General features: G+C 66.4%; 54 protein-coding genes and 2 tRNA genes (1 of these 56 only partly in view). 28 read left to right on the forward strand and 28 right to left on the reverse strand.

Annotated features, from left to right (window positions below):
* Positions 1-194 precede the first annotated feature (194 nt).
* From HPA01S_RS14795 to HPA01S_RS23150, 6 genes are all read left to right on the forward strand, one after another.
* Positions 195-395 (forward strand): hypothetical protein, encoded by a 201-nt coding sequence (locus tag HPA01S_RS14795; protein WP_066271485.1) that lies wholly within the window; start codon positions 195-197, stop codon positions 393-395.
* Positions 396-517: 122 nt separating this feature from the next.
* Positions 518-826: a DUF485 domain-containing protein gene (locus HPA01S_RS14800; protein ID WP_066271487.1), complete on the forward strand. Its 309-nt coding sequence runs from the start codon at positions 518-520 to the stop codon at positions 824-826.
* A complete protein-coding gene (locus HPA01S_RS14805; RefSeq protein ID WP_066271489.1) occupies positions 823-2,550 on the forward strand; it encodes a cation acetate symporter in 1,728 nt (575 codons plus the stop codon). The genes HPA01S_RS14800 and HPA01S_RS14805 overlap by 4 nt, the downstream gene beginning before the upstream one ends.
* Positions 2,551-2,702: 152 nt before the next feature.
* On the forward strand, positions 2,703-2,918 hold the full coding sequence (locus HPA01S_RS14810) for a hypothetical protein (protein ID WP_066271492.1): 216 nt from the start codon (positions 2,703-2,705) through the stop codon (positions 2,916-2,918).
* Complete coding sequence (locus HPA01S_RS23730; protein WP_281193144.1) at positions 2,918-3,043, forward strand: hypothetical protein; 126 nt, start codon at positions 2,918-2,920, stop codon at positions 3,041-3,043. The genes HPA01S_RS14810 and HPA01S_RS23730 overlap by 1 nt, the downstream gene beginning before the upstream one ends.
* A gap of 155 nt (positions 3,044-3,198) precedes the next feature.
* Positions 3,199-3,342, forward strand: coding sequence for a hypothetical protein (locus tag HPA01S_RS23150; protein ID WP_157085039.1), 144 nt, complete (start codon positions 3,199-3,201; stop codon positions 3,340-3,342).
* A 99-nt stretch (positions 3,343-3,441) separates the two neighbouring features.
* On the opposite strand, the gene ahpF is transcribed toward HPA01S_RS23150, so the two are convergent.
* Positions 3,442-5,031 carry an alkyl hydroperoxide reductase subunit F gene (gene ahpF / locus HPA01S_RS14815; protein ID WP_066271494.1) on the reverse strand — a complete coding sequence of 530 codons (1,590 nt, stop codon included), beginning with the start codon at positions 5,029-5,031 and terminating at the stop codon, positions 3,442-3,444.
* A 152-nt stretch (positions 5,032-5,183) separates the two neighbouring features.
* Positions 5,184-5,747 carry an alkyl hydroperoxide reductase subunit C gene (gene ahpC / locus HPA01S_RS14820; RefSeq protein WP_066271496.1) on the reverse strand — a complete coding sequence of 188 codons (564 nt, stop codon included), beginning with the start codon at positions 5,745-5,747 and terminating at the stop codon, positions 5,184-5,186.
* 433 nt (positions 5,748-6,180) lie between these two features.
* Between ahpC and HPA01S_RS14825 the strand changes: the two genes are divergently transcribed.
* From HPA01S_RS14825 to HPA01S_RS14835, 3 genes are all read left to right on the forward strand, one after another.
* Positions 6,181-8,598, forward strand: coding sequence for a TonB-dependent receptor domain-containing protein (locus HPA01S_RS14825; protein ID WP_084360704.1), 2,418 nt, complete (start codon positions 6,181-6,183; stop codon positions 8,596-8,598).
* 247 nt (positions 8,599-8,845) lie between these two features.
* Positions 8,846-11,071, forward strand: a complete 2,226-nt coding sequence (locus HPA01S_RS14830; RefSeq protein WP_066271499.1) for a catecholate siderophore receptor Fiu — start codon at positions 8,846-8,848, stop codon at positions 11,069-11,071.
* A 92-nt stretch (positions 11,072-11,163) separates the two neighbouring features.
* Positions 11,164-11,844, forward strand: a complete 681-nt coding sequence (locus tag HPA01S_RS14835; RefSeq protein WP_066271501.1) for a Fe2+-dependent dioxygenase — start codon at positions 11,164-11,166, stop codon at positions 11,842-11,844.
* Positions 11,845-11,874: 30 nt separating this feature from the next.
* On the opposite strand, the gene HPA01S_RS14840 is transcribed toward HPA01S_RS14835, so the two are convergent.
* Genes HPA01S_RS14840 through HPA01S_RS14850 form a run of 3 tightly spaced genes read right to left on the reverse strand, consistent with a single transcriptional unit; the run spans position 11,875 to position 17,236 of the window.
* Entirely contained in the window at positions 11,875-13,284 is a 1,410-nt protein-coding gene (locus tag HPA01S_RS14840) for an efflux transporter outer membrane subunit (protein ID WP_066271502.1), read from the reverse strand.
* An 8-nt stretch (positions 13,285-13,292) separates the two neighbouring features.
* Entirely contained in the window at positions 13,293-15,302 is a 2,010-nt protein-coding gene (locus tag HPA01S_RS14845) for a MacB family efflux pump subunit (RefSeq protein WP_066271504.1), read from the reverse strand.
* Complete coding sequence (locus tag HPA01S_RS14850; protein ID WP_066271508.1) at positions 15,299-17,236, reverse strand: efflux RND transporter periplasmic adaptor subunit; 1,938 nt, start codon at positions 17,234-17,236, stop codon at positions 15,299-15,301. The genes HPA01S_RS14845 and HPA01S_RS14850 overlap by 4 nt, the downstream gene beginning before the upstream one ends.
* Before the next feature lie 149 nt (positions 17,237-17,385).
* On the opposite strand from HPA01S_RS14850, the gene HPA01S_RS14855 reads away from it, so the two are divergent.
* The 7 genes from HPA01S_RS14855 (at position 17,386) to hemP (ending at position 23,269) form a co-directional block, all read left to right on the forward strand.
* Positions 17,386-18,930: an ATP-binding protein gene (locus tag HPA01S_RS14855; RefSeq protein ID WP_066271509.1), complete on the forward strand. Its 1,545-nt coding sequence runs from the start codon at positions 17,386-17,388 to the stop codon at positions 18,928-18,930.
* The gene (locus HPA01S_RS14860; protein ID WP_066271510.1) at positions 18,923-19,621 is read left to right on the forward strand and encodes a response regulator; all 699 of its coding nucleotides are present in this window, start codon (positions 18,923-18,925) and stop codon (positions 19,619-19,621) included. The genes HPA01S_RS14855 and HPA01S_RS14860 overlap by 8 nt, the downstream gene beginning before the upstream one ends.
* A gap of 92 nt (positions 19,622-19,713) precedes the next feature.
* Complete coding sequence (locus HPA01S_RS14865) at positions 19,714-20,868, forward strand: alpha-hydroxy acid oxidase (RefSeq protein ID WP_066271511.1); 1,155 nt, start codon at positions 19,714-19,716, stop codon at positions 20,866-20,868.
* Positions 20,869-21,158: 290 nt separating this feature from the next.
* Positions 21,159-21,851 carry an energy transducer TonB gene (locus HPA01S_RS14870; RefSeq protein ID WP_066271515.1) on the forward strand — a complete coding sequence of 231 codons (693 nt, stop codon included), beginning with the start codon at positions 21,159-21,161 and terminating at the stop codon, positions 21,849-21,851.
* Between the two features lie 27 nt (positions 21,852-21,878).
* On the forward strand, positions 21,879-22,637 hold the full coding sequence (locus HPA01S_RS14875; RefSeq protein ID WP_066271517.1) for a MotA/TolQ/ExbB proton channel family protein: 759 nt from the start codon (positions 21,879-21,881) through the stop codon (positions 22,635-22,637).
* 12 nt (positions 22,638-22,649) lie between these two features.
* Positions 22,650-23,063 carry an ExbD/TolR family protein gene (locus HPA01S_RS14880; RefSeq protein ID WP_066271519.1) on the forward strand — a complete coding sequence of 138 codons (414 nt, stop codon included), beginning with the start codon at positions 22,650-22,652 and terminating at the stop codon, positions 23,061-23,063.
* Positions 23,060-23,269, forward strand: coding sequence for a hemin uptake protein HemP (hemP, locus tag HPA01S_RS14885; protein ID WP_066271520.1), 210 nt, complete (start codon positions 23,060-23,062; stop codon positions 23,267-23,269). Before HPA01S_RS14880 ends, hemP begins: the two co-directional genes overlap by 4 nt.
* A 145-nt stretch (positions 23,270-23,414) precedes the next feature.
* Here the strand turns inward: hemP and HPA01S_RS14890 are convergent, their stop codons facing one another.
* A complete protein-coding gene (locus HPA01S_RS14890; RefSeq protein WP_066271522.1) occupies positions 23,415-23,822 on the reverse strand; it encodes a GlcG/HbpS family heme-binding protein in 408 nt (135 codons plus the stop codon).
* A gap of 248 nt (positions 23,823-24,070) precedes the next feature.
* Between HPA01S_RS14890 and HPA01S_RS14895 the strand changes: the two genes are divergently transcribed.
* Complete coding sequence (locus HPA01S_RS14895; RefSeq protein WP_066271580.1) at positions 24,071-24,766, forward strand: Bax inhibitor-1/YccA family protein; 696 nt, start codon at positions 24,071-24,073, stop codon at positions 24,764-24,766.
* Between the two features lie 150 nt (positions 24,767-24,916).
* Positions 24,917-25,243 (forward strand): hypothetical protein, encoded by a 327-nt coding sequence (locus HPA01S_RS14900; protein WP_066271523.1) that lies wholly within the window; start codon positions 24,917-24,919, stop codon positions 25,241-25,243.
* Between the two features lie 7 nt (positions 25,244-25,250).
* Here HPA01S_RS14900 and rlmD read toward each other — a convergent pair whose 3' ends face one another.
* The 5 genes from rlmD to surE all read right to left on the reverse strand — a co-directional run bounded on the left by rlmD (position 25,251) and on the right by surE (position 30,329).
* On the reverse strand, positions 25,251-26,762 hold the full coding sequence (rlmD, locus tag HPA01S_RS14905; protein ID WP_370670995.1) for a 23S rRNA (uracil(1939)-C(5))-methyltransferase RlmD: 1,512 nt from the start codon (positions 26,760-26,762) through the stop codon (positions 25,251-25,253).
* A gap of 65 nt (positions 26,763-26,827) precedes the next feature.
* Entirely contained in the window at positions 26,828-27,613 is a 786-nt protein-coding gene (locus HPA01S_RS14910; protein WP_066271525.1) for a 3'-5' exonuclease, read from the reverse strand.
* A gap of 19 nt (positions 27,614-27,632) precedes the next feature.
* Positions 27,633-28,535 (reverse strand): peptidoglycan DD-metalloendopeptidase family protein, encoded by a 903-nt coding sequence (locus tag HPA01S_RS14915; RefSeq protein ID WP_084360706.1) that lies wholly within the window; start codon positions 28,533-28,535, stop codon positions 27,633-27,635.
* Positions 28,536-28,626: 91 nt separating this feature from the next.
* The gene (locus HPA01S_RS14920) at positions 28,627-29,523 is read right to left on the reverse strand and encodes a protein-L-isoaspartate(D-aspartate) O-methyltransferase (RefSeq protein ID WP_084360707.1); all 897 of its coding nucleotides are present in this window, start codon (positions 29,521-29,523) and stop codon (positions 28,627-28,629) included.
* The gene (gene surE, locus HPA01S_RS14925; RefSeq protein WP_066271527.1) at positions 29,520-30,329 is read right to left on the reverse strand and encodes a 5'/3'-nucleotidase SurE; all 810 of its coding nucleotides are present in this window, start codon (positions 30,327-30,329) and stop codon (positions 29,520-29,522) included. The genes HPA01S_RS14920 and surE overlap by 4 nt, the downstream gene beginning before the upstream one ends.
* Positions 30,330-30,456: 127 nt before the next feature.
* Between surE and HPA01S_RS14930 the strand changes: the two genes are divergently transcribed.
* A complete protein-coding gene (locus HPA01S_RS14930; RefSeq protein WP_066271528.1) occupies positions 30,457-31,443 on the forward strand; it encodes an NADPH:quinone oxidoreductase family protein in 987 nt (328 codons plus the stop codon).
* 6 nt (positions 31,444-31,449) lie between these two features.
* Here HPA01S_RS14930 and HPA01S_RS14935 read toward each other — a convergent pair whose 3' ends face one another.
* Genes HPA01S_RS14935 through HPA01S_RS14950 form a run of 4 tightly spaced genes read right to left on the reverse strand, consistent with a single transcriptional unit; the run spans position 31,450 to position 35,071 of the window.
* Positions 31,450-32,070, reverse strand: coding sequence for a PqiC family protein (locus HPA01S_RS14935; protein ID WP_066271531.1), 621 nt, complete (start codon positions 32,068-32,070; stop codon positions 31,450-31,452).
* A complete protein-coding gene (locus HPA01S_RS14940) occupies positions 32,067-33,098 on the reverse strand; it encodes an MlaD family protein (RefSeq protein WP_066271533.1) in 1,032 nt (343 codons plus the stop codon). The genes HPA01S_RS14935 and HPA01S_RS14940 overlap by 4 nt, the downstream gene beginning before the upstream one ends.
* Entirely contained in the window at positions 33,095-33,922 is an 828-nt protein-coding gene (locus tag HPA01S_RS14945; RefSeq protein ID WP_084360708.1) for an ABC transporter ATP-binding protein, read from the reverse strand. The genes HPA01S_RS14940 and HPA01S_RS14945 overlap by 4 nt, the downstream gene beginning before the upstream one ends.
* Positions 33,923-33,925: 3 nt before the next feature.
* On the reverse strand, positions 33,926-35,071 hold the full coding sequence (locus HPA01S_RS14950) for an MlaE family ABC transporter permease (RefSeq protein WP_245638667.1): 1,146 nt from the start codon (positions 35,069-35,071) through the stop codon (positions 33,926-33,928).
* A gap of 232 nt (positions 35,072-35,303) precedes the next feature.
* On the opposite strand from HPA01S_RS14950, the gene HPA01S_RS14955 reads away from it, so the two are divergent.
* The 4 genes from HPA01S_RS14955 to HPA01S_RS14970 all read left to right on the forward strand — a co-directional run bounded on the left by HPA01S_RS14955 (position 35,304) and on the right by HPA01S_RS14970 (position 39,840).
* Positions 35,304-37,403, forward strand: a complete 2,100-nt coding sequence (locus tag HPA01S_RS14955; RefSeq protein ID WP_066271535.1) for an AsmA family protein — start codon at positions 35,304-35,306, stop codon at positions 37,401-37,403.
* 48 nt (positions 37,404-37,451) lie between these two features.
* The gene (locus HPA01S_RS14960) at positions 37,452-38,216 is read left to right on the forward strand and encodes a tyrosine-protein phosphatase (RefSeq protein ID WP_066271537.1); all 765 of its coding nucleotides are present in this window, start codon (positions 37,452-37,454) and stop codon (positions 38,214-38,216) included.
* Positions 38,217-38,296: 80 nt separating this feature from the next.
* Complete coding sequence (locus HPA01S_RS14965; RefSeq protein WP_066271539.1) at positions 38,297-39,139, forward strand: ParB N-terminal domain-containing protein; 843 nt, start codon at positions 38,297-38,299, stop codon at positions 39,137-39,139.
* Between the two features lie 98 nt (positions 39,140-39,237).
* The gene (locus HPA01S_RS14970; protein WP_066271540.1) at positions 39,238-39,840 is read left to right on the forward strand and encodes a nitroreductase family protein; all 603 of its coding nucleotides are present in this window, start codon (positions 39,238-39,240) and stop codon (positions 39,838-39,840) included.
* Between the two features lie 73 nt (positions 39,841-39,913).
* Here the strand turns inward: HPA01S_RS14970 and HPA01S_RS14975 are convergent, their stop codons facing one another.
* From HPA01S_RS14975 to HPA01S_RS14985, 4 genes are all read right to left on the reverse strand, one after another.
* The gene (locus HPA01S_RS14975; protein WP_157085040.1) at positions 39,914-41,752 is read right to left on the reverse strand and encodes a sensor histidine kinase; all 1,839 of its coding nucleotides are present in this window, start codon (positions 41,750-41,752) and stop codon (positions 39,914-39,916) included.
* 33 nt (positions 41,753-41,785) lie between these two features.
* Positions 41,786-42,460 carry a response regulator gene (locus HPA01S_RS14980; RefSeq protein ID WP_066271543.1) on the reverse strand — a complete coding sequence of 225 codons (675 nt, stop codon included), beginning with the start codon at positions 42,458-42,460 and terminating at the stop codon, positions 41,786-41,788.
* A 94-nt stretch (positions 42,461-42,554) separates the two neighbouring features.
* A complete protein-coding gene (locus HPA01S_RS23155) occupies positions 42,555-42,917 on the reverse strand; it encodes a hypothetical protein (RefSeq protein ID WP_169801537.1) in 363 nt (120 codons plus the stop codon).
* Positions 42,880-43,086: a hypothetical protein gene (locus HPA01S_RS14985; protein ID WP_157085042.1), complete on the reverse strand. Its 207-nt coding sequence runs from the start codon at positions 43,084-43,086 to the stop codon at positions 42,880-42,882. The genes HPA01S_RS23155 and HPA01S_RS14985 overlap by 38 nt, the downstream gene beginning before the upstream one ends.
* An 85-nt stretch (positions 43,087-43,171) precedes the next feature.
* On the opposite strand from HPA01S_RS14985, the gene HPA01S_RS14990 reads away from it, so the two are divergent.
* Positions 43,172-43,663 carry a hypothetical protein gene (locus HPA01S_RS14990; RefSeq protein WP_066271545.1) on the forward strand — a complete coding sequence of 164 codons (492 nt, stop codon included), beginning with the start codon at positions 43,172-43,174 and terminating at the stop codon, positions 43,661-43,663.
* Positions 43,664-44,121: 458 nt separating this feature from the next.
* Positions 44,122-44,319, forward strand: a complete 198-nt coding sequence (locus HPA01S_RS22760) for a site-specific integrase (protein ID WP_370670994.1) — start codon at positions 44,122-44,124, stop codon at positions 44,317-44,319.
* Between the two features lie 17 nt (positions 44,320-44,336).
* Here HPA01S_RS22760 and HPA01S_RS14995 read toward each other — a convergent pair.
* The 6 genes from HPA01S_RS14995 to HPA01S_RS15020 all read right to left on the reverse strand — a co-directional run bounded on the left by HPA01S_RS14995 (position 44,337) and on the right by HPA01S_RS15020 (position 49,103).
* Positions 44,337-44,412 (reverse strand) — tRNA-His (locus HPA01S_RS14995).
* 34 nt (positions 44,413-44,446) lie between these two features.
* A complete protein-coding gene (locus tag HPA01S_RS15000) occupies positions 44,447-46,366 on the reverse strand; it encodes a SurA N-terminal domain-containing protein (RefSeq protein ID WP_066271547.1) in 1,920 nt (639 codons plus the stop codon).
* A gap of 86 nt (positions 46,367-46,452) precedes the next feature.
* A tRNA-Val gene (locus HPA01S_RS15005) sits at positions 46,453-46,528 on the reverse strand.
* 23 nt (positions 46,529-46,551) lie between these two features.
* Entirely contained in the window at positions 46,552-46,824 is a 273-nt protein-coding gene (locus HPA01S_RS15010) for an HU family DNA-binding protein (RefSeq protein ID WP_066158910.1), read from the reverse strand.
* A 288-nt stretch (positions 46,825-47,112) separates the two neighbouring features.
* Complete coding sequence (locus tag HPA01S_RS15015; RefSeq protein WP_066271548.1) at positions 47,113-48,207, reverse strand: tartrate dehydrogenase; 1,095 nt, start codon at positions 48,205-48,207, stop codon at positions 47,113-47,115.
* Entirely contained in the window at positions 48,204-49,103 is a 900-nt protein-coding gene (locus HPA01S_RS15020; protein ID WP_066271586.1) for an alpha/beta fold hydrolase, read from the reverse strand. Before HPA01S_RS15020 ends, HPA01S_RS15015 begins: the two co-directional genes overlap by 4 nt.
* Before the next feature lie 65 nt (positions 49,104-49,168).
* Between HPA01S_RS15020 and HPA01S_RS15025 the strand changes: the two genes are divergently transcribed.
* Positions 49,169-50,149, forward strand: coding sequence for a LysR family transcriptional regulator (locus HPA01S_RS15025; protein ID WP_066271549.1), 981 nt, complete (start codon positions 49,169-49,171; stop codon positions 50,147-50,149).
* Here the strand turns inward: HPA01S_RS15025 and HPA01S_RS15030 are convergent.
* Genes HPA01S_RS15030 through uvrC form a run of 3 tightly spaced genes read right to left on the reverse strand, consistent with a single transcriptional unit; the run spans position 50,097 to position 53,733 of the window.
* Positions 50,097-50,999, reverse strand: coding sequence for a DMT family transporter (locus HPA01S_RS15030; protein ID WP_066271551.1), 903 nt, complete (start codon positions 50,997-50,999; stop codon positions 50,097-50,099). The genes HPA01S_RS15025 and HPA01S_RS15030 overlap by 53 nt on opposite strands.
* 17 nt (positions 51,000-51,016) lie before the next feature.
* Positions 51,017-51,586, reverse strand: coding sequence for a CDP-diacylglycerol--glycerol-3-phosphate 3-phosphatidyltransferase (gene pgsA, locus HPA01S_RS15035; RefSeq protein ID WP_066271552.1), 570 nt, complete (start codon positions 51,584-51,586; stop codon positions 51,017-51,019).
* A 50-nt stretch (positions 51,587-51,636) separates the two neighbouring features.
* Positions 51,637-53,733 (reverse strand): excinuclease ABC subunit UvrC, encoded by a 2,097-nt coding sequence (gene uvrC / locus HPA01S_RS15040; RefSeq protein WP_066271554.1) that lies wholly within the window; start codon positions 53,731-53,733, stop codon positions 51,637-51,639.
* A 58-nt stretch (positions 53,734-53,791) separates the two neighbouring features.
* Here uvrC and earP point away from each other — a divergent pair, with 58 nt between their 5' ends.
* Positions 53,792-54,901 carry an elongation factor P maturation arginine rhamnosyltransferase EarP gene (earP, locus tag HPA01S_RS15045; RefSeq protein WP_066271556.1) on the forward strand — a complete coding sequence of 370 codons (1,110 nt, stop codon included), beginning with the start codon at positions 53,792-53,794 and terminating at the stop codon, positions 54,899-54,901.
* Between the two features lie 153 nt (positions 54,902-55,054).
* A protein-coding gene (gene efp / locus HPA01S_RS15050) for an elongation factor P (RefSeq protein WP_066271559.1) crosses the window boundary here: on the forward strand, positions 55,055-55,422 show its 5' portion. Its footprint extends 187 nt past the window's final position; the window shows 368 of its 555 coding nt (coding positions 1-368); it begins with the start codon at positions 55,055-55,057; the stop codon falls past the right edge of the window.

Raw genomic sequence — 55,422 nt, forward strand, 5'->3', positions numbered from 1 at the left:
GGCGGAGCCGGACCCTGGATGCCTCTGGTCAAGGGTGTGCGTTTCGTTGTGGCGCGCGCTCCGGCGCGGTGAAAAATCGCGGATGAGGGGCGTCAGAAAGACGTCAGCAAGGGCTTGAAGAATTGCCCCGCGGGCATTCGCGCGCTTCTGCCAACCCCTGCCCTTGCGGCAGCCTCTCTACAAAACACCGAGACATGATCAAGATCTTTATCGCCTTCGCCATCTTCGCCGCCATTGCCATATTCGCTCTCATGAAAGGTGGTGACATCGACATGGGGGGCGAGAAGCACGGCATGGATCACGTCGAACACCCGGCCCCGACGGCACCCGCTGCAACGCCGGCCGCACCGGAAGCACCGGCTACGCCCGCCGCACCAGCTGAAGCCGCAAAGTAACAACGGCCTTCTTTGACCGGCGCACGGACAGTGCCGGTCAGTTCCGCGTCAGCCCCGGGTCAGTGCTCCGTAAGAGCAGGCGCCTAACCTTCATGTCACCCGAATCAACCCGAGAGACATGCATGGACGACAACCTGGTTCAACGGATCGCAAGCAACCCCGCGTACCAACAACTCAAAGCCAAACGGTCGCGTTTCGGCTGGTGGCTCACCCTGGCGATGATGGTCGTGTACTACGGCTTCATCCTGCTGGTGGCCTTCAACAAGCCGTTTCTTTCCCAGCGCCTGGGCGACGGTGTGATGACCGTCGGCATCCCGCTGGGCTTTGGCGTAATCCTGTTCACCATCATCGTCACGGCGGTGTATGTGCGGCGCGCCAACACCGAGTTCGATGAGCTGTCGGCGGCCGTCGCCAAGGCGGTGCGCCCATGAGCCGGCTGAACGACACCGCGCGCCGCGTGCTCACCCTGCTCGCGCTGGCCGGCGTGTCCGCCACAGCCTGGGCCGCTGGCGCCGACCTGGGCCAGGCCGACAAGCAGGCCACCAACTGGACGGCCATCGGCATGTTCGGCCTCTTCGTGCTGGGCACGCTGTACATCACCAAATGGGCCGCGGCCAAGACCCGCTCAGCGTCCGACTTCTACACTGCAGGCGGTGGCATCACCGGTTTCCAGAACGGTCTCGCGATCGCCGGTGACTACATGTCGGCGGCATCTTTCCTCGGCATTTCCGCGGCCGTGATGGCCAGCGGCTTCGACGGCCTGATCTACTCCATCGGTTTCCTGGTCGGTTGGCCCGTCATCACCTTCCTGATGGCCGAGCGCTTGCGCAACCTGGGCAAGTTCACCTTTGCCGACGTCGCCGCGTTCCGTTTCCAGCAGGCACCGATCCGCATCTTCGCGGCCTCGGGCACCCTGGTGGTGGTGGCCTTCTACCTGATCGCGCAGATGGTGGGTGCGGGCCAGCTGATCAAGCTGCTGTTCGGGCTGGAGTACTGGATCGCGGTCGTGATCGTCGGCGCGCTGATGATGGTCTACGTGCTGTTCGGCGGCATGACCGCCACCACCTGGGTGCAGATCATCAAGGCCTGCCTGTTGCTGGGCGGGGCTTCGTTCATGGCCTTCATGGTGCTGCTGCATTTCCACTTCAGCCCTGAGGCGATGTTCTCCGGCGCGGTGCAGATCAAGACCGACCTGGCCCTGAAGGACGGCAAGCTAGCCGATGCCGCTGCCACCATCGGGCAATCCATCATGGGTCCGGGCAACTTTGTGAAAGATCCGATCTCGGCCATCAGCTTCGGCATGGCACTGATGTTCGGCACCGCAGGCCTGCCCCACATCCTGATGCGCTTCTTCACCGTGCCCAGCGCCAAGGAAGCGCGCAAGTCGGTGATGTGGGCCACCGGCTGGATCGGCTACTTCTACCTGCTGACCTTCATCATTGGCTTCGGCGCCATCACTTTCGTGTTGACCAACCCGCAGTTCCTCGATGTCAAGGGTGGTTTGATTGGCGGTGCCAACATGGCGGCGGTGCACCTGGCGAACGCGGTCGGTGGCAACGTCTTCCTGGGCTTCATTTCGGCCGTCGCCTTCGCCACCATCCTGGCGGTCGTGGCCGGTCTGACGCTGTCGGGGGCATCCGCCGTCTCGCACGACCTGTACGCCACGGTGATCAAGCAGGGCAAGGCGGACTCGGCCGCCGAGCTGCGCGTCTCGCGCGTCACCACGGTCTGCCTGGGCCTGATCGCCGTGCTGCTCGGCATTGCGTTCGAGAAACAGAACATCGCCTTCATGGTGTCGCTGGCATTCGCCATCGCGGCCTCGGCCAACTTCCCAGTGCTGTTCATGAGCGTGCTCTGGAAGGACTGCACCACGCGCGGCGCGGTGATCGGTGGCTTCCTGGGTCTGGTGTCCTCGGTGGCACTCACGGTGGTGTCGCCATCGGTGTGGGAAGTCACGCTGGGCAACCCGGTGGGCTCGGCGCTGTTCCCGTACACCTCGCCGGCGCTGTTCTCGATGGCCATCGGCTTTGTCGGCATCTGGGTGTTCTCGCTGCTGGACAAAAGTCCACGCGCCCAGAAAGACCGCGCCGGCTTCCTGGCACAGCAGATCCGGTCGGAAACCGGCATCGGCGCCTCGGGCGCGTCAGGGCACTGAGCGGCAGCCGCGCAGCGGCTCCCCACACGTGGCCACCCGGGCGACCGGCGTGGCCACATTTCATTGCAAAGTGCCGTTTGCCGGCCCGCACCGAGGCGCCCAGAGTCCGTGACGGATTTCACATCCGGTCACCGGCATGGGGGGGGCAGGCCATGAACAGCACAGCAACCGTCGGCGTCAACAAGAGGCCCAAGGCCCTGTCGCTGCACATCGGCATCAACGAAGTCAGCGCGGCACACTACGCCGGCTGGAGCGGGCCGCTCGCGGCCTGCGAGTTCGACGCCCACGACATGGCGGCCATCGCCAAGGCCCAGGGCATGAAGGCGCCCTGCTCCTCACCCGCAAGGCCACGCGCGCCGCGGTGCTGATGGGCGCGCCGCGCATCGAACTGCCCTGCCAGGCCGTCACCGGTGACGGCCGCGGCCCGCTCGACACCGGCAGCGTGGTGCTCAACGCCACGGCCGATGGACGCGAACTGCACGGCACGCTGTAGAGCAATGGCGAGCAGGCAGAAACCCCGTTGCGGCTGGTGCGCCAGCCCTGATTCGTTTTCTCAACACAAGACCAGGAGGACACCGTGAACCAACCATCCGTGCACGGTCTGCACCGAACGCCTGCTGCCGGCCGAATCGGGATCGAACGCCCCTGGTGGCCGAAGACGACGACAGCGGCGTCGACACCAACGCCATGATCCGCACCAACCTCATCCCCGGCCACTACTGCGCGCAGGTGCGGCACTACCACCACGCCAGCGGCGTTGGCAGCGACTCGATCAAGGTGCGCAGGGTCTGAGCCCGACACCCTGCGCCCGCGCGCCGCTCAAACACAAACGCCCGCGACGCCGGAATTCCGGGCCGGGGGCGTTTGTCTGTCTGCCTGTCAGCGTGTCGATCAGGCGGGCACGGCCTCTGCAGGCGCAGCCACCGGCTGGCGAATCAGGTGATCGAAGGCGCTCAGCGCGGCCGTCGAACCGGCACCGGCCGCGATCACGATCTGCTTGTACGGCACCGTGGTGCAGTCACCCGCCGCGAACACGCCCGGCACATTGGTGTGGCCCTTGGCATCAATCTCGATTTCACCAAAGCGGCTCAACTCCACCGTGCCCTTGAGGAACTCGGTATTGGGCACCAGGCCGATCTGCACGAACACGCCTTCCAGCGCCACGTGCTTCACCTCGCCGCTCACGCGGTCCTTGTAGCTCAGGCCGTTCACCTTGCCATCGGCACCGGTGATTTCGGTCGTCTGCGCGTTCACATGGATGTCCACGTTGGGCAGGCTCTTGAGCTTGCTCACCAGCACCGCATCGGCCTTGAGCGCGTCGGCAAATTCAACCAGCGTCACGTGCTGCACGATGCCGGCCAGATCAATGGCCGCCTCGACGCCCGAGTTGCCGCCGCCGATCACCGACACGCGCTTGCCCTTGAACAGCGGGCCATCGCAGTGCGGGCAGTAGGCCACGCCCTTGTTGCGGTACTCGGCCTCACCGGGCACGTTGACATTGCGCCAGCGCGCACCTGTGGACAGGATCACGCTGCGCGCGCTCAGCACCGCACCGTTGGCCAGTTGCACCTGCACCAGGCCATTGGGTTCGCTGGCCGGAATCAGCTTCTCGGCGCGCTGCAGGTTCATGATGTCCACGTCGTAGTGGCGCACCTGCGCTTCGAGCGCGGCGGCGAACTTCGGGCCGTCGGTCTCCAGCACGCTGATGTAGTTCTCGATCGCCATGGTGTCGTTGACCTGGCCACCGAAACGCTCGGCCGCCACACCCACGCGGATGCCCTTGCGGGCGGCGTACACCGCAGCCGCGGCGCCCGCGGGGCCACCGCCGACGATCAGCACGTCGTAGGGGTCTTTGGCATTGAGCTTGGCCGCCTCGCGCGCATCGGCGTTCACGTCCAGCTTGGCGACGATCTCTTCCACCGTCATGCGACCCGAGCCGAACACCTCGCCATTGAGGAACACGATCGGCACGGCCATGATCTCGCGCGCCGTCACCTCGTCCTGGAAAGCGCCGCCTTCGATCACCGTGGTCTTGACCTTGGGATTGAGCACCGCCATCAGGCTCAGGGCCTGCACCACGTCCGGGCAGTTGTGGCAGGTCAGGGACATGTAGACCTCGAAGTTGAAGTCACCTTCCAGCGCCTGGATCTGTTCGATCACATCGGCTTCCACCTTCGGCGGGTGGCCACCGGTCCAGAGCAGCGCCAGCACCAGCGAGGTGAACTCGTGGCCCAGCGGCAGGCCGGCGAAACGCAGCGAGGTGTCGCTGCCCGCACGCTGCAGGGTGAACGACGGCTTGCGTGCGTCCTGCCCGTCGGCCTTCAGGGTGATCTTGTCGCTGCGCAGGCCCTGGATGGTCTGCAGCAGCTCCAGCGTGTCCCGCGAGCTCTCAGAGTCGTTCAAGGAAGCGACGATCTCGAAGGGTTGTGCCACGCGCTCGAGATAAGCGCCGAGTTGAGCCTTGAGGGTGTCGTCCAACATGATGTGTTTCCTTAAAAAGCGACTTTGAGAACCGGCCTCCTCACGAGTTGAAAGGCGGCCAGGGGCTGACCCGGCGGGCCTTCTGGGCCCGCGGGTTCTGCACGATCGAAGCGGTGAGGTCTGGCCTCATCGCGGCATCGGTGGTTTGAAGATCAGATCTTGCCGACCAGGTCCAGGGAAGGAGCGATGGTCTTGGCGCCTTCGTTCCACTTGGCGGGGCAGACTTCGCCCGGGTGAGCGGCGGTGTACTGAGCGGCCTTCAGCTTGCGCAGCGTTTCCTTGACATCGCGAGCGATTTCGTTGGAGTGGATTTCTGCTGTCTTGATGGTGCCTTCGGGGTTGATGATGAAGGTGCCGCGCAGTGCCAGGCCTTCTTCAGGGATCAGCACGCCGAAAGCGTTGGTCAGGGTGTGGGTCGGGTCGCCCACCAGCGGGAACTTGGCCTTGCCCACGGCGGGCGAGGTTTCGTGCCACACCTTGTGCGAGAAGTGCGTGTCGGTCGTGACGATGTAGACCTCGGCACCCAGCTTCTGGAACTCGGCGTAGTTTTCAGCCGCGTCTTCCACTTCGGTCGGGCAGTTGAAGGTGAAGGCAGCGGGCATGAAGATCAGGACCGACCACTTGCCCTTCAGCGTTTCGTCGCTGACATCGATGAACTTGCCGTTCAGGAAGGCCGTGGTTTTGAAAGGCTGGACTGCGGTGTTGATCAGGGACATGGTTTTTCCTTGGTTGGGTTGCGAAAGCGGTTTCGATCAGAAGGCACTCTGCATCGGCACGGGGCCAATGATAGCAAAAGACTACTGAACATCTGGATTGATAGTGTTTATCCACTCCATAGCTTTTCTTGTCGGCACGGAGGGAGTTCCACACAGCGGACATCGGGGTTCATCGGGCTCCGAGCACCGACTGTGCCACGCCCTCGCCATGCAGGCTGTCAGTCGGAAATACGCGCCAGCGCGTTGATCGCCACAGAACGCCTTGAACACCGCAAGATAATTATCGAAAACTTAACAAGAATCGTTTTCATTTGTAATAATAACGAAAGCAGCCAGCCAGCCCTCCCCAGCATCGTCTCCTTGTGTGACTTCGGTTTGAGTGGATCCAGCCAGCCATCCGTCTCCAACCCACATGCACATCTAAGGATTTTCGATGTCGAAAGCATCCTCTTCGCTGCCTGGCCAGCGTGGCGTTTCCTCAAGCTACCGTTTTCCCTTGCAAGCCACAGCCATGGCCTGCAGCCTGTACGCACTCAGCCTGGGTATGGCACATGCCCAACAAGTGGAAGGAGGGTCGCTGTCGGAGGTCGTGGTGTCTGCCTCGGGCTTCGAACAGAAGATCACCGACGCGCCCGCGTCCATCTCCGTGATCACCCAGGAAGAACTCGCCAAGCGGCCCTACGTCACCCTTCTCGACGCCGTGCGCGACATCGAAGGCGTGGACGTGGGAGAAACCCGCGACAAAACCGGCCAGGGCACGATCTCCATGCGTGGCATGGGTTCTGACTACACCCTGATCCTGGTAGACGGCAAGCGCCAGAACAACCACGGCGACATCTACCCGAACAGCTTCGCCGGCAACCAGTTCGGCCACGTGCCACCGATGGACGCCATCGAGCGCATCGAAGTGATCCGCGGCCCCGCCTCCACCTTGTACGGTGCGGACGCCATGGGCGGCGTGATCAACATCATCACGAAGAAGGTCGCGAGCAAGTGGAGCGCCTCGGTCACGCACAGCCGCTCCATCGAGTCGAAGAGCGAGTACGGCGACGACCGCACCACCGACTTCTACCTTTCCGGCCCTCTGGTGGCTGGCAAGCTGGGCCTGACCTTGCGCGGCAGCCTGTACAACCGCGACGCGTCCAACCCCACCTACGACTCGGTGACCGATCCCGCAGGTCGTGTCATCAACCGCTCCCTCGGCTTCGGCGGTGGTGGCAAGACCGTGGACAACGAAAACAAGGCCCTGGGTGCGCGGCTTTCATGGGCACTCACGGACAAGCAGACCGTCTACTTCGACATTGACACCTCCAAGCAGACCTACGACAACCGAATCCGCGTCAATGACGCTGGTGGCGAAGAATATCCAGTCGGGACCGTGGACTCGCTGGCCGCGATCTGGTCGGCCAGCGGCACAGGGGCGACACGCCGCGCCAATCCCCGCGCAGGCTACGCACCCGAACAGGAGTTCACACGCGACACGTTCTCGCTGACGCACGAGGGCAAGTGGGGCTTCGGGAACAGTACTGTCTCACTCTCGCATGTCGCCACCAACAACAACGGCCGCACCATGCCGTTTGGTGTGGAAGAGCGCAAGCACCTACTGGCCATGATTGACGCCAACGCGTACACCGCACCCGATGGAACCGTGCAAAGCTACGCCGGCATGTCCCTGGCCGATCGGCGAGCAACCGCCGCGGCCACGTTCCTGCCCCGCCCCAAGCGCACACTGGAGAGCCGCCAGTACACGCTGGACGGCAAGCTGGACATGCCCTTCGGCAACCACATGGTGGTGGTCGGTGCGCAGGTCGTGCGGGGCGAGCTGGAAGACGGCGTGTTCGGCATGGAAGGCGGCACAACCAGTGGTGTCCAGAGCCACAACATGACCTCGGTGTTTGTGGAAGACAGCTGGAACATGATCCCGCCACTGGTGGTGACCAGTGGCGTGCGCTACGACCACCACAACGTGTTTGGCAACCAGCTGAGCCCTCGCCTCTACGGTGTCTATACGCTGAATCCGAGTTGGACCATCAAGGGCGGCGCAGCCACAGGCTTCAAAACGCCCAAGACCACTCAGCTCTATGACGGCATCACCGGATTCGGGGGCCAGGGCGTCAGTCCGCAGTACGGCAACCCCAATCTGAAACCGGAAACCAGCCTCAGCAATGAACTGGCGGTCTACTGGCAACACCCGAACGGCCACAACTTCAATGCCACGGTGTTCCAGAACACCTTCAAGGACAAGATCTCCAGCCAACCCTGCGGCCCGACGACGAACATGCCCTGCGCCACTGTTGGGGACTTCGCCGATCTCGGCTACGCAGCAGGATCCACCCGCACGAGCAACATCGACAAGGCGGTGATTCAGGGCCTGGAGCTGGCTGGCCGTTGGCAGATTTCACGCACCATCGGGCTGCGCAGCAACTACACCTACACCGACAGCGAGCAGAAGAGTGGCGTCAACATCGGCAAGCCGCTGAACAACTCCGCCAAGCACATGTTCAACGCCTCGCTGGACTGGAAGGCGACCGACAAGCTGAGCTTCTTGCTGAGTGCGCAAGCGTTCATGGATCGCTACAACCGCGAACATCCGGTCACCAAAGCTCCCCTGTTCTACAAGGACTACCAAGTCTTCAACCTGGGTGCGTCGTATCAGCTCAACAAGAACGTGACGCTGAACGCCCGCATCAACAACCTGTTCAACCGCGACTTCACGAGCTACCACAGCGAGTTCCGCGACCTCGACGGTGATGGTGCCTACACGGGCACCAACGAAACGCTGCACTTCGACCACTACAACAACAAGGAAAAGGCTCGCAGCTTCTGGGTCAGCATGAACGTGCGCTTCTGATCCCGCCTCCCCCACCGCTGACACCCTCAGCGGTCCAGCGCCACGACCTTCGGGTCCTGGCGCTGTTTGTCGTTCCTGATGCCAATTCACAACAAAACGGAAAAATTGTGAATAGGAATGATTTTTATTAGTAATAATCCCGGCCGAAGCCAGCCCCAGCGCCCTCGGCTCTGCCGGTCCTTGACCGGCAGGTGCGAAGTGGAAGCCCGCCAGCCAACACTCCACCGCACCGCAAGGACTTACAACCATGGCGCAGATCCGCAGCCGCAAGCACAGCAAGCCCGTCCATCTCCTGGCCCTCCTGGCCGCCTCTGTCCCCGCCGCCGGCATGGCGCAACAGGCCGCCCCGACGCTGCCGACCGTGACCGTCAAGGAAGCACCCGAAGTGCCGTTCAAGGCCGACAAGTCGGCCAATGACAAGTTCACGGCACCTCTCGTCAACACGCCCAAGACCGTTCAGATCATCAAACGGGAGGTTCTGGAAGAACAAGGCGCTATCACCTTGATGGAAGCTTTGCGCAACACCCCAGGCATCACCATGCAGATGGGCGAGAACGGCAACACCTCGGCCGGCGACACCTTCCAGTTGCGTGGCTTCTCGCTGCAGCAGTCGACCTTCGTTGATGGCATCCGCGACCTCGGCGCCGTCACCCGCGACACCTTCAACCTTGAACAGGTGGAGATCGTCAAGGGCGCTGCCGGCACCGAAACGGGCCGTGGTGCGGCCTCCGGCTTTATCAACCTGATTTCCAAACAAGCCCATCTGGGCGACGAAAACAGCGCTTCGGGCACGCTTGGCACCGCGAGCCGCAAACGAGCCACCGTCGACCTGAACAAACAACTCAGCGACACCTCTGCCTTCCGCCTGAACGCCATGGTGCAGGACAGCGGCGTCGATGGCCGCGACCACGTCGACAACAAAGGGTATGGCGTGGGCCTCGCTTACGCAGCGGGTCTGGGCACGCCAACCCGCCTGAACATCTACAGCCAGCACCTGCGCCAGAAGAACACGCCCGACGGCGGCATTCCCGCCATCGGCTTCGCGGGCTACGCGTCAATCCCGGGCGCGGCCAAGGTGCGCCGCGACAACTACTACGGCAGCGTGAACGACCGAGAAAAGGTCGATGCCGACATGGTCACCGCCAAGATCGAACACGATCTGGGCCAGGGCACGACGGTGCGCAACATCACGCGCGTTGGCAAGAACCACATGGATCGCACGCTGACCGGCATCATCGGCATCACCGCCGTGGACACTGCGGCCACAGCCCTCAATCCGGCCGTTGTCGCCGCCAACCCCGCCACCTGGCTGGTGTCGCGCTCGCGCCAGCGTGTTGACCAGGAAAACACCATCGTTGCAAACCAGACCAGCGTGAGCAGCGAGTTCAATGCAGGTGGCCTGCAGCACTCGCTGGCAGCCGGTGTGGAACTGCTGCACGAAAAGCAAGTGTCTTTTGACCACGGCACGGCAGCAGCCACCACCCCGGCGGCCAACCTGTACAACCCCAATCCGCTCCAGGGCATGTACAACTTCGGCGGCCGCACTGGCGGAAAAACCGGTGGCACCACCAACACCATCGGCGCTTACGTTTTTGACACCGCCAAGTTCAACGAGCAGTGGTCTCTCAATGGTGGTCTCCGCGTGGACCGCTACAAGCTGAAAACCGACAACATCACCGCCGCAGGTGTACGGACCGCGCTCGACGATTCGCGCAGCCTCGTGAGCTGGAGCGTTGGAGGCATCTACAAACCGACGCAAGAGAGCAGCGTGTACGCCTCGTACGCCACCTCGGCAACGCCTCCGGGCGGCAACAACTTCCAGTTGAGCGCGGCAACGCCCACTGCGGGGTCCAATGCCAATGCAGCCCTCGATCCGCAACGCACCAAGACCATCGAACTCGGCAGCAAGTGGGAACTGTTGAACAAGCGCCTGAACGTTGCCGCCGCGGTCTTCCGCACGGTCAACGACAAACAGACCTCTTACGACGCGGTCAGCAACACCACCCAGCAGTTCGGCAAGACACAGGTTCAGGGCATCGAGTTGTCCGCGGTGGGGCAGATCACCAACTTCTGGCAGGTCACCGCAGGTCTGGCAAAAACCAGCACGAAACAGGTGAACCAACAGAACGCGACGGTGGCCACCACCGGTGTGCGCTGGTCGCCCGACCTCACGGCCACCTTGTGGACCTCGTACCAGCTGGACAAGTTCACCTTCGGCCTCGGCACGCGCTACGTCTCTGAAGCCAAACGTTTTGTCAACGCCACCGGCGCTCAGGGCAACCTGCCCAACGTGCCGTCTTACTGGGTCGCCGATGCCATGGTGGCCTACCAGGTCAGCGACAAAGTCAGCCTGCGCCTGAACGTCTACAACCTGTTCGACAAGGACTACCTCATGGCCGTGAACAACGGTGGCGGCCGCCTGGCGCTTGGGCAGCAGCGCTCTGCTGCCGTCACGGCCAACATCAAGTTCTGATCTCGTCCAACACCTCAGAACCGTGTGCAAAAAAGGCCCGCTCCAAGCGGGCCTTTTTCCATTCATTTTCTGCCGTTGATGAAGGCTTGCCCATGCTGCTGCACATTCCCCAGGTGCTGACCACCACCGAAGTGGCCGAGATCCGCGATGCGCTCGACACCCAGGGTTGGGTGGATGGCCTGCGCTCCACCGGGCCGCAGGCGGCCAACGTGAAACGCAACCTGCAACTCGACACCGCCTCGCCGGTGTTCGCACCGCTCTCGCAACGCATCGCTCAGGCCTTGCACCGCCACCCGCTGTTCGTGTCGGCGGTGTTGCCGAACACCATGCTGCCGCCCATGTTCAACCGCTATGAAGGCGGCGGGCACTACGGCAACCACGTGGACAACACGATCCAGACCGACCGCTTCAGCGGCCTGAAGGCGCGCACCGATGTGTCCACCACCGTGTTTCTCAGCGCGCCCGGCGAATACGAGGGCGGCGAGTTGATTGCCGAAGACAGCTTCGGCACGCACGAGATCAAGCTCGATGCCGGTGACGCCATCGTCTACCCTGCCACCAGCCTGCACCGCGTGGAGCCTGTCACCCGCGGCGTGCGCGTGGCGTCCTTCCTCTGGACCCAGAGCCTGGTGCGCGATGCGTGGCGGCGCTCGATGCTGTTCGAGCTCGACATGAACATCCTCAAACTGCGCCACCAGTTGGGTGACAGCGCCGAGGTGGTGGCGCTGACCGGCCACTACCACAAGCTGTTGCAGCAGTGGGCGGAGGTCTGATCGCCCCCTGCCGCGCTGCCCGGGTTGATCTCAGGACAGTGGCGGTGGCGGGCCGGCCCAGTCGCCGCCGAGGGCTTTGTACAGATCAAGCGCAGCGCTCAGGCGCGACAGGCTTTGTGCCGCCAGGGCGTCCTGCGCGGTGAACAGCGTGCGCTGCGCGTCGAGCACCGACAGCAGATCACCACTGCCCTCGCGGTAACGCAGCTCGGCCAGTTGCAGTGAGCGCTGCGCCTGCGCCACCACCTCGCGCTGCAAGGCTTCCTGGCGCTGGCTGCGCTCCACGTTGCCCAGGCCGTCGTCGACTTCCTTGAGCGCGGTGCGGATCGCCTTGCCGTAGTTCTCGATCAGCACCACACGCTGCGACTCGGTGCTGCGCACCTGCAGGCGCTGCCTGCCACCATCGAAGATCGACTGCGCCAGCGACAGGCCGATCGACACGCCGCGCGTGGGGTCGGCCAGGCTGAGCAGAGCCGAGCTGCCCAGGCTGCCCGATGCGGAGAGCGAGAGGCTGGGCAACAAGGCGGCGCGCGCGGCTTCGATGTTGGCGTCGGACGCGGCCAGTTGCGCCTCAGCCGACGCCAGATCGGGCCGACGCGTGAGCAGCGAGGATGGCAGGCCGGGCGACAGCGCGGGCACCCGCAACTGAGTGAACTCGCCCGCTTCCGGCACATAACCCTGCGGCACGCGGCCCAGCAGCAGCGCGAGCGCGGTGGCGGTCTGGCGCTGTTGCAGCTCCAGCGGCAACAAGGCGGTGCGCTGCGACAGCACGGTGGTGCGCTGTTGCGAAACCTCCAGCGCGGTGGCCACGCCGTTGCGCTGGCGCGCCTCCACGATGCCCAGCACGCGCTCGGCGATGGCCAGGTTTTCGCGCGCGATGCGCAGGCGCTCGGCGGTGTTGAGCCAGAGGAAATAGTTGTTGGCGACGCCGGTGAGCAGGGTCAGCCGCGCGGTCTTCCAGTCGTACTGGCTGGCCTGAAAGGACGCCTCACCCGCACGCACACCGGCGGCGATGCGGCCCCACAGGTCCACCTCGTAACTCACCGACAAGCCGGCACTGCTCGCCTCACGCGAGGTGGAGGCCACGCCCGGTGCTTCGGTGCGGCTGGCCGAGGTGCCCAGATTGCCGCCCACCGAGGGCAGACGCGAGACACCGGCCTGCTGCAGCGCGATGTCGGCCTGCCGCATGCGTTCGATGGCAATGCGCAAGTCCGGGCTGCCAGCCTGGGCTTCTTCGATCAGGCGCTCCAGCGGCTGCGAGCCGAAGGATTGCCACCAGGCGGTGGTGAGCTGCGGTGCTTCAGCGGGTGCGAGTGCCGGGCTCCAGGCGGCCGGCATGTCGACCACCGGCGCACGCGCCGGTTCGCGGGTGGCGCAAGCCTGCAGGAGCAGAGCGATGGCCAGCACCAGCGGCTTGGCAAACGGGTACGTCAAGGGTTTCATCACAGTGCTTATTCGGAAGACAGGGCCACCACAGGGTCCAGCCGCGCGGCCTTGCGCGCCGGCAGGTAACCAAAGATCAGGCCGGTGGCGAACGCGCAGCCGAAGGCCAGCACCACCGGCGTGACCGAGTACTGCACGGCGGTGCCGGTGGCACCGATCACGAAGGCCACGCCCAGGCCGATCACCACGCCGATCAACCCGCCGAGTGCGGACACCACCAGCGCCTCGATCAGGAACTGCTGCAGGATGTTGCGCATGCGCGCCCCCGTGGCCATGCGGATGCCGATCTCGCGGGTGCGCTCGGTCACGCTCACCAGCATGATGTTCATCACCCCGATGCCGCCCACCAGCAGCGAGATCGCCGCGATGGAACCGAGCAGGATGGTCATGGTGTTCTGCGTTTCGGTCGCGGTGTCGATGATCGACGCCATGTTGCGGATCTGGAAGTCGATGACGCCATGGCGTTCGGCCAGCAGCGACTCCACCGCCGACTGCGTCTCGTCGATGCGGCCCACATCGGCCACCGCCACCGTCACGTTGCGCAGGAAGCGCTGGCCCGAGAGCCGCAACTGGCTGGTGGCGTAAGGCACCATCACCACATCGTCCTGGTCCTGGCCGCTGGGCGAGGCGCCGCGTGCGCTCATCACACCCACCACCTGGAAGATCAGGTTGTTGACCAGCACGTACTTGCCCAGCGGCTCTTCACCGCCCGGGAACAGCGCGTTGGCCACGGTCTGGCCCAGCACCGCCACGGTGGCGTACTCCTGTTCGTCCTCGTCGGTGAAGAAGGTGCCGCGCGCCACCTTCCACTGGCGCGCAATCGGAAACTTGGACGAGGTGCCCAGCACGCTGCTGGCGTAGTCGGATTCGCCGTAGCGCAGCGTGGCGTTGCTGCTCTGCTCCGGCACGGCGGCCAGCACGTTGGGCACTTCCTTGTCGATGGCGTTCACATCCGACAGCACCAGCGTGGCGATGTTCTGGAACCCACGCTGGTTCGGCGCACCGGGGCGCACCAGCAGCAGGTTGGAGCCCATCGCGCTGATGCGGTCGATCACCACCTGCTTGGCGCCATCACCGATGGCCAGCATGGCGATCACCGAGGCCACACCGATCACGATGCCCAGCAGCGTGAGGATGGCGCGGAACACGTTGGCACGCAGCGCGCGCAGCGCGGTCTTGGCGGCCTCGACCACATCGCTCAGGTGCGAGATGCGGCCGGCGCGTGCCGTCCAGTTCTGCGCCGCCTGGGCCGCCGCACCTTCGGGCGGACGCGGCCCGGGGTCGGCCACGATGTTGCCGTCCTTGATCTCGATCACGCGGTGCGCGTTCGCCGCCACTTCGGCGGCGTGGGTGATCAGGATCACCGTGTGGCCTTGTGCCGCCAGGTCCTTGAGCAGCACCATCACGTCGGCACCGCTCTTGCTGTCGAGCGCGCCGGTGGGTTCGTCGGCCAGGATCACGCGCCCGCCGTTCATGAGCGCGCGCGCAATCGACACACGCTGCTGCTGCCCGCCCGAGAGCTGGTTGGGCCGGTGGTGCATGCGGTCGCCCAGGCCGAGCGAGCCGAGCAGTTCGGACGCGCGTGCGTGGCGTTCGGCCGGCGGGATGCCGGCGTACACAGCCGGCACTTCCACGTTCTCGGCGGCGGTGCCGGTGGCGATCAAGTTGTAGCTCTGGAACACGAAGCCGAAAGCATCGCGGCGCAGCTCGGCAAGCTCGTCGCGCTCCAGCTCCGACACGTCGCGCCCCATGAACAGGTAGCGCCCGGTGGTGGGCTTGTCCAGGCAGCCCAGGATGTTCATCAACGTGGATTTGCCGGAACCCGACGCACCCATGATGGCGACCAGCTCGCCGGGGTAGATCTTCAGGTCGATGCCGTGCAGCACCTCCACCGCCAGGTCGCCGTTGCGGTAGGTCTTGGTGATGCCGCTCAGGTCGATCAGGGGCACGCCCGCGGCGGCACCTTGCGGCGCGGCGCGCAGGGCCTCGGCCTCGGTCGAATGCGGCAACTGGCTCATCGACGCGCCCCGGCTGCGGCACCACCCGGCATGCCACCCGGACCACCCGGGCCCGCCATGCCCTGCGGCCCCATGCCCGCACCTTGTGGCGACGCCGAGGCGCGGCGCTCCGGCTCGCGCACGCCGGCGATCACGCGCTCACCTTCCTTCAGGCCCGACAGCACTTCGGCATGCACACGGTTGCTGATGCCGATGGTGATCTCGCGCTCTTCGATCTTGCCGTCCTCCGTCATGACCTTGACCTTGGCCTGGCGCGGGCCGCGCGTGTTGCGCGGCGCGTCGTTGCGCGGCATGCCGCTGCTCACGGTGCCCGAGGGGGCTGGCGCGGCTGCGTCCTTGCTGGTGGCATCCCGGTTGTTGCCGCCCGCCGCTGCGGCATCGCCTTGGTTGGGACGCACACGCGCCGCATTGCTGCCGCCGGCCGCACCGTTGGTGCCGGCAGCCGCGGCACGCGGTTGAGCGGCAGCCGGGGCATTGCCGTTGCCAGCCGCTTGCGCCTCGCGCTCCTGGCGGCGTTGCTCACGGAACTTCGTGCGCTCTTCTTCCGACATGTTCTGGAACGCCTCGGGGCCCATGCGCGGACGCTCGCCCGCTGCGCCCGTGCCACCACCTTGCGCTTCGCGTTCCTTGCGGCGTTGCTCGCGGAACTTTGCGCGCTCTTCTTCCGACATCTTCTGGAACGCTTCCCGATCCATGCGCGGGCGTTCGCCTGCGCTGGTGGCCTGGGCCAGCAACGTGGTGTCGGCCACCGTCTTGAATGCCGCCGCGGGAATCGCCGACGTGGTCGTGCCGCGTGTGCTCGGTGTTGACGGTGCGGGCGCTGCGGGAGCCGCAGGGGGTGTCGCGGCCGGTGCCGGCACGCTTGGCTGGGTCTGGCCCGGGGCGCGGTTGCTGCCCTGTCCACCCTGACCTGCCCCGCCCCGGTTGCCACCCTGCGGGCCACGCTGGATGGTCAGCGCCGACATCGGCACCACCAGCACGTCTTTCGCCTCGGCCACCACGAAGAACACCTGCGCCGTCATCTGCGTCATCAGGCTGCGGTTGTGGTTGGGCACTTCGAACAGCGCGTTGTAGAGCACCACGTTGTTGGTCACGGTGGGGGTCGGTTCGATCTTCTTGAGCTCACCGTACCAGCGCCGGCCCTGGCCGCCCAGGGTGGTGAAGTAGACCGGCATGCCGCCGCGCAGCTTGCTCACGTCGGCCTCGGACACCTGGGTCTGCACCGTCATCACCGACAGGTCAGCGATGCGCAGCAGCGTCGGTGCAGACTGGTTGGTGTTCAGCGTCTGACCCTGGCGCGCGGTGATGCTCACCACCGTGCCGGACATGGGCGCATAGATCTTGGTGAACTTGAGGTTGGCCTCTTCCACCCGCATGCTGGCCTGCAACTGCTCCATCGACGCTTTGAGCGAGTTGATCTGAGCGCGCGCCGTGCGCACGGTGGTCTCTGCGTTCTGCAGGGTCTCGGCGGTGGTCGCGTCTTCCGCCATCAGGTTCTTCTGGCGTTGCAGGTCGCGCTCTGCCTTGGCCAGGTTGAGTTCGCGCTCGACCATCTGGGCCGCTTGCGAGCGCAACTGGGCCTTGCTGGCATCGACCCGCGCCTGCGAGGTTTCCGCGTCGATCTCGGCGAGCAAATCCCCTTCCTTGATCTCGCTGCCCACCTCCACATGCAGCTTGCGCAGCTGGCCCGACACCTGGGCACCCACGTCCACGTAGTCGCGCGGCTGCAGCGCGCCGGTGGCGCTCACCTGGTCTTCGATGTCGCCACGCTGCACGGTGGCCGTGATGTAGGCGCTCTCGGTCTTGGCGCCCGGGCCCCAGCGGTACCAGGCGTAGGCACTGCCGCCCAGCAGGGCGAGGACCACGAGCGCGATCAGCGCCAGGCGCCCGGTGCGACGGCGAGGTTTGACGGGTGGGGCTTTGACTTCGTTCATACGGTGGGGGCGTCTTGATGGACCGGTGCGGTGAGGCAATGCCGGGAATGATGCGGGATATTGCCCATCAAATATGGAAAGAATGAGCACGGTCCGCGCAGCCTGCGTGCACAAAGTTTGAACGATTTGGGTTTAGGCTTGCATGCACCATGCAGACCGACCGTTCCGCAACCCCTGCTCCGCCGCGCGCCTGGCTCTCGCGCTTCGACACCTTGCGCGTGAAACTGTTCCTGGCCATCGCCGGAGCCAACGTGGTGCTGGTGATGTCGATCTACCTGATCTACAGCTGGAGCTTCGACAAAGGGCTGGTGGAGTACCTGAACAAGGCCGACGAAAACCGGCTGCAGCCAATGATCGTGCGGCTGGCCGAGGGCTACCGCCAGAACGGCAACTGGGAGTGGATCACCGAGGACCACCAGCGCTGGCAGGACCTGTCGCGCGAGGTGCTGGGCACCGGCCGCATGCCGCGCCGCCCGGGCGAAGGCACGCCGCCGCCGCATGCGCTGCCGGGCGCAGCCACCGCCACGCCGGCCCCCACACCCGCCCCGGCACCAGGCGTTGCACCCGCGGTGCCCGGCACGCCGCCGCCCCCGCCCACCTTCACCATCGACCCGCGCCTGCTGCTGCTGGACCCGCAGCGCAACCTGCTGGCCGGCCCGGAAGGTCGCACCGAACAGGCGGTGCTCAAACCCATCACGGTCAACAACGAGCTGGTCGGCTATCTCGGCTACGTGCCGCGCCTGCAGATGGTGGCCTCGCTGGAACGTGTCTTCCTCGGGCAGCAACGCCGCACCTTCGCCGTCATTGCGCTCGGCATGCTGGCGGCGGTGCTGCTCAACGCGGCGCTGATCGCGCGCTGGTTGTCCCGGCGCCTGCGGGTGCTGGGTGAAGGCACGGCCGCCGTCGCGCAGGGCGACTACAGCGTGCGCCTGCCGATCCGCGGCCACGACGAACTGACCCAGCTGGCCGGTGCCTTCAACCACATGGCGTCTTCGCTGCAGGCGGCGCAACACGCACGCCAGCAGTGGATTGCCGACATCGCCCACGAACTGCGCACGCCGCTGGCCACACTGCGCGCCGAGATCGAGGCGCTGCAGGACGGCGTCCGCCAGCCCAACACCGCCAACCTCGATTCGCTGGCACAGGAAGTCAGCCGCCTCACGCGGCTCGTGGAAGACCTGCGGCTGCTGTCGCTGTCCGACCTGGGTGCGCTCGACTACCGGCCGGCATCGATCGACCTCGGCCGCTTCGTCGGCCACCACCTGAGCGACGCTACCGGCCTGCCCGGCAAAGCCTTGCAGGTGCGCACCGACCTCGCGCCGCAGGTGGAGATCCGCGCCGACGGCGACCGGCTGGACCAGGTGCTGTCCAACCTGCTGCAGAACACGCAACGCTACACCGACGACCCGGCCACGCTCAGCGTGCAGGTGCGCCGGCACGAACACGAAGCCCAGCTCACCTGGGAAGACAGCGGCCCCGGCGTACCGCCCGAAGCCCTGCCCCGCCTGACCGAGCGCCTGTACCGGGTGGACAGTTCACGCGCCAGCGTCAGCGGTGGCTCCGGCCTAGGCCTGGCCATCGCACACGCCATCGTCGAAGGCCACGGCGGGCGCATGCGGGCCTCGGCCAGCGCGCTGGGTGGCCTGCGCTGGGACATCTGGCTGCCCTTGAACACGGACACTGCACATGGCTGAAGCGCAAAGCATCCTGATCGTCGAAGACGAAAACAAGATCGCCGCCGTGCTGGTGGACTACCTCATGCAGTCCGGCTACGACACGCACCACCTCACGCGCGGCGACGAGGTGGAAGACTGGCTGGAAAGCCACCCGGTGGATCTGGTGCTGCTCGACCTGATGCTGCCCGGCAAGAGCGGACTGGACGTCTGCAAGGCCCTGCGCGCCGGCCAGCCCGGCCGTCCGGCACCGGCCATCATCATGGTGACGGCGCGGGTGGAAGAGATCGACCGCCTGCTCGGCCTCGAACTCGGTGCCGACGACTACATCTGCAAGCCCTTCAGCCCGCGCGAGGTGATTGCGCGCGTGAAGGCGGTGCTGCGCCGGGGCACGCACGCGGTCGCTGCCGGCCCGGACGCGTTGCCGCACGGCCTGCAGCTGGAAGACGCGGCCTGGCGCGCCACCATCGCCGGGCACGACCTCGGCCTGACCGCGGTGGAGTACCAGCTGCTCAAGGTGCTGAGCGCGCGGCCCGGGCGCATCTTCTCGCGCGAACAGCTGATGGACTCGATGTACCAGGACGAACGCGTCGTCTCCGACCGCACCGTCGACAGCCACATCAAGAAGCTGCGCCGCAAGATCCAGGAGCAGTTGCCGGAGCAGGAGCTGATCCACTCGGTCTACGGCCTGGGCTACAAGTACGAGCCCTGAAGAGGTGTGCCCGCCCGCGCCGGGCGGAATTGTTCCCATGTATAAACAGCAGGCCGTGCCTGCTGGACCATGGCGCCATTCCTCCGAGCACGATGCCCACTCCACCTTCTTCTTCGCACCGCGCACACCCGCAGCTTCCGGACGGCGTGGTGACACTCTCCGACCACGAGCGGCATGCGCGCAGCCTGCTGGACGAATCCGCCTGGGCCTACCTGTTCGGCGCCGCCGGCGACGAGCTGACCCTGGCCAGCAACCTCCGGGCCTGGCAGGAAATGACACTGCTGCCGCGCGTGCTCAGGCCACTGGCGGGCGGGCACACGCGGGTCGAGCTGCTCGGCCGCACGCTGGCGCACCCGATCCTGATCGCCCCCATGGCCTACCAGCGTCTCGCCCACCCCGACGGCGAACACGCGACCGCACTGGCGACGGCGGCCCTCGGTGCCGGACTGGTGTTCAGCACCCAGGCGTCGGCGCCGCTGGAAGAGATTGCCTCCATGTTCCTGCGCGAAGCCGGACGTGGCCCGCTGTGGTTCCAGCTCTACCTGCAGCACGACCGCGGCTTCACGCAAGCCCTGGTGCAACGCGCCGAAGCCGCGGGTTACGAGGCCCTGGTGCTCACCGTGGACGCGCCGGTGCAAGGCGCGCGCGACCGCGAGCGCCGCAGCGGCTTCCGCCTGCCGCAGGGCGTGGCGGCGGTCAACCTCGATGGCCTGCGCGCGCCGGCCGCGCGCCCATTGACCACCGGGCAAAGCGCGCTGTTCGACGACCTGCTCTGCCACGCACCGAGCTGGGATCACATCGCCTGGCTGCGCTCCATCACCCGCCTGCCGGTGCTGCTCAAGGGCATCCTGCACCCCGACGACGCACGCCAGGCGGTGGCCTGCGGTGCGGCCGGCGTGATCGTGTCCAACCACGGTGGCCGCACGCTGGACACCGCGGTCAGCACCGCCAGCGCGCTGCCCGCCGTGGTGCAGGCGGTGCAAGGCGCGGTGCCGGTGCTGGTGGACGGCGGCATCCGGCGCGGCACCGACGTACTCAAGGCCATCGGCCTGGGCGCCAGCGCGGTGCTGCTGGGCCGCCCGGCGTTGCACGGCCTCACGAATGCCGGCGCCACCGGCGTGGCCCATGTGCTGCGCCTGCTGCGCGACGAGCTGGAAATCGCCATGGCGCTGACCGGCTGCCGCACGCTGGCCGACGCTCCTGACGCACTGGCCACGGTGCACCCGCGCCCGCGCCCGCCCGCCTGAAAAATTGGCAGGTTTTTTCGCTTTACTTTGAGAATGCGAAACATTCTCGTTTAGAATGGCGGCTCGTTTCCTGTCACACGCTGCGTTTGCCGCACACGCGAAAGGATGTACATGGTCACCGGTCTTGCTGTTCTCGGCGCCAGTTTCCTGTTTATGCTGATCGCCGCGTGGTGGATTTTTCGGCACCGATAGTTCACCACCCGGCCTGACCAAGGGCCTGCCCGTCCCCGTTCTGCCGAGCCTCCTGCTTTCTATACATGTCCACCGCAAGCGCCAGCCTCGCGCCCCCCATGTCTGCCACGTCCTCGTCCACGCCCCGTCGGTTCAACCGGCGCATCCTGATCGTGGCGGCCGTGGTCGGTTTTCATGTGTTCGCGCTGTGGGCCCTGCAAAGCGGCCTGCTGCGCCGCGCGGTGGAGATGGTCATCCCGATCGAAGTGCTGGCCGAGATGATCGAGCCGGCGCAGCCCATCGTCACGCCCGAGCCTCCGCCGCCCGCGCCGCCGGTGCAGCAGCCCAAACCGAAGCCACAACCCAAACCGGTCGCACGGCCCGAGCCGACGCCGCAGCCGGTGCTGCAGCAAGAGCCCTCGCCGACCGCACCGGTCGTGGCGCCACCCGAGCCAGCACCGCCTGCACCGCCGGTGGTGGCCAGCGAACCCGCTCCACCGGCGCCGCCGGCACCACCCGCCCCCGCGCGTGTGGAACTGCCGTCCAGCAGCGCCGACTACCTGAACAACCCACGTCCACCCTACCCCGCGCTGTCCAGGCGCATGGGCGAGCAGGGCAAGGTCATCGTGCGGGTGTTCATCGAGACCAACGGCACGGCCAGCAAGGCCGAGGTGCGCACCTCCAGCGGTTTCGACCGCCTGGACCAGGTCGCGGTACAGACCGTGCTGCGCTGGCGCTACGTGCCCGGCAAGCGCAACGGGGTGGTTGAAGCCATGTGGTTCAACGTCCCCATCAATTTCGTTTTGGAATAAACCACCTTCCCCAGGAGTCAGAGAACCATGGATCCGAATTTCGCTACATCGGGCTTGTCCCACGTCTGGACACAAGGTGACTGGGTCACCCGCTCGGTGGCCATCGTCTTGCTCATCATGTCCCTCTCCACCTGGGTGATCATCCTGTGGAAGGCACTGGACCTGCGTGCACAACGCGCACAGGCCAAGGGTGTGGAAGCCTTCTGGCACAGCGCCGACTTCGCCGACGGCCTGAACAAGCTGGGCACCTCGGTCGAAGGCAACCCCTTCCGCGCCGTCGCCCTGGAAGGTCGCGAAGCCACCCGCCACATCCTGCACAAGGACGGCCACAACGGCACGCCGCCGCAACGCCAGCTGCACGACAGCCTGGACGTGAGCGACTGGGTCGAACGCTCGCTGCGCAAGAGCGTGGACGACTACACCGCGCGCGCCCAGAGCGGCCTGTCGGTGCTGGCCTCGGTGGCGTCCACCGCCCCCTTTGTCGGCCTGTTCGGCACGGTGTGGGGGATCTACCATGCGCTGCTGAGCATCGGCGCCGCCGGCCAGGTGAGCATCGACCGCGTCGCCGGCCCCATCGGTGAAGCGCTGATCATGACGGCCCTGGGCCTGCTGGTCGCCATTCCTGCGGTGCTCGGTTTCAACGCCCTGGTGCGCGGCAACAAGAGCGTGAGCCACCAACTCAACCGCTTTGCGCACGACCTGCACGCCTACTTCGTCACTGGTGCCCGCGTGACCGGCGGCGGCACGGCCGACGGCAAGGTGCTGCCGATGAAGAAAGCCTCGTAAGGAACCGCCACCATGGCCATCGGAACCCAATCGGACAGCGAGGAGGTCATGAGCGAGATCAACATGATCCCGTTCATCGACGTGATGCTCGTGCTGCTGATCATCTTCATCATCACGGTGCCGGTGATCAAGCACGCGGTCAACATCGATCTGCCGCAAGCCAGCATGGAAAAGGTGCTGGACAAGCCGGAGAACATCCGCCTCTCGGTGGATGCCGACGGCGTGTACTACTGGAACGACCAGCGCGTGGAAGACACCGACCTGGAAAACCGCCTCACGGCCACCGCCGCCATGGACCCGCAGCCCGAGCTGCACATCCGGGGTGACAAGGCGGTGCGTTACGAGCGTGTGGCGCAAGTCATGGCCGCGGCGCAGCGCAGCGGCGTGCGCAAGATCGGCTTCATCACCGAGCCCGCCACACCATGACCCCGGACACCGCCTCCCACCCCGCCGTGCAGATGGCGGCCAGCCCGGCGCAAGCTCAAGCGCAGGCACACGAACACCCGTTGCAGGTGCCCGTGGTGCCCAGCGCCGAGTTGCTGCGCGGCCAGAAGGTGGTGTCCATTGATCACAACGGCTCGCTCTACCGGCTGCAAACCACGCGCCAGGGCAAGCTCATCCTGACCAAATGAAATGAGGCGCAAGGCCTCGGTCTGACTTTTTTGAATCGTGGGGCGACCCGGGGAGCACCCTCCCCGTGCGTCGTTTTTAGCCAGCCATGAGGTGTCTTACCTCAGTAGCCAGGCATTTTTTCCGGGCACCGCGGCCCGGAGGAACTCACAGGCCGATGGCCGAAATGCCGGCACGCGCGATCTGCGCGTCTTCGGTGGATTTCACACCGCTCACACCCACTGCACCCAGGCACTGGCCGTCCTTCATGATCGGCACGCCGCCTTCGAGCATGCCCGAGATGGCGGGCGCGCTCAGGAACGAGGTGCGGCCCTGGTTGATCACGTCCTCGTAGATCTTGCTTTCGCGACGGCCCAGTGCCGCCGTGTGCGCCTTGGCCGGTGCGATGTGGGCCGAGATGGCCGGCGTGCCGTCCAGGCGTTGCAGCCAGAGCAGGTGACCACCGTCGTCCACGATGGCGATGGTGACTGCCCAGTTGTTCTTCACAGCCTCGGCTTCTGCGGCGGCGGCGATGAGCTTGACGTCGGCGATTTCGAGAATGGGCTTGTTTTTCATGAACTTGGTCCTAAATGCGTGATCAGATGGAAATTGCAGACTGGAGCTTAACGCCCGGGCGCACCCAGGAACGATAACGCGGGGATTGCCGACCTACAGGTCACAAATGCCCTCACCAAAACAGCGTTGGTCGAACCCGGAGCGGCCCTCGCAGGCCCGGACCCTACAATGCCGTTTCGCCGGTTGTGCGTCATTCCGACGCGCAGCGACCGGCGACAGTGTGTCAGATGATGAAGGAGATCACCACCATGACCGACCACGTACAACCCAGCGGCCGCTTCGGCACCGCCGTTTCCACCGACGCGCTGCGCAACAAAGTCATGCGCAACACCTACTGGCTGCTGGCCCTGTCCATGCTGCCGACCGTGTTGGGCGCCTGGATCGGCGTGCAGACCGGCATCACCGCTTCGCTGACCGGCGGCCTCGGCCTGATCGTGTTCCTGGGCGGCGCCTTTGGCTTCATGTTCGCCATCGAGAAGACCAAGAACTCGTCCGCCGGCGTGCCCGTGCTGCTGGCCTTCACCTTCTTCATGGGGCTGATGCTGTCCCGCCTGCTGGCCAGCGTGCTGGGCTTCAACAACGGCGCCAGCCTGATCATGACCGCCTTCGGCGGCACGGCCGGTGTGTTCTTCATCATGGCCAACCTGTCGACCGTGATCAAGCGCGACATCTCCGGCATGGGCAAGTGGCTGTTCGTCGGCGCCCTGGCCATCATGATCGGCGCGATCATCAACGTGTTCGTGGGCAGCCCCGCCGGCATGGCCGTGATCGCCACCCTGGCCATCGTGGTGTTCAGCATGTACCTGCTGTACGACCTCAAGCGCATCGTCGACGGCGGCGAAACCAACTACATCACCGCCACGCTGGGCCTGTACCTGAGCCTGTTCAACATCTTCCAGAGCCTGCTGATGCTACTGGGCATGTTTGGCGGCGACCGTGATTGAGCCTGCGGCGCCCCGCGCCACCGCTGAAAAAAAGGACCTTCGGGTCCTTTTTTTTTCGCCTTTGAAGTCGGTGCCGCAAGTATTTGCAGCGCGGGGCGTCAAGTTCGGCGTCCAGGCGCCGAAACAAGCATGAACGGGACACATACCATCATGCGACACACTGCCCTCACCCTCTGCCTCCTGGCCGCGTCCAGCCTGCTGACCGGCTGCGAAGCGCTGGGCATCGAGACGGCCACGCAGATCAACGCCAAGAAGGAAGCCGAGGGCAAGGCCATCGGCAGCGCCTGCCGGCACGCGGTGAAAAGCATCGAGGACTGTTTTGGCGCCTACCCCCGCGCCGGCAAGGCCGCGGTGTTCGCCGGCTGGCGCGAGATGGACCAGTACATGCGCGAGAACTCGGTCGTCGGCATGCCCGCCGAGGGCTCCAGCGCCGCCACCGAAGGCGCCAAAGCCGCCGGCGACGCGCAGAAGTCCTGAGGCGGCGTCAGCCCTGCGCTGGCAGCTCGGCGGCCGCGGCAGCCGCCACAGCGGCAGCATCCGCACCCGGCACACGCGACGGGTCCAGCTCGAACACCGCCATGCTCTCCACGTGCGCCGTGTGCGCAAACATGTTCACCACGCCAGCGGCCACGCAGCGGTAACCCGCCTGGTGCACCAGCAGGCCGGCGTCGCGCGCCAGCGTGGCCGGGTTGCAGCTCACGTAGACGATGCGCTGCGGCGGCGTCCAGCCGTTGCGCAGGGCCGGGTTCTGGTGCAGGTCGGCCATGGCCTTGGCGAGCGCAAACGCGCCTTCGCGCGGCGGGTCCACCAGCCACTTCTGCGCCACGCCGTCGGCCACCAGCTGTTCGGGCGTCATCTCGAACAGGTTGCGCGCGGCAAAGCTCGTGGGCGCCAGCGCCTTGTCGCGCCCCACCTGGTTGCGCGCCAGGTTGTCGCGTGAGCGCGCCACCAGGGCTTCGCTGCCCTCGATGCCCAGCACTTCGCCGGCCGTGGTGGCAATCGGCAGCGTGAAGTTGCCCAGGCCGCAGAACCAGTCGATCACGCGCTCGTGCGCCTGGGCATCCAGCAGGCGCAAGGCTCTGGACACCAGCACGCGGTTGATGAACGGGTTGACCTGGGTGAAGTCGGTCGGCTTGAACGGCATGGTGATGCCGAACTCGGGCAACGAGTAGGACAGCTGCGGCCCACCTTCGTCGAGCAGCTTCACCGTGTCCGGGCCCTTGGCCTGCAGCCACCATTGCACGCCGTGCTGCTGGCCGAAGGCGCGCAGGCGCGCCAGGTCGGCCTCGCTCAGCGGCTCCAGGTGGCGCAGCACCAGGGCGGTGACATCGTCACCACGGGCGAGCTCGATCTGCGGGCAGGTATCGCGCGCGTCCATGCCGAAGATCAGTGCGCGCAGCGGCAGCAGCATCTCGCTGATCGGGGCCGGCAGCACCGGGCAGACCTTCATGTCGGCCACATAACGGCTCTTGCGCTCGTGGAAGCCGATCAGCACCTCGCCCTTCTTGTGCACGTGGCGCACCGACAGGCGCGCGCGGTGGCGGTAGCCCCAGGCCGGGCCTTCGATCGGCCGCATCATGGTCTCGGCCTTCACCTTGCCGAGGTGCCAGAGGTTGTCTTCCAGCACACGCTGCTTGACGGCCACCTGGGTCGCCTCGTGCAGGTGCTGCATCTTGCAGCCGCCGCAGGCACCGGCGTGCAGGCCGAAGTGCGGGCAGCCCGGACGCACGCGCTGCGACGACTCCTGGTGCACCGCGGTCACGACGCCGGCTTCCCAGTTGTTCTTCTTGCGGTGCACGTTCACGCTGACCTGCTCGAAGGGCAGCGCGCCTTCGATGAAGACCACCTTGCCGTCGGGCCGGCGGGCGATGCCCTGGGCATCGATGTCGAGGGACTCGACCGCCAGCCAGCCCTCGGGCAAAGGCGTGGCCAGAGGCGCATCGGCCGGTTCGGCGCTGGCGGTGGTGAGAAGGCTGTTTTCGTGGGGAGAGGACACTGTCATGCCCCGATTGTCTCAGGCCGGCGGCCCACACCTTGCCGGGCAGTGGCCCGGGCGGCGCGCTACACCCAGGCGCGCAGGTATTCGTCCCAGTGCGGCTCGGACGGTGCCAGGTGGCCCAGCGTCTCTTTCACGAAGGCGATTTCCTGTTCGTACTCGGCCTCGGTGAAGCCACCGCGCATCTTCTGGAAGCGGCAATACACCAGGTAGGTGTTCATCACGTCGGTTTCGCAGTAGCGCCGCACCTCTTCAGTCTGCCCCGCGAGGTACTGCGCATAGACCTGCGAACCGTCCATGCCGAGCTTACCGGGAAAGCCGCAGAGCTTGGCCATGGCGTCCAGCGGCGCGTTGTTCTTCGGCGAGTACATGGCCAGCAGGTCCATCAGATCCAGGTGGCGCAGGTGGTAACGGCTGATGTAGTTGTTCCACTTGAACTCGCGGTCGTCTTCGCCGAGGTCCCAGTACTTGCTGGCCTCCACGCCATGGCGCAGGCCACGGTAGTGCAGCACCGGCAGGTCAAAGCCGCTGCCGTTCCAGCTCACCAGCTGCGGCGTGTGTTTCTCCACCGCATGGAAGAAGGTCTGCACCACCTTGCCTTCGCTCTGGCCGTCGCGGTCAACAAAGGAGTGGATGCGCAGGCCCTCGGCGTTGCGGAACACGCAACTGATGACGAGCACGCGCTGCAGATGCAGCGGCGTGAAATCGCTCTGGCCTTTTTCATTGCGCTCGGCGAGCCAGGCCGCGTAGACCTGCTCGTCGCTCAGTTCGGCCGGGGCACCGCGCAGGGCCCGCAGGCCGGCGACATCGGGAATCGACTCGATGTCGAATACCAGCACCGGCCAGGCCATGCCGAGAGGCCCTGCCGGATCAGCGCTTGGGCAGGTGGCCGAGTGGGTCGACCGGCTTGCCCAGGCGACGCACTTCAAAGTGCAGCTTCACGCGGTCGGTGTCGCTGCTGCCCATTTCGGCGATCTTCTGGCCCTGGCGCACCGCTTGGTCTTCACGCACCAGCAAAGCCTGGTTGTGGGCATAGGCGGTGAGGTAGGTGTTGTTGTGCTTGAGGATGATCAGGTTGCCGTAGCCGCGCAGGCCGGCACCGGCGTAGACCACCCGGCCGTCGGCAGCTGCCAGCACCGGGTCTCCCACCTTGCCGCTGATCGACACGCCCTTGTTGTTGGCTTCGTCGAACGGCGTGATGACCGTGCCGGAGGCCGGCCAGATAAAGGTGATTTCGTCGTTGCCGTTGGCCGCAGGCGCCGGTGCGGGCGCTGGCGGCGTGGTCGGCGAGTTGGACGCCGCCGGCGGCGTGGTTTCGCTCAGGGGGCGCGCTGCCACACCGGCGCTGGTCACCGGGCTGGTGACGGGGCCGCTGGGCGTGGCCGGGGTGGCCACGGCGGTGCTGGCACCGGGCGGCTGCACGCGCAGCACCTGGCCGACTTCCAGCGCATTCGGGTTGCTCAGGCTGTTCCAGGCCTGGATGTCGCGCCAGTTCTGGCCGCTGTCCAGCGCAATGCGGAACAGGGTGTCGCCGGCCTTGACCGTGTAATAACCCGGTTTGCCGGCATTTTCGGCACCGGGCATGGCCACCACTTCGGCCGGGCGGGCTGCGCCACCGCGGTCTTCCACCGGAGCCGGGCGCGAGACGCGGGTGGTCGAGCAACCGGCCAGCACCAGTACCGACACCAGCACCGACAGCAGCGCGACGCCTCGTCGCGCCGGCCGGCCCGATGCCTGGGGACCTGTCGACGACTGGAAAACACGCTTGTTCATGAAAACTCCCACAAATTGCAAGACTGGCTGGCCACACGCTCGGCCAGCAAGCCGAAAAAGAACCCGGGAGCCGTCCCGGGGATACGCCAGATCACGCGATGCCCGATTTTAGAGGCACGAAGAGCACGGCCTCCAGCTCGCTGCGCACGATGCCGGAGGCGGTCTTGTCGATCACCACCAGCTGCTGGCCACCCGAGGCGTTGACCGCCGGGGCGACCAGACGGCCGCCGACCGCGAGTTGGTCGATCCAGGCCTGGGGAATCTGGTTCCCGCCTGCGGCCGCGATGATGGCGGCATACGGCGCGCCCTTGGCGTAGCCCAGCATGCCGTCGCCGAACAAAAGGTGCAGATTGGACAGGCGGAACCAGCGAAGGTTCTCGCGCGATTTTTCGTGCAGGCCCTTGAGCCGCTCGATGCTGTAGACCTCGCGCGCCAGGTGGCTGATCAGGGCCGCCTGGTAACCGCAGCCGGTGCCGATCTCCAGCACCCGGCCGAGCTTCTCGGTGCGGCCGTTGCACAGCAGCTCCAGCATGCGCGCCACCACACCGGGTTTGGAAATGGTCTGGCCCAGGCCGATCGGCAGGCTGGTGTCTTCATACGCCTGGTTCACCAGCGCGCTGTCGACAAACCGGTGCCGCTCCACCGCCTGCAGCGCTGCCAGCACGCCCGGGTGCGTGACGCCTTGCGCCTGGATCTTGCGCACCATGGCCGCGCGCACGGCCTGCGATTCCATGCCGACACCCGACGGCCGGGCCGGGGCCACCGGCACGCGCACGGCCGCCGGAGCCACGGGCACACGGGCCGCGACGGGTGCCGCTGCGGGCGCAGTCACGGTGCGGAGGGGCGGCCGGGGCTGCTGCGGATTGCGCGCCACCGGTGCGGGGGCACCCGCGGGCAGGCGGGCCGGAAAGCCGGGCCGGGGTTTGGCAGCGGCCGCCGGGGCCGGGGCCTGCGCCAGGGGCAATGGCAGGGGTGCGGGGCGCTTCATGTGGCGGCAGGGTTCGCGGCGCCCGCCACGCGCTCGCCCAGGCTCGTCGACAGCGCGGCCGCTGTGGGTGCCCAGTAGGCCAGGCGCTCGTGGTCGGTCAGGTCCACCTGCAGCGGCGTGATGGTGGCGTAGCCCTGCACGGCGGCGTGGAAGTCGGTGCCCTCGGCATCGTCTTTCGCCTTGCCGGCATTGCCGATCCAGTACATGGTGTCGCCACGCGGGTTGGTCTGCGAAATCACCTGCTCGGCGGCATGGCGCCGGCCCAGGCGCGCGACCTTGAAGCCACGCAGCTCGGCCAGCGGCCGGTTGGGAATATTCACGTTGAGCAACCAGGGCGCGATGGGCGGCCCGCTCTCCAGCGAGGGCAAGAGCTGCGACACCAGGCGCGCTGCCATGCGGCCAGCGTCTTCCAGGTGGCCCCAGCCTTTTTCGGTTTGCGAGAAGGCAATGGCGGGGATGCCGAACAGGTAACCCTCCATGGCCGCGCCCACGGTGCCGGAATAGATGGTGTCGTCGCCCATGTTGGCGCCGTTGTTGATGCCCGAGACCACCAGGTCGGGGCGGTACCCCAGCAGGCCGGTGAGGGCGATGTGCACGCAGTCGGCCGGCGTGCCGTTGACGTACCGGAAACCGTTGTGCGCGGTCTGCACGTACAGCGGCGAATGCAGCGACAGCGCGTTGGACTTGGCGCTGTTGTTGTGCTCGGGCGCCACCACCTCGACCTCGGCCAGCCCCTTGAGGGCCTCGTACAGCGCCACGATGCCGGGCGCCTGGTAACCGTCGTCGTTGCAGATCAGGATTTTCATTGCCGCGATTCTAGGTTGATCGCCCCGGTCACGCTCGGGACATGAACGGGGCCTCACCCGCTGCGCAAGCGGCCACTCGCTGCCTATCATGGGACGGTTTCATGACAACCCGAACGAGGAATCCACCATGCATGCCTGGCTGTGCGAAAACCCTGTGGGCGTTGATGCCCTGACCTGGAAAGAACTGCCCACCCCCGAGCCCAAGGCGGGCGAGGTGCTGATCGAGATCCAGGCCGCGAGCCTGAATTTCCCCGATCTGCTGATCGTGCAGAACAAATACCAGATGAAACCCGCCCTGCCCTTCGTGCCGGGCTCCGAATACGCCGGCGTGGTACGTGCAGTGGGCGAAGGCGTGAAGCACCTGCAGGTGGGCCAGAGCGTGGCCTGCCTGAGCGGTACTGGCGGCTTCGGCACCCACACCATCGCCCCGGCCGCGCTGTGCATGCCGCTGCCGGCGGGCTTCCCTGCCGTGGACGCAGCGGCTTTCATCATGATCTACGCCACCTCGTGGCACGCCTTGATGGACCGCGCCGCGCTCAAGGCCGGTGAAACCGTGCTGATCCTCGGCGCGGCCGGTGGCGTGGGCACGGCGGCGATCCAGATCGCCAAGGCCGCAGGCGCGCGCGTGATCGCCGCCGCGTCCAGCGACGAAAAGTGCGAGCTCTGCAAGCAGCTGGGCGCCGACGCCACCATCAACTACAGCGTGCACACGCCCAAGGAAGGCCTGCGCGACGCCATCAAGCAGCTCACCGACGGCAAGGGCCCGGACGTGATCTACGACCCAGTCGGCGGTGACTTCGCCGAGCCGGCGTTCCGCTCCATCGCCTGGCGCGGCCGTTACCTGGTGGTGGGTTTTGCAAGCGGCCCGATCCCGACGCTGCCGCTGAACCTGACGCTGCTCAAAGGCGCCAGCATCGTCGGCGTGTTCTGGGGCGACTTCGCACGCCGCGAACCCAAGGCCAACGCCGAGATGATGCAGGCGCTGGCCGGCCTGTACGCCAAGGGCCAGCTCAAGCCGGTGATCGACCAGACGCTGCCCATGAGCGAGCTGCACAAGGCCTACGCAATCATGGGATCGCGCTCGGTCAAGGGCAAGCTGGTGATGGTGAACTGAAGCCGGTCAGGCCGCACTGCCCACGATGTGCTGCGCCAACTGCCAGATGGCGGCGCGGTGTGCGGCGGCAAGCGCATCAACCGAACGTTCCCCCAACGGCACCGACAGCTCGGCCTGACCGAGCACCGGCGTTGTGCCCGTGCCACCGGCGCCCGCCGGGCGGCGCTCGTCGCTGAACCACCAGCGCGCCTGCAGGTGCAGGGCCCGCTGCCCGGCGTCGGCCACCAGCGACACGATCTCGACGCGCAGACGCCGGCCCACGCTCACGCCGGCCGGCACCGGCCCGCGCCACACCAGGCCTGGGCCGCGCAGCAAGGCCAGATCGGCCACCAGCCGGCTCGGGATGCTGTCGCGCAAGGGTTCGGCCCAGCGGTGGCCCACCAGCGGCACCAGCGTGGCCGCGCCGCTGGCCAGCACCAGGGTGTCGCGGTCCAGCGCGCCGGGCAGGCGCATGTCGCCCGCCACTTCCCACACCAGGCCGTCACCGGGCCGGGCCGGCGGCACCGGGCCAGGGGGCTCGGCGCGCAGCTCGTACCAGCGGGTGGCCACCGTGGGCCCGCTGGCGCAACCGGCCAACAGCCAGGGCGCCAGGCACAGCCCGGCCAATGTCTTGCGCCGTTGGATCATGGCGTCACCTTTCTGCCGCGCAGCAGCGCATCGGGTTGTTGTTCCAGGGTCTCGGCCAGGTCGCGCAGCGCGCGGGCGGCCTTCGACAAGTCGTCCAGCGCACGGTCGGCGCTGAGCATCAGGCTGGAGTCACCGGCGGTGCTCTCGCGCAGGGCGCCGGCGGTGCGCGCCACCTCGTCGGCGGCGCGTTGCAGGTTCTGCACCAGCGGCGCGTCGGGTGCCAGCAGTTCGCCCATGCGCTCCGAGGTGCGGCCGAAGCCGATGGCCGTGCGGTCCACCGACTGCGCGGCCTGGCTCATGCCGTCCATGGCCTTGCGGGTCGATGCCAGCGAACGCTCCAGCTCGTCGGTGAGCGGGCCGACACGTTTGTCGAGGCGCTCCGATATGCGCTTGAAACTGGCGGTGATCTCGGCCAGGTCGCTCAAGGCCTGCTTCATCTGCGGACCGGAGACCACGGCGCGCGCCGACGAGGCGATGGCCGAGATGTCGTTGGCCACGCGGCGGAAGTCCATGCCGTCGAACTGCTCGCGCAGGTTCTGGATCGCGGTGGCGGTGGTGGGGATTTCGGTGGCGCCGTGGTAACTGCCTCGCAGGCTGCTTTCGCGCCGGGGCCGCAGATCGAGATCCACATACAGCAGGCCGGTGAGCAGGCTCTGCATCGACAGCTGTGCGCTCAGGCCGCGCTCGATCAGCGCCGGCAGCGCCGGCCCCTGTTGGCCGTCGCCGCGTTTGCCGTCCAGGCCGCTCACCGCGTCGCTGTCGAGCACCGCGATCACCGGGATGGAGTATTGGTCTTTCTCGCGGTCGTAGAACACGTCGATGGATTCGACGCTGCCCACCCGCACGCCGCGGAACACCACCGGCGCGCCGACCTGCAGGCCGTAGACGGAGCCGCTGAAATGCATCACCGTGCGTTCCTTGCGGGTGAACAAGTTGTTGCCCGCGAGGGCGATGATGGCAACCGCGATCAGGGCGATCCCGACCACCACGAAGCTGCCGATCAGCGTGGCACTGGCCTTGCGTTTCATGCTTTTCCTTCCGGTTGGGCTGCGGCGCCTCGCCGCAAAAATGTCTGCACGCCTTCGGGCCCGCTGCGCCGCAGTTCTTTCGGCGGGCCGAGCGCGGTCATGGTCTTGCTTTGGGCGTCGAGGAACAGCAGGCGGTCGGCAACGGTGAAGATGCTCTCGAGTTCGTGGCTGACCATCACCACCGTGGTGCCGAGGTCGTCGCGCAAGTGCATGATGAGTTCGTCCAGGTGCGCCGAGGTGAGCGGGTCGAGCCCGGCCGAGGGTTCGTCCAGGAACAGCAACGCCGGGTCGAGCGCCAGCGCGCGTGCGATGGCGGCGCGTTTCTTCATGCCGCCGCTGAGGTCGGCCGGCTCGGCATCGAAGCTGCCGGCCAGGCCCACCAGCGCGAGCTTGAAGCGCGCCGCGTGTTCACGCTCGGCAGCGTCCATGTCGGTCAGCACCTGCAGCGGCAGCATCACGTTTTCACCCACCGTCATGCTGCTCCACAGCGCGCCGGCCTGGAACATCACACCGAAGGATTGCAGCACGGCTTTCTTCGCCGCGGCATCGGCCGCGTAGAGGTCTTGCGAACCGTACAGCACCTGCCCCGCGGCCGGCGCCTGCAGGCCGATCAGGTGGCGCAGCAGCGTGCTCTTGCCGCAACCGCTGCCACCGGCAATGGCCAGCACCTCGCCGGGCAGGATGTCGAAGTTCAGATCACGCTGCACGAGCTTGGGGCCGAAGGCCATGGTGAGGTCTCGCACGTGCACCAGGGGCGCGGCCGAGCCGTTGCCCACCGGCGGCGCGGTGCATGGGATGTCGGGGGTGGTGCTCTCGTGGCGCATCTTCTAGAAGTCCAGCCGCTGGAACACCACCGTGAGCACCGACGCGGCGACCACGATCCACACGATGGCCTGCACCACCGACGCCGTGGTGGCATCACCCACCGCCTGCGCGCTGCGGCCCGCGGCCATGCCCTGCATGCAGCCGGCCAGGGCCACCAGCACCGAGTACACCGTGCCCTTGATCAGGCCCACCAGCACATGCGGCAGGCTCAGGGCCTGCACGCTGGCGTACACGTATTCCAGCGGTGTCACGCCGTAGATGCCCACCGCCACCAGCCAACCCACCGCCATGCCCACCAGGGCGCCGAAGGCGGTCAGCATCGGGCCGACGATGAGCAATGCCAGCACGCGCGGCAGCACCAGGAAATCAAACGGGTTCACGCCCATGGTGGTCAGCGCATCCACCTCCTCGTTGGCGCGCATGCTGCCGATCTGCGCGGCAAAAGCGGCGCCCACGCGCCCGGCCAGCACGATGCCAACCAGCAGCGCCGCCACCTCGCGCACCACACCGACAGTGACGAGATCTGCAATGTAGTTCTGCGCGCCGAAGCGCTGCAGTTGCGCCGCGCCCATGTAGGCCACGATCAGGCCGACCAGAAAACTCACCAGCGCCACGATGGGCAGGCTGCGCGGCCCGGTCTGCTCGATCTGCCACATCAGGTCGGACGTGCGCATGTCGCTGGCGCCGCGCATCCAGCGGCCCACCGACAGCAGCACCTCCCCCACGAAGGTGATGGACTTGCGGCGCTCGGCCCAGTAAGCGGTGGTGCGCGCACCGAGGCGCGCCACGCGGCTGCGCGGGCGGGCGGTGTTGGCGTCGGGGGTGGCGCGTGGTGTGCCATCGAGCGCGAGCGCCAGGATTTCCTGCAGGCCCTCGGGCAGGGACGATACGTCCACCGACACGTCGCGCTTCACGAAAGGATCCAGCTGTTGCCACAGGCGCGAGGCCAAGTGGGCGTCCCAGGACTGCAGCGCGCCCGCCGCCACCCGAACACCCTGCAGGCTGGTAGCGTCGGCCGGTGGTGCGGGCAAGGCGGTGCGGTGGCCGCGCCAGCCACCGCTGAGCTCCAGCACCGCGTGCGTGTCTTCGGAAAGCCAGCGTGCACCCGGGGACTGTGTCCCGTCTTTCACCTCGATCGTGTCCGACAAGGCATTTCCGCTCGAGGCATCGTGCATGCAGGGACCCATTCAGCTTCGGATTCAGGATTCTATCGGCCGAGCCCCGCGCAAACACCCCGCAGCTGTAGGACAAAGCCGCGTCGCTTTGCACCGGCCGGAGCACAGCCCGCTTTGTCCGCTACAAACAGCATGTGAACAACCAACATCGATACCCGTCTGCCCGCAACAATCCGGCCTGCGCCACCGGTGTGGAAGGGGCCGCATGATGCGGCGCACGCGCATCGCGCTGACCGTGGCGGGCGTGTTCGCCGCGCTCGGCGTGGGCGTGTGGTGGGGTGAGCACAGCGGCTGGCCGATGCTGCGCCAGCCGATCGAAAACGCGGCCACGCGCGGCGCCGGTGTGCCGGTGCAGTTGCAGGGGCGTGTGCGCACCCACCTGCTGTGGAACCCACGGCTGGAGGTCGACACGCTGCAGATCGCGTCCGACCCGCGTTTCGGCGCTCCCCATCTGCTGCACGCCAACCACGTGATGCTGGCCTGGCAATGGGGCGACATCTGGCGCTGGCACCGGGGCGGCCGCCTGCACCTGCAGGCCTTGCACGCCGGTGATCTCGACGCACAGCTGATGCGCATGGCCGATGGCGATGCCAACTGGCAACTGGGTGCGAAGGACGAAGCAGCCCCCAAAGACCCGCACGCAGACCCCATGGCCTCCATGCCGCGTTTTGGCTCGCTGCAGGTCGGGCAGGGCCAGGTGCTGTTGAAAGACCAGGCGCAGGACATTGACCTCGACATCCGCGTGAAGGGCCGCGAAGGCGACGCCGTGAGCAGCGCAACAGCGGGCTACGACGCCACCATCGACGGCCGTTACCGCACCATGCCGATGAAGCTCAAGGTGCACGCAGGCAGCACGCTGCCGCTGCTGCAAGACCCCGAAATCTCACCCGACGCGCCCTGGGTGCCGGTGCGCGTGGAAGGCACGGTAGCCGCGGCCCGCTTGTTGTTCGACGGCCAGACCGCTGCCCTGCTCGGCACGCCACGGCTGCAAGGCCAACTGGAGTTCCAGGGCCGCTCGCTGGCCGAGGTGGGCAAGCCGCTGGGCATCACCCTGCCGCAGACGCCACCGTTCGACCTGCGTGGCACGCTGGCGCACAACGCCGGCGTGTGGCGGCTGCAGGCCTCGCGCGCCTCCATCGGCAGCAGCCGCCTGGCCGGCGACTTGAGTTTTCACCAGCGCAGCACACCGAGCCGCCTCACCGGTGAACTCACCGGCAGCAAGCTGGCCTTTGCCGACCTGGGCCCGGCCGTGGGCGGCAAGGGCGCCGCCGCCGTGCCCGCGCCACCCGCGAACAATGGGCGCGTGCTGCCGCAACGTGACTTCGACCTGCCTTCGCTGAAGGTGATGGACGCCGACGTGCAGGTGCGCATCGACGAGCTGGACTTCGGCACCGATGCCATGGCGCCGCTGCGCCAGTTGCAGACCCGCATCCACCTGGACGGCGGCGTGCTGCGCCTGGACGATCTGCAGGCCAATGCATCGGGCGGCCACTTCAAGGGCATGACGCAACTCGATGCCAATGCCCAGCCCGCGAAGTGGCTGGCGAAGATGGACATCAGCGGCGTGGACATCGCCGGCTGGATGCGTGGCCTGCGCCCGGACTCGGCCACCGGCAAGGCGCCAGCGCCCACCGCCACCACCGCCTTGAAGAAACAACGCGAGCAGGCGCGCCAGGGTGGTGAGCAGGCGGTGCAGTCCTACCTGACCGGCACGCTGTCTGCGCGGCTCGACGTCACCGGTGCCGGCAATTCCACGGGCGACATCCTGGCCTCGCTCAACGGCCCGATGGACCTGCGCCTGCGCGACGGCACCATCTCGCACCTGGCCACCGAGGCCATGGGCCTGGACGTGGCGCAGGCCCTGGGCGTGCTGGTGCGCGGCGACCACCCCTTGCCGCTGCGCTGCGCGCGCCTGGACCTGCGGGCGCGCAATGGCGTGGTGGAGCCGAGGCTGGCGGTGATCGACAACCAGGACAGCACGGTGCGCATCACCGGCAGCGTGAACCTGCGCGACGAGTCGCTCGCGCTGCGCCTGGTGACGCAGCCCAAGGACTGGTCGCTGTTGTCGCTGCGCACGCCCATCACGCTCAACGGCAGCCTGGGCAAGCCCGCCATCGGCATCGAGGGCCGCCGGCTGGCGGGCCGCGTGCTCGGCGCGGTGGCGCTGGGCGTGGCCGCCGGCCCGGCCGCGGCGGTGATCCCGTTGATGGAGCAGGGCCAGAAGAACGAAGCCGACCCCTGCGAAGCGCAGGCCAGCGAGGCCGCACCGGCCGCTGGCGCCACGGCGACACCGAAGAAGCCCTGAACGCCGAGCCGTCACGGGGCCATCACGCACCGGGGCGACAATGGCCGCATGTCCATCACACCGCCCTCTTCGTCCCCTGCTCCCATCTCCCGCCTGCTGCAAGGCGCCAGCAACTTCCGCGACATCGGTGGCCACGTCGGCCTGGACGGACGCCGCGTGCGCCCGGGCCGCGTGTTCCGCTCCGACCACCTGGCGGCCCTCACGCCCGACGATCTGTCGGTGTTGCGTGGCCTCGGTGTCACGCACCGCATCGATTTCCGTGGCGTTGCCGAGAGCACGGCCCTGCCCGCCGAGGTGGAAGGCATCGGCAGCTTCGCCCTGACCATCGAACCCACGGTGGTGCACCGCGTGCAGGCCATGCTTCAACAAGGCCAGGAGCCCACCGAAGCCGAGACCGTGGCGCTGATGTGCCAGACCTACCAGAGCTTTGCGCGCGAAGGTGCGCCGGTGTACGCGCGTTTCTTCCGCCACCTGCTGGAGCAGCCCACGCCGCTGGTGTTCCACTGCACCGCCGGCAAGGACCGCACCGGCTTCGCCGCCGCGCTGCTGCTGAGCGCGCTCGGCGTGAACCACGACCACATCTTGCAGGACTACCTGCTCACCAACCAGCTGTACGTGCGCAGCCCGCTGGTGGCCATGCACGGCCCGGCCCATGTGCTGGACGTGTTGTGGGGCGTGCAGCCGGCGTTTCTGGACGCGGCCTTTCACACCATCCAGAACGAGTTCGGTGGCCTGCATGCCTACCTCGAAGGGCCGATGGGCCTGGGCGCACCCGAACTGCAGCACCTGCGCCGCGCACTGCTCGAAGCCTGAGCGGCCAGGGGCCGTCGCCAGCGCGGCGCGGCCCTCTACAATTCGCGCCCCAAGCCAACGCCCCTCCCCGACCCGATCCCATGCACATCACCGTCAACCCGGAACTCAAAGCCTACATCGACCCCCTCACCCCCGACGAACACGACGCACTGGAGCGCAGCATCCTGGCCGAAGGCTGCCGCGACGCGCTGGTGCTGTGGGGCGACCTGCTGGTGGACGGGCACAACCGCTACGGCATCTGCCAGAAACACGGCCTGCCTTTCGAGACCGTGCAGAACACGCGCTTCCAGTCCATGGAAGACGTGCACCTGTGGATGATTGACCAGCACCTGGGCCGGCGCAGCGTGTCCGACTTCCAGCGCGGCGTGCTGGCCTTGCGCAAGCGCGAAATCATGACCGAGCGGCGCGCGCGTTTTCTCGCTGCAGCCCCGTCACCCGACGAGGTGGCACCCGATGCCTCGGCACACGCACTCGACACCCCCGACCACCCCGACGCACCCCCCGCCAAACCGCTGCGCAGCCGCGAAGACATCGCCAAGGCCGCGCGCCTGAGCAGCAGCCAGGTGGTGATGATCGAGAAGATCCAGAAGCAGGCCGCACCCGAGCTGGTGGACGCGATCAAGACCGGCGCCATCTCGCTCAACGCGGCCGCGGTGGTTGCCAGCCTGCCGGCCGAAGAACAGAAGGCCGCCGCCATCGCCGGCAAGGACGAGCTCAAGCTCGCCGCCAAACGTGTGCGCGAGGCGCGCCGCAAACCGTCTGAAGCCGAGGCATCCGAAGCCGCGCCCGCAGAGACCTCGCCGGCACCCGACGAACTCACGGCGCTGCGCGCACAGGTGCGTGAACTGCAGGCCGAAAACGCCGCGCTGCGCGCGCAGCTGCAGGCACTGGGCGCCGAGCCTGCCGAAGCCCCACCCTTCTGAGCGAACGACACCCGCCTGAACCAGGCGGCGTGAGGCGTTGCCGCGCGGCCCTAGACTCACGTCTCTTTGACTTTTTCTTTTCCCTTCACTTTTCACTCATGAGCAAGCAAGCAATCTCTCTCTTCACCGCACGCCGCACCCAGTACGCCCTCGGCAAAAACCTGCCCATCGCGGAATCTGAAGTTGATGCCCTGATCCGCCAGGCGATCCGCCTCGCGCCCTCCTCTTTCAACTCCCAGAGTTCACGCGCCGTCATCCTGTTCGGTGCGGCCAGCGAGCATCTCTGGAAGAACATCACCAAGGAAATCCTGCGGCCCATGGTGCCCGCCGATGCCTTCGCCTCGACCGATGCCAAGATGGACTCCTTCGCGGCAGGTGCCGGCACCGTGCTGTTCTACGAAGACCAGGCCACCATCCAGGATCTCCAGCAGAAGTTCCCGCTGTACGCAGACAACTTCCCGACCTTCTCCGAGCACTCCGCCGGCATGGCCCAGTTTGCGGTCTGGACCGCACTGGCCGAAGCGGGCATCGGCGCCAGCCTGCAGCACTACGCGCCGCTGATCGATGCGGAAGTGGCCCGCAACTGGGACGTGCCGGCGTCCTGGAAGCTGCGCGCCCAGATGCCGTTCGGCTCGAACGAGCAGCCGTTCGCCGAGAAGACCTTCATCGCCGACGAACAGCGCTTCAAGACCGTTCGCTGAACGGCTCGCATCGGCATTGCAGGCCGCAGACCGCGGCCTGCAGCAATGCAATGCGCAAGACGAAAGCGCCGGATCAGGCTTGCGGGTGCCGTGGAATCCGGAACCTGACCCGGGTCCCGGCGCTGTTGCTCTGCACGTCCCATGAGGCCGGAATGGCCGTCGCCCGCTCCCGCATGGTCCGCAGCCCGCGCTGCGTCACCGAGCCCGCATCGAACCCTTTGCCGTCGTCCAGCACATCGACCTCCAGCACGTCGGCGTCCGCCCGGGCGGTGATGTGCAGGGTCGTGGCCTGCGCGTGCTGCAGCACGTTGGAGATGGCCTCGAACAGCAGAAACTGCAGGTGGCGCGTCCGCTGCCCGTCCATCCAGTCCAGGACCGGCATCTCCTCCACGCGCCACACCAGCGCCAGGCCCGCGGCCGACAGGCGCGGCTCCAGGCGATAACGCAAGGTCGCCAACATGGCGCCCACATCTCCGGGCTCCATTTGCAGCGCATCGATGGACAGCTTGAGCTGGTCCATCGAATCTGTCAGCGTCCTCAGGAGCACCTGCGGGTCCACCGTGGGTGAACGCAGCAAACGGATGGCGGTGCTCAGATGCATGCCGACACCATCGTGCATGTCGCGCAAGATGCGCGCCCGTTCGCTGGCACCGGCCTGCTCACGCGCGAGCCGCTCCATCTGCACGTAGCTGCTGGCCAGTTCTGCTTCTTTCTCGGCCACGCGTTGGGTCAGATTCCGGGTCAGGTCGCGCGCCCGCACGCTGGCAGCGCGAAAGCGCATGACGACAATGATCGCCAGCGCCAGGCCGAACAGGATGCCGGAGTAACGCAGCCAGGTGTTGACTTCCAGTCCGCCGGACACGCGGATCACCAGCCAGTCGCGCACGCCGACGGCCACGTTCAGGCCGCCGACCACACCCACCAGCAGGCGCTGCCAGTTCTCCCGATGGTGGACGGCACGCCACAGATAAAACAAGGCATACGCGGAGAACAGCAGGTTCGCCGTGCCCAGCCAGGCCGTGAGCCACATCGGCTGCAACAGGAAAAACGCCAGGTACGACGCCAGGATGGAGGTGCCGAACAGCACCACCAGGCCTGCACGCATCCACACCATCGAGCGATGGCGGTGCCAGCCAGCGACGGCATGGCAAAACCAGGCCGTGCAACATATCCAGCCCGCAAACGCGGCAGTGACGGCAATGCCCCACGCCGGCCAGGCCAGCGGGGGGTGTTCGATCATGACGTCACCCACCCTCAGCGCCCAACAGAACTCGCCCAGGGCCGCCGCCAGGTAGACCGGGTCCCGGCGACCGGCATGCTCCCAGTCCCGCTGGGTAAACCACAAGGCCAGGGCCACCCCGCCCACCAGCAGGCTCATCACGCCGATCACGATGGAAGCACCGACCCGGGCACGGTGGTTCTCCCGGTAGAGCGCTTTCACCTCCCGCTGCGGGCCCAGCACCGGCGGCGCGAGCCCACCCCGCCGCCCGCCGTCCGCGTGCAGGACGATGCGCAACATGTTGTCGCTGCGAATCAGCAATGGCGGGATGGTGAGGTACTGCGGGCCTTTGGCGAAGTCGGCCGTGTTCGCTTCCAGCACATCACCCAGATTCGCCAGCAGCACATCGTTGAGCCAGATCTCCGCCGTGTTGCCGACGCGTGGAAAGTAGATGCCCCAGGGGCCGAACACCTCCCCCAGCCGGGTGGCAAATGGCAGTTCGAACTCGGCCGTGCCAGCCTGCCCCTGGTGCATGCGGTCCCAGTGGTAGGGCAGCTCCAGTTCGCGGAGCACCGGCCCCTGTCCATCGATGTGGATGGAAGCACGGGCCTGGCGCAACGCCAGCAATTCGGCCTGCGCGGCCAGTGGCATCACGCAGAACCAGACCAGAAGCCCCCACCACCACCGGCTCATTCAATCGCCCTCACCGCTGAGCCCGCCGCGCCATCAGCGCGACTCGAAGCTCTTCAGCAGGCCCATGCGGGAGGCCTCGAACACGGCCTCGCTGCGCGAATGCACCGAGAGCTTTTTGTAGAGGTTCTTGATGTGCGTCTGCACCGTGTGCACGCTGATCGTTTGCAGCCGCGCAATTTCGGCGTAGGAAAAACCACGGGCAATCAGCTCAAGCACCGCCTGCTCCCTGGCCGACAGCAACATGCCTGTGGTGTCGGCGGTGGGCGCAGTGGGCGGCGACGGCTCCACACGGAAACGCCGCAGCACCCGGCGCGCCAGCATCGGCGATATCGGCGACGCGCCGGCATGCACCTGCCGGATGGTGGTGGCGACGTCGTGCGGCGCTTCGTCCTTGTGGATGTAGCCCACGGCGCCCGCCTCGATGCTGGCCATGACGCTGTCGTCATCACCAAACATCGAGATCACCAGCACGTCACACGCGGGAAACTGCTGGCGAACCTGGCGAATCACCTCCAGCCCCGATCCGTCGGGCAGGCCCAGGTCGATCAGGGCGACGTGAGGGCCCAGGGATTCGCCCGCAAGCCAGCGCCGGGCCTCGGCCACCGTGCCCACCTCAGCTGCGAGTCGAAGGTCTGTGGCACCGGCCACGCATTCGCAGAAGTAGCGGCGCGTCTGCGGTTCATCCTCGACGACGAATACGGTCAACATGCTCAGCCTCGAAAAAAACGGACGGGCTGCCACCCTCTGGCAGCCTCGACTTCTGTCAACCGTGGATTTTGAACAACGAGTCTATCGCCACCCCTCACATGAAATGGGGATGCCCGCCATTTGTCATGCCATTGGACGGGAACTCGGCCAGCACAGCCTGCAGCAAGGCAAGGCGGATGAGCGCACATGACGCGGCATTGACCGGCCTCGCGCTTCTGCTGGGCGGGCCTGTCCAGCCCAGTAACGAGTTGAAGCGGATCGAACTGCAGTGCCTGAGCTGAAAGACCTGGTTCCCGTCGCCAATCCAGTTCCAGGGACAGGACAGCTTCGAGACGACAACGCTGGTCGGAAACACCTTCAGGTGCCCGAACTGCGGATCGAAAGCACCCTGCAACAAGGAAAAAATGCGATGGGCCCGCTCAGATGGGAAGGGCCGGTTCGTGGGGATCGACGCCACCCGCTGATTCATCGCGCCGACGCGCCGCGAGTTCCTGCAGCTCTTCAATCGGGCGGATCACATAGCCTTCGAGGTTAGCTGTGATGGCCCCGTCTGCGCGCTCGACGAACAGCGGGCCGTCGCCGGCTCGCGCCGAGATTTCGCAGTTGCGGACAACGCTCTCGTGCATCTCACACCCCCTGCTCTGCTTGGGGCTTGGCAAGGTAGTCACAGAATCGACTCCTTGAGCCCCTGACAACACCTTGGAGAAAACGATGACGAAGATCAACCGAGCACTTCAGCTTGAGCTTTTGAACAGGCTTGCAAAGCAGTACCCGTTGCAAGTTGACGTTCAGACTTGGGACGAAGAACTTCCTGGCGCCTTCGCAAACTTGGCCTACTTGGCCGAGTACAGACTTGTTGACCTGGGGGGCGAGGGGCAATTGAGCGCCGACTACGAAGTAGCCTTCGCCAGCATCACGGCAGCAGGCCTTGACTTCCTGGCGGACGACGGCGGCCTGTCCGCAGTGCTTGGAGTGGTGACGATCAAGATTCACAGCGACTCCATCAAAGACTTGATTGCGCTACGCATTGATCAGTCAGACCTTGCGCCTGCTGAAAAGAAGCGATGGCTTGATTCGCTTCGAGCGCTGCCGGCCGAGACCACAAAACACCTCGTGCTGAAACTTGTGGACAAGGGTCTTGAATCAGGCCCACAGGCCATTCAGTGGCTAGGTAACTTGCTGCAGCAGCAGCCCCCCGGATGATCACGCACTCGAATCGGATCGCCGCAGTTCCTCCTGCAATCGCAATGCCGAAGGCATCTAGTCCGGGGTCTTCGCCCAACTCCAGAACCAAGTGGCCGTTCTGGAAGACCACTGCGCGGATGACCACTCACGGACCAGACCCGGCAACGCCCCAACCAGAGAGACGGCGCTGGTGTCTGGTCCCCACTTTCTGATCGAAAGCAAATCATGAGCAATAGCGAGATGGCGAAAGTCGTTCACATCGTGGATGTACGACGAAGGCAAGACCGTTTGCCGATACGTGTTTGAAACCATCGAGTCGGCACGCGCATTCCGGGACAAGGTTCTTCTTGGGAAGGTGGTGAGGATTTCCAAGACCCGAGGTAGGAACTGCCTGGGAGGACGAGCGCACCTTCAGGCGCTCGTTTTGGACGCCGATCCTCAAATCTTTAGGGGTGAGATACCGGAGGCCGTACGACATGCGCCACAGCTACGCCACGGCCATGCTCATGGCTGGCATGACGCCGGCCTTCTGTGCTCAGCAGCCAGATCACTCGGTGGATATGTTTTTGCGCACTTATTCGAAGTGGCTGGATGGCCATCAAAACGACCTGGAGATGCAGCGCCTCGAAGCATCTCTATCCCCAGCAAAAAGAAAAGGCCCCGCAGGGCCTTGATTCTTCACGCTATTTGGTGGGGTGGCTGATGGGACTCGAACCCACGACAACAGGAATCACAATCCTGGACTCTACCAACTGAGCTACAGCCACCGCAAGCTGCGAATTATAGCCCGAACCGAGCCGCTTATCGGGCCGGTGCAGCAACTGCTGCAGGTTCGGGCACCAGAATCTTCACTTTGAAGCGCGATTTGAGTGCTTCGATGTAAGCCTCGTTCTCGGCGCCGGCCCACCACTGGTTGTACTGCTGCACTTCCTGGCTCAGCGCCTGCGCCGGACGCGGCTCGTGCGGCAACACCTTTTCTACCTTGACCACGGCGTAACCCTGGTCGGCCAGGTTCACACCCACCCAGGCGGGCAGGCTCTTGGGATCGGCGCTCAGCGCGCCGGTCAGCACCTGCTGATCCAGGTCTTGCGCGTTTTCGCGCGAGACCACCAGTGCATTGCCCAGGCCCTGGGCGTTGCCGCCGGCCTTCCAGGCCTGCAGTTGTTTGTCGCCTTCGGCGCGTGCCAGTTCGGCCGAGCGCTCCACCACCAGGCGCGTACGCACCTGCTCGCGCACCTCGGCCAGTGGCCGGGTGTGAGCGGCGCTGTGCGTCACGACGCGCGCCGAGACCAGTTGGCCGGAGCCGGTGTCGATGGCTTCGGTGTTGCGTTTCTTGTCGATGGACTCGCTGTCGAACAGCGCACCCAGCAGGCGTTCGCTGGCCAGCACACCGGTGACGCCGGCCTGCGGCTGGCGTTGCACCGTGGCCTTGCGAACCTGCAGCTTCAGGCGATCGGCTGCGGGCTGCAGCGAATCCGGCTGTTCGTAGACCAGGTTGCTGAAGGTGTCGGCGGCTTCGGCGTATTGCTTCTGCGCTTGTTGTTTCTTCAACTCGGCTTCGATCTCGGGCCGCACCGATTCAAAGCTGCGCACCGGCGGCGCCTTCAGGTCGGTGAGCTGGATGATGTGGAAACCGAAGTCGGATTCGACCACATCGGAAATCGCGCCCTTGGAGAGCGAGAACACAGCGTCTTCGAAGGGCTTGACCATGGCGCCGCGGCTGAAGAAGTCGAGGTCACCGCCCTTGACGGCCGAGCCCGGGTCTTGCGAGTTGGCCTTGGCCAGCTCGGCAAAACTGTCGGGCTTGGCACGCACCTGCGCGAGCAGGTCTTCGGCGCGCTTGCGTATCGCGGCCTTGTCTTCGTCCGAAGCACCGGCCGGCACGGTCAGCAGGATGTGGCGCGCACGGCGCTCTTCCACGCCGGACAGGCGCGAGACGTTTTGCTCGTAGTAGGTGCGCACGTCCGCGTCGTTCAGGCTCTGGTTGCTCTGCAACGCAGCGGCGTCGAGCACCAGGTATTCGATCTCGGCTTGTTCGGGCGCCTGGAACAGTGCCTGGTTGGTGTTGTAGAAGGCTTCGATGTCGGCGTCGGTCGGTTTGACCTGGGCCGCGAAATCGGTGGCGGCGAAACGCGCCACGCGCACTTCACGGCGTTCAAAGAAAGCGTCGAGCGACACGCCGGCGAGCGCGTTGGGCGCAAAGGCCGAAGCCAGGATGCCTTGCGACACCTGACGTTGCGACAGGTCGGCGCGCACACGCGCTTCGAACATCTCGGGCGTCATGCCCTGGCGGCCCACCAGTTGGCGGTACGCCTCGACGTCGAGCGAGCCGTCGGGCTTGCGCAGCGCGGCGATGGCTTCGTTCTGCTGCAGGTCACGCGCCAGGCGTGCGTCGCTGGTGTAGAGGTTGAGCTTGCCGGCGGCAGCGGCCAGCAGCCGTTGGCGCACCAGGCGCTCGAGCGTGGCGTAACGCGCGCCATCGCTGTCGAGCACGCGCGCGTCGAGCGAAGGCATGGCCTCGCGCAGGCGCTGCGATTCCTGCTGGTGGGCCTGGTCCCATTCGGCCTTGGTGATGTCCTGGCCGTCGACTTTTGCCACGGGCGCGCCGCTTTCGTTGAAGCGGGTGTAGCCCTCGATGCCGAACAGCACGAACGAGGGAATGATCAAGATCATCAGGAAGCCCATGAGGTACTTCTTGTGATTGCGGATGGTGTCGAACATGCCTTGAACCCTGCTACTTCAAAAACCGAATGGCGTTGCCGTTGCCGGCAACAAAAAAGGCGAACCCGGGTTCGCCTTTTTGATGGTGGTGGGTGCTGACGGGGTCGAACCGCCGACCTACGCCTTGTAAGGGCGCCGCTCTACCGACTGAGCTAAGCACCCCACCGAGAAACCGGTGAACCAGATCAGTTCAGCGCATCCTTGAGTGCCTTGCCCGGACGGAACTTCGGCACCTTGGCGGCCTTGATTTTAATCTCAGCGCCGGTGCGGGGGTTGCGGCCCTTGCGAGCGGGGCGTTTGGTCACGGCAAACGAGCCAAAACCCACCAGCGACACGGTGCCGCCTTTCTTCAGGGTGGTGCGGATGGCGGTGATGGTGGAGTCCAGTGCGCGCGTGGCAGCTGCCTTGGAAATGTCGGCGTGCTTTGCGATGTGCTCGACGAGTTCTGTTTTATTCACGAATAGCCCCTCTTGATTGAGATGAATGTTCCGTATGGACGGGTTTTTACCGGAGACGGCGCGGGGCCGCGGGCAAAAAACCCAAGATCGCTCTAGACCGCAAGACGATGCCAGCAAGCGTGGCAAGCGCTGAGTGATTAGACCCACTGGGCACAACCCCTGTCAATACATGAGGGGATCGGACCAAGCCTAGGCGGCGCAAGAGGCGAGATTCTAGACGCTTTCACCCATGGGGCCCCGGGCCTTGGCCTGTGACACCCGGGGCAGCGGCCCGCAGGCCGCAGCCACTCAGGCATTCAGCGCGGCGGCAATGGCGCGGCCCACATCCTGCGTGCCCGCCGTGCCACCCAGGTCGGCGGTGCGCGGTGCACCACTGCCGGGCTGCAGCACGGCTTCGATGGCCTCCATGATCGCGTCGTGCGCACCACGATGGCCCAGGAAGTCGAGCATCATTGCACCGCACCAAATTTGTCCGATCGGGTTCGCGATGCCCTTGCCCGCGATGTCCGGCGCCGAACCGTGCACCGGTTCGAACAGCGAAGGATGCTGCCGCGTGGGGTTGAGGTTGGCACTGGGCGCGATGCCGATGGTGCCGGTGCAGGCCGGTCCGAGGTCGGACAGGATGTCGCCAAACAGGTTGCTGCCAACCACCACGTCGAAGAAGTCGGGGCGCTGCACAAAGTGTGCGGTGAGGATGTCGATGTGGAACTTGTCCACCTTCACGTCCGGATATTCCTTCGCCATCTCGACCACACGCTCGTCCCAATACGGCATGGTGATGGCGATGCCGTTGGACTTGGTGGCACTGGTCAGGTGCTTCTTGGGGCGCGAGCGCGCCACCTCGAAGGCATGGCGCAGCACGCGGTCCACGCCGATGCGCGACATCACGGTTTCCTGCACCACGATCTCGCGCTCCGTGCCCGGGTACATGCGGCCGCCGATGCTGGAGTACTCACCCTCGGTGTTCTCACGCACGATCACCATGTCGATCTCGCCCGGCTCGCGCGGGCTGCCGTCGCGCCGCACCACCGGCGCGGTCACGCCGGGCATGAGCCGGGCCGGCCGGATGTTGACGTACTGGTCGAACTCGCGCCGGAACATCAGCAGCGAACCCCAGAGCGAGACGTGGTCGGGCACCTTGTCGGGCCAGCCCACCGCACCAAAATAGATCGCGTCGTGCCCGCCGATTTGCTCCTTCCAGTTGTCCGGCAGCATCTTGCCGTGGCGCTCGAAATAGTCGCAGCTGGAAAAGTCGAAGTGGTCGAACTGCAGGTCGATGCCGAATTGTGTGGCGGCGGCTTCCAGCACGCGGATGCCCTCGGGCATGACTTCGGTGCCGATGCCGTCACCGGCGATGACGGCGATGCGGTGTTTGCTGCTCATGGATGTGGCTCCTGGGGGTGAATGGAAAAAAACGAAAGGGCTTCTGCGACGAGGAGATCTGGCGCCTCTTCCGCGATGTAGTGGCCGCACGGCAGGCTGTGGCCGGACACGTCGGCCGCGCGCTCACGCCACAGCGCCAGCACGTCGAAGCAGCGCCCCACCGTGCCGTGTTCGCCCCACAGCACACGCAGTGGTTGTTGCAGCACGCGGCCGGCGTTGATGTCGTCGCGATCGTGCTCAAGGTCGATGCCGGCGCTGGCGCGGTAGTCCTCGCAGATCGAGGTGGCGCTGCCTGGAATGCTGGCACAGCGCTGGTACTCGGCCAGCGCCGCCGGATCGAAGGGCGCCAGCCCGGCATGGCGGCTGCCCATCACGCTGAGCACATAACGCGCCGGGTCGGCACCGATCATGGCCTCGGGCAAGGGCGGCGGCTGGATCAGGAAGAACCAGTGCCAGTAGGCGCGCGCAAAGGCTTCATCGGTGTGCGCGTACATCGCCAGCGTCGGCGCGATGTCGAGCAGCAACAAACGCTGCACGGCCTGCGGGTGATCGGCGGCCAGCCGGTGCGCCACGCGCGCGCCGCGGTCGTGCGCCAGCACGCCGAAGCGCTGAAAGCCGTGCTGCGCCATGACGGCCATGGCGTCCAGCGCCATCTCGCGTTTGCTGTGCGCGCGATGCGAGGCGTCGGCGGTCGGCCGGCCCGAATCGCCATGACCGCGCAGATCCATCAACACCAGGGTGAAGTGCTGTGCCAGCACCGGGGCGACGCGATGCCACATCACCATGGTCTGCGGGTGGCCGTGCAACAGCAGCAGCGGTGGGCCATTGCCGCCAATGCGGCTGTGTAGCAGCACGCCATCGCGCTGCAGGGTATGGGAAGCGAATGCGTTCAACATGGGCGCCAGCATAGCCCGCGTTGCGGCAATAATTCGGCAATCCATTCATTCTCCAAAGGAAACAATTGGACCGCCCCGATCTGGAACTGGTGCTCGCCGTGCGCCAGCATGGCAGCCTGGTGATGGCCGCACGCGCGTTGCATGTGGCGCCCTCGGCCGTCACCAAACGTCTGGCCGCGCTGGAAGCGCGCCTGGGCCTGCGCCTGTTCCAGCGCACCACCCGGCGCGTGAGCGCCACCGCCGAGGGCGACACGCTGTGCGAACGCGCGGTGCACCTGCTGCGCGCTTTCGACGAGGTGGAAGCCGAGTTGCGCGAGCGCCAGGCCGAGCCGGCCGGGCCGATCCGCATCGCCGCCACCTTCGGTTTTGGCCGCCGCTGGCTGGGCCCGGCGCTGGCGGACTTCCAGGCGCGCCACCCCGGCACCCAGGTGCAGCTGCAGTTGACGGAACAACTGCCCGACCTGGCGGTGGAGGGTTTCGACGGTGCGATCTGGCTCTGGAACGCACCGAGCGAACGCGCGGCCGAATGGGTGTCGCGCCGCCTTGCCCCCAACCAGCGCGTGCTGGTGGCCGCGCCGATCTACATCGAACGCCACGGCGCACCCCGCAGCCTGCAAGACCTGAGCGCACACGCCTGCCTGGTGGTGCGTGAGAACGGGGGTGGCCCCGGTCAGCGATTTGACCACTGGCGCCTGCAACGCAGCGGTGACCCGCAGGTTCAACACGTGCCGGTGAGCGGGCCGCTGTCGAGCAACTCGGGTGAACAGGTGCGCGACTGGTGCCTGGCGGGCCACGGCATCATGCTGCGCAGCCTGTGGGACATTGCACCGCAGCTGGCCAGCGGTGAGCTGGTGCGTGTGCTCAACAGCCACGCCATGCCCGATGCCGACATCCACTGGCTCGCGCCCTACCGCGCGCAGACACCGCGGCGCATCCGTCTGCTGATCGACTTTCTGGTGCAGCGCTTCGGCCAGGAGCCGTGGAAGCGCAGCCTCAGCGCGGCGGCGAAGCCGAGCGCACCACCAGCGCCACGCCGAAAGCGGTGAGCGCGGTGCCGGCCAGGGTGACGGCGGTGATCGGCTCGGCAAACAGCACCCAGGCAATCAGCGCGGTGCACGGTGGCACCAGATACATGAGGCTGGTGACCGAAGCCGCCGCGCCGCGCTGGATCAGCAGATAAAGCAGCGAGCTGCCGCCCAGCGTGAGGCCCAGCACCGACCAGGCCATGGCGCCGACGAGCTCGGCATTCCAGTCCATCAGCTCGGCTTCCAGCAGCGTGAGCGGCAACGTCACCAGCAGGGCCGCGAGCAGTTGCACCACGTTGGCGGTGCGCACATCGCAGGCAGCGACAAAACGCTTCTGGTACAGCGTGCCGACGGTGATCGCAAACAGCGCCATCACCGCGAACGAAAGATTGAGCCAGTTGGCCTGGTCTCCCGGCCCGCCGGCGCCGAACTTGCGCGAGACCACCAGCACCAGGCCGGCAAAGCCCATCAACAGGCCCAGCCACTGGCGCCGGGACACTTTGGAGCCGGTGCCCGACAGCCAGATCGCGGTGAGCACCGGCTGCAGGCCGACGATGAGCGAGGACAGGCCCGAGCCCATGCCGGCCTTCACCGCCGCCCACACGCCGCCCAGGTAACCGGCGTGCATCAGTACACCGGTGACCGCGAGGTGGAACCACTGCGTGCGGTTGCTCGGCCACTTGACGCCGGCGAGCACGATCCAGGGCAGGAAACAGAGGATGGACAGCGCATAGCGCACGGCCAGGAACTTCATTGGCGGCGCGTGCGGCATGCCGTAACGCGCGACGATGAAACCCGTGCTCCAGATCAACACGAACACCCAGGGCATGGCGCGCAGCCATGCATTGTCTTGCGCCGTTGTCGCGTTCATGCCGGAGCTTTCAGCGTTCAGCGCGACTTGGCGCGGATCTCGGGAATGGCCTTCTGCAGGTAGTACACCATCGACCAGATCGTCAGCACGGCCGAGATCCAGATCAGCCAGGTGCCCCAGAGCTGGGTGTCGATCACGCCGAACAGCGTGCCGTGGAACAGCAGGAAGGGAATCGCCACCATCTGCACCGTGGTCTTGACCTTGCCGATCATGTGCACCGCCACGCTCTTGGTGGCGCCGATGATGGCCATCCACTCGCGCAGCGACGAGATGGCGATCTCGCGGCCGATGATGATGAGTGCCACGAACACGTCGGCACGCTCCAGATGCACCAGCACAAGCAGGCTCGCGCACACCAGGAATTTGTCGGCCACCGGGTCGAGGAAGGCACCGAAGGCCGAGGTCTGGTTGAGCTTGCGCGCCAGGTAACCGTCGGCCCAATCGGTCAGCGCGAACACAATGAACAGCACCGTGGCCACCAGGTTCTGCTGCACGGCGCTCATGCTCTCCATATAGAACACGCCCACGATCAGCGGGATGGCGACGATGCGGGCCCAGGTGAGCAGGGTGGGGATGTTGAAGAACATGGAGCGGATTATGCGTTGGTGCCTGCCCGGGCGGGAATCTGCCGCGCGGATCAGTGCAAGGCGCGGTAGATCGTGTCGGCCAGCTCGGTCGAGATGCCTTCCACGGTGCTGAGGTCTTCCACGCTGGCCGAGGCCACACCGCGCACACCGCCGAAGCGCTGCAGCAGCCGCGCGCGCTTGCGCGGGCCGACGCCGGGGATGTCTTCCAGCTTGCTGCCGCCGGTGCGCACCTTGGCGCGCTGGGCGCGCATGCCGGTGATGGCGAAGCGGTGCGCCTCGTCGCGGATCTGCGCCACCAGCATCAGGGCGGCGGAGTCGTGGCCCAGGTAAACCTTATCGCGGCCGTCGGCGAACACCAGCTCCTCCAGGCCGACCTTGCGACCCTCGCCCTTCTCCACGCCAACGATGAGCGAGAGGTCGAGCCCGAGTTGCTGGAACACCTCGCGCGCCATGCTCACCTGGCCTTTGCCGCCGTCGACCAGCACCAGGTCGGGCATGCGCGGGCCGGCCACGGATTCGACGCTGGGTTCGATGATGGCGGCGTCTTCGGCCAGGGCAGCGCCCTCGGCTTCGATGGTCACGGCCTCTTCTGCTTCCGCACCCGCCTCCAGGTCCACGTCCACGTTTGCCACCGCAGCGGCGGCAGCGCCCTGCTCCTCGCGCAAGGCCTCGGCAATGCGGCCGTAGCGGCGCAGCAGCACCTGGCGCATGGCAGCGTAGTCATCGCCCGGTGTGATGCCTTCGATCTTGTAGCGCCGGTACTGGCTGTTCTGCATCTTGTGCGCCTCGAACACCACGCAGGACGCCTGGGTCGATTCGCCCGCCGTGTGCGAGATGTCGAAACACTCGATGCGCAAGGCCTCAAGCTGGTCGTCCGGCAACTGCAGGGCGTCGGCCAGCGCGCGCGTGCGCGCCTGCTGGCTGCCCTCTTCGGCCAGCAGGCGCGCCAGTGCGATGTCGGCGTTCTTCTGCGCCATCTCCAGCCAGATGCGGCGGTGTTCGCGCGGGTTGTGCACCGCGGTCACCTTGGCACCCGTCTGTTCGCTCAAGGCCTCCAGCAAGGGCTTGCCGACCGCATGGCTGGTCACCAGCGTGTGCGGCATGGCCACGCCCAGGTAGTGCTGGGCGATGAACGCCTCCAGCACCTGCACCGCCACACGCTCGGCCGGGTCGGCGGGCTTGCGGCCGTCGCTGCTTTCTTCCGCCAGCGCGTTGTCGATCGCGGTCGCGTCGTCCACATGGGCCGGGAAATACGGCCGGTCGCCCAGGTGGCGGCCGCCGCGGATCATCGCAAGGTTGACGCAGGCACGCCCGCCGTGCACCTTGACCGCGAGCACGTCCACGTCCTTGTCGGACACCGTGTCCATCGCCTGCTGGTGCAGCACGCGCGAGAGCGCGCTCATCTGGTTGCGGATCTCGGCCGCCTGCTCGAACTCCAGCTTCTCGGCATGCGCCAGCATGCGCTGCTCCAGCGTGTCGAGCACGGCCTGGGTTTCGCCGCGCAGGAAACGCTCGGCGTCGCGCACGTCCTGCGCATACACCTCGTGGTCGATCAGGTCCACACAAGGGCCGCTGCAGCGTTTGATCTGGTACAGCAGGCAGGGCCGCGTGCGGTTGGCGAACACCGTGTCTTCGCAGGTGCGCAGGCGAAACACCTTCTGCAGCAGCGTGATGGATTCCTTCACCGCCCAGGCGCTGGGGTACGGCCCGTAGTAACTGTGGCGGCGGTCGACCACGCCGCGGTAATAGACCATGCGCGGGAACGCGAGCGATGGCGCGGGCAGGCGCGCCGAGGGTTTGAAGACCTCGCGCGTGCCGGTGATCTTGAGGTAGGGGTAACTCTTGTCGTCGCGGAACAGGATGTTGAACTTGGGGTTCAACGTCTTGATGAGGTTGTTCTCCAGCAGCAAGGCCTCGGCCTCGGAGCGCACCACGGTGGTCTCCAGCCGCACGATCTTGCTCACCATGTGGCCGATGCGCGTGCCGTCGTGGTTCTTCTGGAAATAGCTCGACACGCGCTTCTTCAGGTTGCGCGCCTTGCCCACGTAGAGCAGTTGGCCCTGGGCATCAAAGTAGCGGTACACGCCGGGCAAGCCCGGCAGGGCCGCGACTTCGCTCAGCAGTTGGTCGGAATGCGTGTCGGACATAGGCCGCCTATTGTGCGCGGGCTCGCAAGCCGCTGCAGGCCACCGGCTTGCCGCGACAATGGCCGCCATGCGCTGGGACATTTTCTGCAAGGTGATCGACAACTTCGGTGACGTGGGCGTCTGCTGGCGCCTGTCGGCCGAGCTCGCGCGGCGCGGCGAACAGGTGCGCCTGTGGCTGGACGACCCGCAGGCCCTGGCCTGGATGGCGCCCGGTGCGCTGGTGGGTGAGGCTCAGGGCATCGAGGTGCAACATTGGACCGAGCCGTTGACCGGCGTCGATCTCGCGAGCCTGCCCGCGGCCGATGTCTGGATCGAGGCCTTCGGCTGCGAGCCCCCGCCCGAATGCATTGCCGACCTCGCCACCCGCCTGGCCGTGGGTGCTCCGGCTCCGGTCTGGATCAACCTCGAATACCTCAGCGCCGAGTCGTACGTGGAGCGCTCGCACCGCCTGCCCTCGCCCATCATGAGCGGGCCGGTGCGTGGCCTGCTCAACAAGTGGTTCTTCTACCCCGGCTTCACCGAACGCACCGGCGGCCTGCTGCGCGAAGCCGGGCTGCTGCCACAGCAGGCGGCCTTTGATGCCACGGCCTGGCGCGCCGGCCTGGGCCTTAACCTGCGCGCAGATGCCCGCCTGGTGAGCCTGTTCTGCTACGAACCACCGGCCCTGCCCGCGCTGCTGCGCCAGGCCGGACAAGGCACCCGCGCCAGCGACTGGCTGGTGACGCCCGGGCGCGCCTGGCAGGCGGTGCAGGCCGCGCAGCAGGCCGACGGCCCGCCCGGGCCGGCCTGCCGGGTGCACGCCCTGCCCTGGCTGCAGCAACAAGACTTCGACCACCTGCTCCAGGCCTGCGAGCTGAATTTCGTGCGCGGCGAGGACTCGCTGGTGCGTGCCCTCTGGGCCGGCCAGCCGCTGGTGTGGCACATCTACCCGCAGCACGACGATGCCCACCACGCCAAGCTCAACGCTTTTCTGGACTGGTTGCAGGCGCCGGTTTCGCTGCGCCACTTCCACCACGCGTGGAACGGCATGGGCGCGGTGGCAGCGGTCTGGCCCGACGAGACCACGCTGCAGGACTGGCACGCCTGCGTGCAGGCCGCGCGGCAGCGTCTGCTGGGGCAAGCCGATCTGGTGACGCAGCTGCTCAGGTTCGTGCGGGAAAAGCGATAAAATCCGGGGCTTTGCGGAAATCCGGGCCTGCGCTGTGACCAGCCACCGCTTCCCGCAAGCTGTCTGCCTTGCCGCACAGATCGCAGCCATCAGCTCAGTGACCGGGGTGTCCAGCCCACGCCGGAAACTTGCGGCCCAACCGTTGGAACCCCTATGAAAATCGCTCAAGAACTCCGCGCCGGCAACGTCATCATGCACGGCAAGGACCCGATGATCGTCCTGAAAACCGAATACAGCCGTGGTGGCCGTGGTGCTGCCACCGTGCGCCTGAAGCTCAAGGCCCTGCTGAACAACATGGCCACCGAGGTGGTCTGCAAGGCCGACGACAAGATGGACCAGATCATTCTGGACAAGAAGGAGTGCACCTACTCCTACTTCGCCGACCCGATGTACGTCTGCATGGACGCCGACTACAACCAGTACGAAGTCGAAGCCGAAAACATGGGCGACGCACTGAACTACCTCGAAGACGGCATGACCGTCGAAGTGGTGTTCTACGACGGCAAGGCGATCTCGGTCGA

Source organism: Hydrogenophaga palleronii NBRC 102513, from assembly GCF_001571225.1.
In the GTDB taxonomy this organism is placed as follows: domain Bacteria; phylum Pseudomonadota; class Gammaproteobacteria; order Burkholderiales; family Burkholderiaceae_C; genus Hydrogenophaga; species Hydrogenophaga palleronii.

Coding starts and splice junctions, on each gene's coding strand:
- HPA01S_RS14795 (WP_066271485.1), top strand. CDS start 195: ATGATCAAGATCTTTATCGCCTTCGCCATCTTCGCCGCCATTGCCATA.
- HPA01S_RS14800 (WP_066271487.1), top strand. CDS start 518: ATGGACGACAACCTGGTTCAACGGATCGCAAGCAACCCCGCGTACCAA.
- HPA01S_RS14805 (WP_066271489.1), top strand. CDS start 823: ATGAGCCGGCTGAACGACACCGCGCGCCGCGTGCTCACCCTGCTCGCG.
- HPA01S_RS14810 (WP_066271492.1), top strand. CDS start 2,703: ATGAACAGCACAGCAACCGTCGGCGTCAACAAGAGGCCCAAGGCCCTG.
- HPA01S_RS23730 (WP_281193144.1), top strand. CDS start 2,918: ATGGGCGCGCCGCGCATCGAACTGCCCTGCCAGGCCGTCACCGGTGAC.
- ahpF (WP_066271494.1), bottom strand. CDS start 5,031: ATGTTGGACGACACCCTCAAGGCTCAACTCGGCGCTTATCTCGAGCGC.
- ahpC (WP_066271496.1), bottom strand. CDS start 5,747: ATGTCCCTGATCAACACCGCAGTCCAGCCTTTCAAAACCACGGCCTTC.
- HPA01S_RS14825 (WP_084360704.1), top strand. CDS start 6,181: ATGTCGAAAGCATCCTCTTCGCTGCCTGGCCAGCGTGGCGTTTCCTCA.
- HPA01S_RS14830 (WP_066271499.1), top strand. CDS start 8,846: ATGGCGCAGATCCGCAGCCGCAAGCACAGCAAGCCCGTCCATCTCCTG.
- HPA01S_RS14835 (WP_066271501.1), top strand. CDS start 11,164: ATGCTGCTGCACATTCCCCAGGTGCTGACCACCACCGAAGTGGCCGAG.
- HPA01S_RS14840 (WP_066271502.1), bottom strand. CDS start 13,284: ATGAAACCCTTGACGTACCCGTTTGCCAAGCCGCTGGTGCTGGCCATC.
- HPA01S_RS14845 (WP_066271504.1), bottom strand. CDS start 15,302: ATGAGCCAGTTGCCGCATTCGACCGAGGCCGAGGCCCTGCGCGCCGCG.
- HPA01S_RS14850 (WP_066271508.1), bottom strand. CDS start 17,236: ATGAACGAAGTCAAAGCCCCACCCGTCAAACCTCGCCGTCGCACCGGG.
- HPA01S_RS14855 (WP_066271509.1), top strand. CDS start 17,386: ATGCAGACCGACCGTTCCGCAACCCCTGCTCCGCCGCGCGCCTGGCTC.
- HPA01S_RS14860 (WP_066271510.1), top strand. CDS start 18,923: ATGGCTGAAGCGCAAAGCATCCTGATCGTCGAAGACGAAAACAAGATC.
- HPA01S_RS14865 (WP_066271511.1), top strand. CDS start 19,714: ATGCCCACTCCACCTTCTTCTTCGCACCGCGCACACCCGCAGCTTCCG.
- HPA01S_RS14870 (WP_066271515.1), top strand. CDS start 21,159: ATGTCTGCCACGTCCTCGTCCACGCCCCGTCGGTTCAACCGGCGCATC.
- HPA01S_RS14875 (WP_066271517.1), top strand. CDS start 21,879: ATGGATCCGAATTTCGCTACATCGGGCTTGTCCCACGTCTGGACACAA.
- HPA01S_RS14880 (WP_066271519.1), top strand. CDS start 22,650: ATGGCCATCGGAACCCAATCGGACAGCGAGGAGGTCATGAGCGAGATC.
- hemP (WP_066271520.1), top strand. CDS start 23,060: ATGACCCCGGACACCGCCTCCCACCCCGCCGTGCAGATGGCGGCCAGC.
- HPA01S_RS14890 (WP_066271522.1), bottom strand. CDS start 23,822: ATGAAAAACAAGCCCATTCTCGAAATCGCCGACGTCAAGCTCATCGCC.
- HPA01S_RS14895 (WP_066271580.1), top strand. CDS start 24,071: ATGACCGACCACGTACAACCCAGCGGCCGCTTCGGCACCGCCGTTTCC.
- HPA01S_RS14900 (WP_066271523.1), top strand. CDS start 24,917: ATGCGACACACTGCCCTCACCCTCTGCCTCCTGGCCGCGTCCAGCCTG.
- HPA01S_RS14910 (WP_066271525.1), bottom strand. CDS start 27,613: ATGGCCTGGCCGGTGCTGGTATTCGACATCGAGTCGATTCCCGATGTC.
- HPA01S_RS14915 (WP_084360706.1), bottom strand. CDS start 28,535: ATGAACAAGCGTGTTTTCCAGTCGTCGACAGGTCCCCAGGCATCGGGC.
- HPA01S_RS14920 (WP_084360707.1), bottom strand. CDS start 29,523: ATGAAGCGCCCCGCACCCCTGCCATTGCCCCTGGCGCAGGCCCCGGCC.
- surE (WP_066271527.1), bottom strand. CDS start 30,329: ATGAAAATCCTGATCTGCAACGACGACGGTTACCAGGCGCCCGGCATC.
- HPA01S_RS14930 (WP_066271528.1), top strand. CDS start 30,457: ATGCATGCCTGGCTGTGCGAAAACCCTGTGGGCGTTGATGCCCTGACC.
- HPA01S_RS14935 (WP_066271531.1), bottom strand. CDS start 32,070: ATGATCCAACGGCGCAAGACATTGGCCGGGCTGTGCCTGGCGCCCTGG.
- HPA01S_RS14940 (WP_066271533.1), bottom strand. CDS start 33,098: ATGAAACGCAAGGCCAGTGCCACGCTGATCGGCAGCTTCGTGGTGGTC.
- HPA01S_RS14945 (WP_084360708.1), bottom strand. CDS start 33,922: ATGCGCCACGAGAGCACCACCCCCGACATCCCATGCACCGCGCCGCCG.
- HPA01S_RS14955 (WP_066271535.1), top strand. CDS start 35,304: ATGATGCGGCGCACGCGCATCGCGCTGACCGTGGCGGGCGTGTTCGCC.
- HPA01S_RS14960 (WP_066271537.1), top strand. CDS start 37,452: ATGTCCATCACACCGCCCTCTTCGTCCCCTGCTCCCATCTCCCGCCTG.
- HPA01S_RS14965 (WP_066271539.1), top strand. CDS start 38,297: ATGCACATCACCGTCAACCCGGAACTCAAAGCCTACATCGACCCCCTC.
- HPA01S_RS14970 (WP_066271540.1), top strand. CDS start 39,238: ATGAGCAAGCAAGCAATCTCTCTCTTCACCGCACGCCGCACCCAGTAC.
- HPA01S_RS14975 (WP_157085040.1), bottom strand. CDS start 41,752: ATGAGCCGGTGGTGGTGGGGGCTTCTGGTCTGGTTCTGCGTGATGCCA.
- HPA01S_RS14980 (WP_066271543.1), bottom strand. CDS start 42,460: ATGTTGACCGTATTCGTCGTCGAGGATGAACCGCAGACGCGCCGCTAC.
- HPA01S_RS14985 (WP_157085042.1), bottom strand. CDS start 43,086: ATGCACGAGAGCGTTGTCCGCAACTGCGAAATCTCGGCGCGAGCCGGC.
- HPA01S_RS14990 (WP_066271545.1), top strand. CDS start 43,172: ATGACGAAGATCAACCGAGCACTTCAGCTTGAGCTTTTGAACAGGCTT.
- HPA01S_RS22760 (WP_370670994.1), top strand. CDS start 44,122: ATGCGCCACAGCTACGCCACGGCCATGCTCATGGCTGGCATGACGCCG.
- HPA01S_RS15000 (WP_066271547.1), bottom strand. CDS start 46,366: ATGTTCGACACCATCCGCAATCACAAGAAGTACCTCATGGGCTTCCTG.
- HPA01S_RS15015 (WP_066271548.1), bottom strand. CDS start 48,207: ATGAGCAGCAAACACCGCATCGCCGTCATCGCCGGTGACGGCATCGGC.
- HPA01S_RS15020 (WP_066271586.1), bottom strand. CDS start 49,103: ATGTTGAACGCATTCGCTTCCCATACCCTGCAGCGCGATGGCGTGCTG.
- HPA01S_RS15030 (WP_066271551.1), bottom strand. CDS start 50,999: ATGAACGCGACAACGGCGCAAGACAATGCATGGCTGCGCGCCATGCCC.
- pgsA (WP_066271552.1), bottom strand. CDS start 51,586: ATGTTCTTCAACATCCCCACCCTGCTCACCTGGGCCCGCATCGTCGCC.
- uvrC (WP_066271554.1), bottom strand. CDS start 53,733: ATGTCCGACACGCATTCCGACCAACTGCTGAGCGAAGTCGCGGCCCTG.
- earP (WP_066271556.1), top strand. CDS start 53,792: ATGGCCGCCATGCGCTGGGACATTTTCTGCAAGGTGATCGACAACTTC.